This is a genomic window from Phycisphaeraceae bacterium (assembly GCA_015709595.1).
Taxonomy (GTDB): Bacteria; Planctomycetota; Phycisphaerae; order Phycisphaerales; family SM1A02; genus CAADGA01.
In genome coordinates, this window is record CP054178.1 from 1,382,274 (window position 1) to 1,439,944 (window position 57,671).

51 protein-coding genes (1 of these 51 only partly in view) are annotated in these 57,671 nt (G+C 67.8%); 26 read left to right on the forward strand and 25 right to left on the reverse strand.

All coding sequences use genetic code 11. From position 1 onward, the window contains the following. The 3 genes from HRU76_05765 to HRU76_05775 all read right to left on the reverse strand — a co-directional run. Positions 1–923: the beginning of a hypothetical protein gene (locus HRU76_05765; protein ID QOJ17109.1), read on the reverse strand. It extends 1,006 nt beyond the left edge of the window; the window shows 923 of its 1,929 coding nt (coding positions 1–923); its start codon is at positions 921–923; the stop codon falls past the left edge of the window. 5 nt (positions 924–928) lie between these two features. Then, entirely contained in the window at positions 929–1,555 is a 627-nt protein-coding gene (locus tag HRU76_05770; protein QOJ17110.1) for a hypothetical protein, read from the reverse strand. A gap of 79 nt (positions 1,556–1,634) precedes the next feature. Next, positions 1,635–2,129, reverse strand: coding sequence for a prepilin-type N-terminal cleavage/methylation domain-containing protein (locus HRU76_05775; GenBank protein QOJ17111.1), 495 nt, complete (start codon positions 2,127–2,129; stop codon positions 1,635–1,637). Positions 2,130–2,293: 164 nt separating this feature from the next. Between HRU76_05775 and HRU76_05780 the strand changes: the two genes are divergently transcribed. Together HRU76_05780 and HRU76_05785 are read left to right on the forward strand one after the other, a co-directional pair. Continuing rightward, positions 2,294–3,910, forward strand: a complete 1,617-nt coding sequence (locus HRU76_05780; protein ID QOJ17112.1) for an LptF/LptG family permease — start codon at positions 2,294–2,296, stop codon at positions 3,908–3,910. Between the two features lie 67 nt (positions 3,911–3,977). After that, the gene (locus tag HRU76_05785; GenBank protein QOJ17113.1) at positions 3,978–5,102 is read left to right on the forward strand and encodes an LptF/LptG family permease; all 1,125 of its coding nucleotides are present in this window, start codon (positions 3,978–3,980) and stop codon (positions 5,100–5,102) included. A 72-nt stretch (positions 5,103–5,174) separates the two neighbouring features. Here the strand turns inward: HRU76_05785 and HRU76_05790 are convergent, their stop codons facing one another. Continuing rightward, positions 5,175–5,924: a hypothetical protein gene (locus HRU76_05790; protein ID QOJ17114.1), complete on the reverse strand. Its 750-nt coding sequence runs from the start codon at positions 5,922–5,924 to the stop codon at positions 5,175–5,177. A gap of 230 nt (positions 5,925–6,154) precedes the next feature. Here HRU76_05790 and HRU76_05795 point away from each other — a divergent pair, with 230 nt between their 5' ends. The 3 genes from HRU76_05795 (at position 6,155) to HRU76_05805 (ending at position 8,793) form a co-directional block, all read left to right on the forward strand. After that, positions 6,155–7,582 (forward strand): MBL fold metallo-hydrolase, encoded by a 1,428-nt coding sequence (locus tag HRU76_05795; protein ID QOJ17115.1) that lies wholly within the window; start codon positions 6,155–6,157, stop codon positions 7,580–7,582. Positions 7,583–7,663: 81 nt separating this feature from the next. Then, on the forward strand, positions 7,664–8,218 hold the full coding sequence (locus HRU76_05800; protein QOJ19120.1) for a rhodanese-like domain-containing protein: 555 nt from the start codon (positions 7,664–7,666) through the stop codon (positions 8,216–8,218). Between the two features lie 170 nt (positions 8,219–8,388). After that, positions 8,389–8,793: a hypothetical protein gene (locus HRU76_05805; protein ID QOJ17116.1), complete on the forward strand. Its 405-nt coding sequence runs from the start codon at positions 8,389–8,391 to the stop codon at positions 8,791–8,793. 44 nt (positions 8,794–8,837) lie between these two features. Here the strand turns inward: HRU76_05805 and HRU76_05810 are convergent, their stop codons facing one another. The 4 genes from HRU76_05810 to HRU76_05825 all read right to left on the reverse strand — a co-directional run bounded on the left by HRU76_05810 (position 8,838) and on the right by HRU76_05825 (position 12,313). Beyond that, on the reverse strand, positions 8,838–9,569 hold the full coding sequence (locus HRU76_05810) for a prepilin-type N-terminal cleavage/methylation domain-containing protein (protein QOJ17117.1): 732 nt from the start codon (positions 9,567–9,569) through the stop codon (positions 8,838–8,840). Between the two features lie 30 nt (positions 9,570–9,599). Further along, on the reverse strand, positions 9,600–10,622 hold the full coding sequence (locus tag HRU76_05815; protein ID QOJ17118.1) for a hypothetical protein: 1,023 nt from the start codon (positions 10,620–10,622) through the stop codon (positions 9,600–9,602). A gap of 120 nt (positions 10,623–10,742) precedes the next feature. Next, entirely contained in the window at positions 10,743–11,282 is a 540-nt protein-coding gene (locus HRU76_05820) for a hypothetical protein (protein QOJ17119.1), read from the reverse strand. A gap of 47 nt (positions 11,283–11,329) precedes the next feature. Beyond that, the gene (locus tag HRU76_05825; protein QOJ17120.1) at positions 11,330–12,313 is read right to left on the reverse strand and encodes a calcium/sodium antiporter; all 984 of its coding nucleotides are present in this window, start codon (positions 12,311–12,313) and stop codon (positions 11,330–11,332) included. A 228-nt stretch (positions 12,314–12,541) separates the two neighbouring features. Between HRU76_05825 and HRU76_05830 the strand changes: the two genes are divergently transcribed. Continuing rightward, positions 12,542–14,197, forward strand: a complete 1,656-nt coding sequence (locus HRU76_05830; GenBank protein QOJ17121.1) for a hypothetical protein — start codon at positions 12,542–12,544, stop codon at positions 14,195–14,197. Between the two features lie 113 nt (positions 14,198–14,310). Here HRU76_05830 and HRU76_05835 read toward each other — a convergent pair whose 3' ends face one another. The 3 genes from HRU76_05835 to HRU76_05845 form a co-directional block, all read right to left on the reverse strand. Continuing rightward, the gene (locus tag HRU76_05835; GenBank protein QOJ17122.1) at positions 14,311–15,144 is read right to left on the reverse strand and encodes a DUF1080 domain-containing protein; all 834 of its coding nucleotides are present in this window, start codon (positions 15,142–15,144) and stop codon (positions 14,311–14,313) included. 168 nt (positions 15,145–15,312) lie between these two features. Continuing rightward, positions 15,313–16,647 carry a histidine--tRNA ligase gene (locus tag HRU76_05840; GenBank protein ID QOJ17123.1) on the reverse strand — a complete coding sequence of 445 codons (1,335 nt, stop codon included), beginning with the start codon at positions 16,645–16,647 and terminating at the stop codon, positions 15,313–15,315. Between the two features lie 522 nt (positions 16,648–17,169). Beyond that, a complete protein-coding gene (locus HRU76_05845) occupies positions 17,170–18,396 on the reverse strand; it encodes an insulinase family protein (protein ID QOJ17124.1) in 1,227 nt (408 codons plus the stop codon). A 149-nt stretch (positions 18,397–18,545) separates the two neighbouring features. On the opposite strand from HRU76_05845, the gene HRU76_05850 reads away from it, so the two are divergent. Both HRU76_05850 and dnaA read left to right on the forward strand, forming a co-directional pair. Then, positions 18,546–19,502, forward strand: coding sequence for a ribonuclease Z (locus tag HRU76_05850; protein ID QOJ17125.1), 957 nt, complete (start codon positions 18,546–18,548; stop codon positions 19,500–19,502). Positions 19,503–19,669: 167 nt separating this feature from the next. After that, complete coding sequence (dnaA, locus tag HRU76_05855; GenBank protein QOJ17126.1) at positions 19,670–21,091, forward strand: chromosomal replication initiator protein DnaA; 1,422 nt, start codon at positions 19,670–19,672, stop codon at positions 21,089–21,091. 447 nt (positions 21,092–21,538) lie between these two features. On the opposite strand, the gene mutM is transcribed toward dnaA, so the two are convergent. Beyond that, positions 21,539–22,477: a bifunctional DNA-formamidopyrimidine glycosylase/DNA-(apurinic or apyrimidinic site) lyase gene (gene mutM, locus HRU76_05860; protein ID QOJ17127.1), complete on the reverse strand. Its 939-nt coding sequence runs from the start codon at positions 22,475–22,477 to the stop codon at positions 21,539–21,541. Positions 22,478–22,808: 331 nt separating this feature from the next. Between mutM and HRU76_05865 the strand changes: the two genes are divergently transcribed. The 3 genes from HRU76_05865 (at position 22,809) to HRU76_05875 (ending at position 26,569) form a co-directional block, all read left to right on the forward strand. After that, positions 22,809–23,882 carry a MoxR family ATPase gene (locus HRU76_05865; protein QOJ17128.1) on the forward strand — a complete coding sequence of 358 codons (1,074 nt, stop codon included), beginning with the start codon at positions 22,809–22,811 and terminating at the stop codon, positions 23,880–23,882. A 483-nt stretch (positions 23,883–24,365) separates the two neighbouring features. Further along, complete coding sequence (locus HRU76_05870) at positions 24,366–25,952, forward strand: phage portal protein (GenBank protein ID QOJ17129.1); 1,587 nt, start codon at positions 24,366–24,368, stop codon at positions 25,950–25,952. A gap of 179 nt (positions 25,953–26,131) precedes the next feature. Beyond that, complete coding sequence (locus tag HRU76_05875; GenBank protein QOJ17130.1) at positions 26,132–26,569, forward strand: hypothetical protein; 438 nt, start codon at positions 26,132–26,134, stop codon at positions 26,567–26,569. Between the two features lie 338 nt (positions 26,570–26,907). Here the strand turns inward: HRU76_05875 and HRU76_05880 are convergent, their stop codons facing one another. The 7 genes from HRU76_05880 to HRU76_05910 form a co-directional block, all read right to left on the reverse strand. Continuing rightward, the gene (locus tag HRU76_05880) at positions 26,908–28,704 is read right to left on the reverse strand and encodes a recombinase family protein (GenBank protein QOJ17131.1); all 1,797 of its coding nucleotides are present in this window, start codon (positions 28,702–28,704) and stop codon (positions 26,908–26,910) included. Beyond that, entirely contained in the window at positions 28,701–29,054 is a 354-nt protein-coding gene (locus HRU76_05885) for a hypothetical protein (protein ID QOJ17132.1), read from the reverse strand. Before HRU76_05885 ends, HRU76_05880 begins: the two co-directional genes overlap by 4 nt. A gap of 320 nt (positions 29,055–29,374) precedes the next feature. After that, entirely contained in the window at positions 29,375–31,000 is a 1,626-nt protein-coding gene (locus tag HRU76_05890; GenBank protein QOJ17133.1) for an AAA family ATPase, read from the reverse strand. Further along, positions 30,997–31,173, reverse strand: coding sequence for a hypothetical protein (locus HRU76_05895; protein ID QOJ17134.1), 177 nt, complete (start codon positions 31,171–31,173; stop codon positions 30,997–30,999). Before HRU76_05895 ends, HRU76_05890 begins: the two co-directional genes overlap by 4 nt. Before the next feature lie 113 nt (positions 31,174–31,286). Next, complete coding sequence (locus HRU76_05900; protein QOJ17135.1) at positions 31,287–33,185, reverse strand: Mu-like prophage major head subunit gpT family protein; 1,899 nt, start codon at positions 33,183–33,185, stop codon at positions 31,287–31,289. Next, entirely contained in the window at positions 33,160–33,768 is a 609-nt protein-coding gene (locus HRU76_05905) for a sigma-70 family RNA polymerase sigma factor (GenBank protein QOJ17136.1), read from the reverse strand. Before HRU76_05905 ends, HRU76_05900 begins: the two co-directional genes overlap by 26 nt. Next, a complete protein-coding gene (locus HRU76_05910; protein QOJ17137.1) occupies positions 33,769–34,287 on the reverse strand; it encodes a hypothetical protein in 519 nt (172 codons plus the stop codon). Positions 34,288–34,874: 587 nt separating this feature from the next. On the opposite strand from HRU76_05910, the gene HRU76_05915 reads away from it, so the two are divergent. Next, complete coding sequence (locus HRU76_05915; GenBank protein ID QOJ17138.1) at positions 34,875–35,954, forward strand: hypothetical protein; 1,080 nt, start codon at positions 34,875–34,877, stop codon at positions 35,952–35,954. Between the two features lie 4 nt (positions 35,955–35,958). Here the strand turns inward: HRU76_05915 and HRU76_05920 are convergent, their stop codons facing one another. Next, entirely contained in the window at positions 35,959–38,385 is a 2,427-nt protein-coding gene (locus HRU76_05920) for a hypothetical protein (protein QOJ17139.1), read from the reverse strand. A 158-nt stretch (positions 38,386–38,543) separates the two neighbouring features. Here HRU76_05920 and HRU76_05925 point away from each other — a divergent pair, with 158 nt between their 5' ends. The 5 genes from HRU76_05925 to HRU76_05945 all read left to right on the forward strand — a co-directional run bounded on the left by HRU76_05925 (position 38,544) and on the right by HRU76_05945 (position 42,640). Continuing rightward, positions 38,544–39,551: a DUF5309 family protein gene (locus tag HRU76_05925; GenBank protein QOJ17140.1), complete on the forward strand. Its 1,008-nt coding sequence runs from the start codon at positions 38,544–38,546 to the stop codon at positions 39,549–39,551. Positions 39,552–39,891: 340 nt separating this feature from the next. Further along, entirely contained in the window at positions 39,892–40,530 is a 639-nt protein-coding gene (locus HRU76_05930) for a hypothetical protein (protein QOJ17141.1), read from the forward strand. Positions 40,531–40,613: 83 nt separating this feature from the next. Further along, positions 40,614–41,711, forward strand: coding sequence for a hypothetical protein (locus HRU76_05935; GenBank protein ID QOJ17142.1), 1,098 nt, complete (start codon positions 40,614–40,616; stop codon positions 41,709–41,711). Positions 41,712–41,751: 40 nt separating this feature from the next. Beyond that, positions 41,752–42,081, forward strand: coding sequence for a hypothetical protein (locus tag HRU76_05940; GenBank protein ID QOJ17143.1), 330 nt, complete (start codon positions 41,752–41,754; stop codon positions 42,079–42,081). Positions 42,082–42,130: 49 nt separating this feature from the next. Further along, complete coding sequence (locus HRU76_05945; GenBank protein ID QOJ17144.1) at positions 42,131–42,640, forward strand: hypothetical protein; 510 nt, start codon at positions 42,131–42,133, stop codon at positions 42,638–42,640. 146 nt (positions 42,641–42,786) lie between these two features. On the opposite strand, the gene HRU76_05950 is transcribed toward HRU76_05945, so the two are convergent. Beyond that, positions 42,787–43,641 (reverse strand): helix-turn-helix domain-containing protein, encoded by an 855-nt coding sequence (locus HRU76_05950; GenBank protein ID QOJ17145.1) that lies wholly within the window; start codon positions 43,639–43,641, stop codon positions 42,787–42,789. Between the two features lie 208 nt (positions 43,642–43,849). Between HRU76_05950 and HRU76_05955 the strand changes: the two genes are divergently transcribed. The 5 genes from HRU76_05955 to HRU76_05975 all read left to right on the forward strand — a co-directional run bounded on the left by HRU76_05955 (position 43,850) and on the right by HRU76_05975 (position 48,923). Then, the gene (locus HRU76_05955; GenBank protein ID QOJ17146.1) at positions 43,850–44,260 is read left to right on the forward strand and encodes a BlaI/MecI/CopY family transcriptional regulator; all 411 of its coding nucleotides are present in this window, start codon (positions 43,850–43,852) and stop codon (positions 44,258–44,260) included. Further along, positions 44,257–46,551 carry a hypothetical protein gene (locus HRU76_05960; protein QOJ17147.1) on the forward strand — a complete coding sequence of 765 codons (2,295 nt, stop codon included), beginning with the start codon at positions 44,257–44,259 and terminating at the stop codon, positions 46,549–46,551. Before HRU76_05955 ends, HRU76_05960 begins: the two co-directional genes overlap by 4 nt. A 155-nt stretch (positions 46,552–46,706) precedes the next feature. After that, positions 46,707–47,144 carry a RidA family protein gene (locus HRU76_05965; GenBank protein QOJ17148.1) on the forward strand — a complete coding sequence of 146 codons (438 nt, stop codon included), beginning with the start codon at positions 46,707–46,709 and terminating at the stop codon, positions 47,142–47,144. Positions 47,145–47,200: 56 nt separating this feature from the next. Beyond that, positions 47,201–47,677, forward strand: a complete 477-nt coding sequence (locus tag HRU76_05970; protein QOJ17149.1) for an EVE domain-containing protein — start codon at positions 47,201–47,203, stop codon at positions 47,675–47,677. A 16-nt stretch (positions 47,678–47,693) separates the two neighbouring features. Further along, positions 47,694–48,923: an alpha/beta hydrolase fold domain-containing protein gene (locus HRU76_05975; protein ID QOJ17150.1), complete on the forward strand. Its 1,230-nt coding sequence runs from the start codon at positions 47,694–47,696 to the stop codon at positions 48,921–48,923. Positions 48,924–48,969: 46 nt separating this feature from the next. On the opposite strand, the gene HRU76_05980 is transcribed toward HRU76_05975, so the two are convergent. From HRU76_05980 to HRU76_05995, 4 genes are all read right to left on the reverse strand, one after another. After that, positions 48,970–51,897 (reverse strand): hypothetical protein, encoded by a 2,928-nt coding sequence (locus HRU76_05980; protein QOJ17151.1) that lies wholly within the window; start codon positions 51,895–51,897, stop codon positions 48,970–48,972. A 60-nt stretch (positions 51,898–51,957) separates the two neighbouring features. Further along, entirely contained in the window at positions 51,958–52,725 is a 768-nt protein-coding gene (locus HRU76_05985; protein QOJ17152.1) for a sigma-70 family RNA polymerase sigma factor, read from the reverse strand. A gap of 227 nt (positions 52,726–52,952) precedes the next feature. Then, entirely contained in the window at positions 52,953–53,654 is a 702-nt protein-coding gene (locus tag HRU76_05990) for a hypothetical protein (GenBank protein QOJ17153.1), read from the reverse strand. A 55-nt stretch (positions 53,655–53,709) separates the two neighbouring features. Beyond that, the gene (locus tag HRU76_05995) at positions 53,710–54,342 is read right to left on the reverse strand and encodes a hypothetical protein (GenBank protein ID QOJ17154.1); all 633 of its coding nucleotides are present in this window, start codon (positions 54,340–54,342) and stop codon (positions 53,710–53,712) included. 344 nt (positions 54,343–54,686) lie between these two features. Here HRU76_05995 and HRU76_06000 point away from each other — a divergent pair, with 344 nt between their 5' ends. The 4 genes from HRU76_06000 (at position 54,687) to HRU76_06015 (ending at position 57,585) form a co-directional block, all read left to right on the forward strand. Next, complete coding sequence (locus HRU76_06000) at positions 54,687–55,625, forward strand: hypothetical protein (GenBank protein ID QOJ17155.1); 939 nt, start codon at positions 54,687–54,689, stop codon at positions 55,623–55,625. Positions 55,626–55,858: 233 nt separating this feature from the next. Next, positions 55,859–56,503 carry an ATP-dependent Clp protease proteolytic subunit gene (locus tag HRU76_06005; GenBank protein ID QOJ17156.1) on the forward strand — a complete coding sequence of 215 codons (645 nt, stop codon included), beginning with the start codon at positions 55,859–55,861 and terminating at the stop codon, positions 56,501–56,503. A gap of 122 nt (positions 56,504–56,625) precedes the next feature. Continuing rightward, complete coding sequence (locus HRU76_06010; protein QOJ17157.1) at positions 56,626–57,249, forward strand: ATP-dependent Clp protease proteolytic subunit; 624 nt, start codon at positions 56,626–56,628, stop codon at positions 57,247–57,249. A gap of 93 nt (positions 57,250–57,342) precedes the next feature. Next, on the forward strand, positions 57,343–57,585 hold the full coding sequence (locus tag HRU76_06015) for a hypothetical protein (GenBank protein ID QOJ17158.1): 243 nt from the start codon (positions 57,343–57,345) through the stop codon (positions 57,583–57,585). Positions 57,586–57,671: the final 86 nt, after the last annotated feature.

A 57,671-nucleotide genomic window follows, 5' to 3' on the forward strand; every position in this document is an offset into this window, starting at 1 on the left:
ACGATTCGCGCCTGGTCGCCCAGCGTCAGATCCTTCTCCGACACCACCGCGATGTTGCCCTGCAGCACCAGTTCACCGCTGGATTGAACCGTGATGGAGTCGTATCGCTGCGAACTGCTGAGCACGGTCTTTCCGCCAGCGGGGACCGTGAGCGTGGGGTACAGGGGCAGCGTCGGCGCCAGGACGCCCGGCCCCGGCGGCGCGGGGACGACCACGTTGTCAGTCAGGCGCAGATCCTGCACCTTCGACCCGTTGCTGACGCTCAACAGCGACCCGGAGGCGGCGGGACCGGCGAACACCGTGGTGTCGATGGGCGTCGCCTGGCCCGACACGCTGACCGAACCGGCGGACGTCGCCGTGGTGCCGACGGGCACGCGCGGACGCTTGTCCGACAGCAGCGCGGCGCCCCAGCGGGCGACGCTGGCCTGGTCGGCGATCTTCATCTCGCGCGTGACGAACGCGCCGAACTCGCCCAGATCCAGGTCCACCGTGGTTTCCTCGCCCACGGGAACCGTGGCCACCGCGCGCGTCACGCGCGTCACCCCGCTGCTGACCGCGGTCGAGGTGAGCTGCACGTGGCGGGTCGTCTCCGTCGGGGGCAGCCCGGTTTCCAGGTCCAGCAGGTCAAGCGTGACCAGCGCCGCGCCCACGGGGTGATCGGCGAACAGCGTGCCGTTGACATGCCTGGTGCGCCAGTCCTTTTCGGTCTGCAGGATGACCACGGCGTACTCCATGCCGGATTCCGACGCCCAGCGGGCGGCGGACGCCTCGGCGACGTTGGCGCCGATGGCGCCGGAGTTGTCCCGGCTCGCCAGGTACGCGGTGGCCAGCAGCGTGCCGGTGACCAGCGCGATGACGATGAGCAGCATGGCCACCCCGCGCCGGGAAACGACCTGTCGATGTCGTCGGGTGTGCGTCATCATGCACCTCATTTCACGGGCGGTTCGTGCAGCCGGATCGACTCGGAGACGCGCACCTGCTGCGCACCCGACTCGGCGGCGAAGGACAGCAGAAACGACGCCAGCCGCGCCGAAAGCGGATTGGCGTGATCGATGGCGATTTCAACCGATTCCAGTCCGTCCACCAGCCGCGTCATGGCGACGTAGCCCAGGTCGTCATAGAAGTTGAGCACCGCGTTCCAGTCGGCGTTGGCGGCGTACTCCTGGTCCGCCTGATCGCATTGCAGGTCCGTCCACTCGTCGGGGAACCGGACGTAGAGCACGTCATAGCCGCCGCCGGCGGGGTCATAGAGAATCCACCGGACTTCGCTGGCGTGGACCGTGCCGCTCTCACGCGAGTCGCGCAGCCAGAGCACCAGGTCGGTCGCGGAGGCCGAAAGAATGCAACGGCTGCCCGCCACATACGCGCCCAGCCGGCCCGAGGCGGCGGAGGCCCGCACCATCGTGCCGCGCACGTCCTGCCGCGTCTCCACGCCCGCGGCGATGGCGGCCATCATGCTGGCGATGGCGCCCGAGATCATCACCGTGATCGTGAGCGCCAGCATCAGCTCGATCAGCGTCAGGCCGCGACGGGTTGGATGAACGACGTGGAACATGGTGGATCAGTGAAGGACGAAGGACTGTGTGCTGAGTCGTTCCGAGTTCCGAGCGCCTTGATGCCCGGCGCCTGCAGTCCTACGCCTGCGGCTCCGGCACGAAACGCTCCAGGGTCACCAGGGTGTTTCCGACGCCGTCGAACGCGCGGACGCGAATCGTCACGCCCCGGATGTTCACGTCCGGCGGGTTGAAGCTGCGGAAGGTGTTGATGATGGTCGCCTCGCGCCCCACGCCGTCGAACGCGGGTGGCATGGCGTCGCCTCGCTCGTCGATCATGTCGCCGGCCGGCTCGTGGTGACCATTCCACTTGGGCAGATCGGCGTACGGCAGGGCCGCAAGACGAGCCATCAGGGCGTCCGCGGCGAGGGCCGCGGCGATGCGCTGCTGGGCCTCGAAGGCCTGCTGCTGACCGGCCACCACCGCCGCCGTCACCGCGGTGACGATGCCCAGCAGGATCGAGGAGGCGATCAGGGCCTCGATCAGCGTGAACCCGCGAGGGTCGGAAGCGCCGCCTCGCCGCCGGGTGGCGCGGCGCGGCGACTGTCGCCGGGTTGGCGTGACGGGGATCATCATCTCATTCATCGAATCCGCGTGCGGGCGGATCGACCCGCCACGACCAAAGCAGGCCGCGCGGAGCCATCCGACGCCGCCAGAGTCCGCGCAGGTTTTCCAATTGCGCGATGGGGGTCCGAGAACCCCCGCTGGTCAGTGCGCCGGGTCGGGGCGATAATCCCGCCATGCCCTGGCTGCTTTATCGCTACGTGCTCGGCGAGCTGCTGCGGACGATTCTGCTGGCCACCGGCGTGCTGGTGGCGGTGATCGCCTTCGGCGCCACCGTCAAGCCGCTGGCCTCGGGCAAACTCGCCCCCGTGGACGTGGCCAAGTACGTGGCCCTGGCCATCGTGCCCATGCTGCAGTTCGCCCTGCCCTTCGCGGCGGGGTTCGGCTCGACCATCGTGATGCATCGCCTGGTGACTGACAACGAGGTGCTGGCCTGCGCCGCCAGCGGGGTGAGCTACCGACGCTTCCTGCTCCCCGTCCTCGGGCTGGGGCTGGCCATCACGCTGCTCCTGCTGGTGCTGGTGTACTTCGTGGTGCCGCGCTTCTGGGTGCTGATGCAGCGGGCGGTGACCGAGGACATCGCGCGACTGTTCGACCGCGCCGTGGACGAGCGCGGCGCGTTCGTGCTGGGAAACCTGCAGATTTACGCCGAGGGGCTGGACATCATTCCCAATCCGCCCGACACCGGCGCCAGCAAGCGGCTGGTGCTGCGCCGCGTGGCGGCGGCGGAACTGAACGACGCGGGCGAGATCGTCACCGACGTCACCGCCCGCAGCGCGGTCGTGGACATTCACGAGCGACGGGAAGGATCGTTCCTCATGCTGGCGCTCGAGGACGCGGTGGCGTTCAACCGGCAGGATGGCAGTCTGGCCCGGATCGAGGTGATCGCGCCGCAGCGGCCGATCCTGCTTCCCGAGACGCTGGTGGACAAGCCCAAGTTCATGTCGCTGGGGCAGATTCTGCAGGTGCGGCGCGATCGCGACGGCTACCGCGAGGTGAAGCGACGCAAGCAGCAGCTGGCCGACGCCCTGACCCGCCATGCGACGATGGAGATGCTGCGCGAAGGCGTCGCGGCCGGCTCCGTCGAGTTCACGGAGCTTCACGGCGCGGGGCGATACGTGGTCCGAGCCGATCGCATCCAGGGCGGCACGCTCACCCGCGCGGGCGCGGCCCCGGTGGAAGTCGTCGAGTACGAGGGAGAACGCGAGGTGCGCCGACTGGCCTGCGCCGCCGCCAGCGTCACGCTGACTCAGACCGATCCCCTCGGGCTGCGACTGGGCCTGCTGCTCCGTGACTGCCTGGAGACGCGCCCGAATGACGCCGGCATGCCCCCCATCCGACGCGCCGAGGTGGCCATCGTGGACCTTCGGCCTCCCGGCGACGCGGCGTCCGAACTCGAAGCCCTGCCCTCCGCCGAACTGCTCGCCCGCGCCGCGCAACCAGCCCGCACGGACCGCGAGGTGGCGGGCGCGGTGCGACAGGTGGAGTTCGAGCTGGCCGACCTCGGCTACGAAACGGCGGCGCGTCTCCACCAGCGCGCCGCCCTGGCCACGACCGGCCTGCTGCTCGTGATGCTCGGCTCGCTGCTGGCCCTCGTGATGCGGAACACCCTGCCCCTCACCATCTATCTGCTGGCCTTCCTGCCCTCCATCCTCGACATGCTCCTCATCTCGGGAGGTGAACAGACCATCCGCGACAACAACCTCACGGTCGGCGCCGCGGTCATGTGGTCGGGCAACGCGCTGCTGGCGGCGCTGTCGATCCTGGCGTATCTGCGCTTGAGGAGGAACTAGACATCAGGCATCGGGCGTCCAGTCGCTCGGAACACCCCTGCACTCAGTCCCCGGACCGTTCTCCCCCGTGACACTCATCGACCGCCATCTGATCCGACGCTTCCTCGCGAACTTCGCGATCCTGTTCACGCTGGTGTACCTGCTGGCGACGGCGATCGACCTGATCCTGCAGCTCGACGAGTTCATGCAGGCGGTGGAGCGGATGAAGGGAAAGGACCCCGGCGTGGTCACCACCGTCAGCACGCTGGCCGGACTGGTGTGGGAGTTTCACGGCCCGCGCGTCTTTCAGTTGTTCGCCTATCTGCTGGGCGTGCTGTCCGTCGGGGCGGCGTCGTTCACCCTGGCGCAGATGCTGCGTCACCGCGAGACGGTGGCCCTGCTCGCCTCGGGCATGTCGCTCTACCGGCTGGCGTGGCCCCTCGTCATGGCGGCGTTCGGGCTGAACCTGCTGCACGTGGTCAACAGCAACGTCATTCTGCCCTCGATGGCGCCGCTGCTGATCCGCAGCCACGGCGACCTGGGACGCGAGGGCGTCGCCGCGTTTCCCGTGCCCTTCACCGCCGACCGCAACGGTGCGCTGCTCCACGCCCCGGCGTTTCATCGGGATCGCGCCGCCCTGGAGCGACCCACCATCCTGGTGCGCGACGCCCTGGGGCGCACCTCCACCCGCATCACCGCCGACGAGGCGACCTGGGACGCGGCGCAGGGCGCCTGGCGGCTGGCCAACGGACGAACCCAGACCCTGCGGGCCGAGCCGGGCGCTCAGCGCGACATCGTCGAGCACGGGACGGCGGAACTCTTCCCGACCGATCTCACGCCGCAGGTGCTGGTGGTGCGCCGCTACGCCGAGTTCGCGCAGATGCTCAGCCCGTCGCAGATCGGGGAACTGATGCGCGCCTCGGCGTCGGTGGATCAGGCCGCCCTCGCCCGCATCCGCTACGGACGGTACGCGGTGGTCTTCACCAACCTGCTGCTGCTGCTGCTCTGCCTGCCGTTCTTCCTGCTTCGGCTTCCCGGGAACCTGCTGCCCGCCAGCGTGAAATGCGCCGGCACGGCGGTGAGCGTGATGCTGGGTTCATTCATCCTGATGGAAGTACCGCTGGCGGGCATTCCCGCGGCGGCGGGCGTGTTCATGCCGGTGGCGATTCTGATTCCGCTCGCTCTGGCGCATCTGAGCTTCGTGCGGACGTGACGCCTTGCCGGATGTCGGACGAGCCGCGCTGACCGAACAACCCAGGGCCGAACGGCCGCGGCGCGCGGGGGCTCACCCCATCACCTTGCCCTCCGGCGGGCCCTGCTTCAGCACCTCCTGCTTCCAGGCATCGGGGCCCTTGATGACCTCGTTCGCGCCCATCGGCATCGACAGATGCACCGTGGCGGCGAACGCCAGCTCCGTCGCCCCCGAGGCCTCAACCACGCCCGGCGTGAACTCCTGCGCCCAGTCCACCGCGAACATGCCGACCCGGCCGCCTTCGCGGGACCGAAGCCGCTGACCTTGGGCGCGGGGGAAGCGCGCCACCGCGGCCAGCTGCACCGGCACGGTGGTCCCTTGCAGGTGGCGCGGCACGCCGATGGGCTGGTGGATGGCCCCGAACTCGCCGCCGTTCACCTTGAAGATGAACCGCAGGTCGCGCATGCCCTTGCGAACCACGAAACTGTCCCTGGGCGGACGCACATGGATGATGACCTGCGCGTAGTTGGCGAATCGGTTCATGTAGTGGAGCGTGAGTTGCGCCTGTCCCTTCTCCGCCTGACGCACCGACAGATGAAACGCCACGCCGTCCACCTCGTGGTAGTTCGAGCCGACCACCTCGCCCAGGTCGTCGGGCATCCGGTCCTCCACGTAGAGCGCGTACCACACGAAGCCGCCCAGCACCGCGGCGGCGAGAAGCGGCACGTATCGATGCATCCACGCGCCCGACGAGGACTGGTCAAAGACGAACCAGCCGAGAAACGCCCAGATCACCGCCACGATGAGCAGGATGATCAGGATCAGGTTGCGGGTCTCGTGCATGTCGCGCTCCACCATGCGTCGCCGACTCGTTCATCCCACCTCCGGAACCCACCCCCGGAATGCACCCCCCGGAACCCATCCTCGGACTGCGACGCCCGGAACTGAGCCCGTCGCAGCGGGGATTATCGCGGATTTTTCCCTGATCCGCCACCGGGCCTCGTATCATCGAATGATCGGCGACGCCGGACGCCATCGTGAGGCGCTGGCGAGCGGCGCATCAGGAGGCAACCATGATCCTGCAGCGATTCGACGTGCCGGGGCTGGCCCACTATTCCTACGCCGTGGGCTGCGAGAAGACGGGACAGATGGCGATCGTCGATCCCGAGCGGAACATCGAGCGGTATCTCGACTTTGCTCGACGGAACGGCGCCCGCGTCACCCACGTGCTCGAGACGCACATCCACGCCGACTACGCCAGCGGGGCGCGGGAACTCTCGGAGAAGACCGGCGCGCCGGTGTTCGCCTCGACGTACGACGTGGGCGAAACGTTCACCGTCGCATTTCCCCACACCGATGTGCGCGACGGCGACGTGTTCGACCTCGGCTCCGTCCGCCTCAAGGCCCTTCACACGCCCGGACACACGCCGGAGCACCTGGCGTTCCTGGTCTATGACCTGGCCTCGCACCCGGACGTGCCCGCCGTCATGCTGTCGGGCGACTTCCTCTTCGTCGGCTCGCTGGGACGGCCTGACCTGCTGGGCGAGGATCAGAAACTCGCCCTCGCCCGCGGCATGTTCCGCACCGTGCGCGACAAACTGAAGGGGCTGCCCGACTCGCTTGAGATCCTTCCCGCGCACGGCGCGGGGTCGATGTGCGGGTCGGGGATGAGCGGCGAGGCATCCTCCACCCTCGGCGCTGAGCGACTGAGCAACCCGTATCTCGATCCCACGCTGGACGAGGACACGTTCGTCAAGCGGCTGCTCGGCACCGTGCCCGTGTTCCCGCCCTACTACCGGCGGATGAAGCGGTTCAACTCCGAAGGCCACGCCCGGCCCGCCAGCGTGCTCTCGCCGCCCGCGCTGCCCGTGGCGGACTTCGCCAGCCGGCTGGAGGCGGGCGCGGTCGTCATCGACACGCGCGATCAGGTGACGTTCGGTGCGGGTCACGTGCCCGGCGCCATCGGCATCGGCGCGGGCTCCGGACTGGCGGTGTGGGCCTCGTGGCTCGTACCCTACGAGAAGCCCCTGCTGCTCGTGACGCGCGACGCACGCGAGGCGGCGGACGCCGCGGCGGGACTGGCCCGCGTGGGACTCGACGGCGTGATCGGCCACCTGCAGGGCGGCTTCGAAGCGTGGACCAAGTCCGGCAAGCCGGTGGCGATGCTCCCGCAGGTCTCGCCGCGCGATCTGCACCGACGCCTGACCGGGGGCGAACCCATCACCGTGGTGGATGTGCGCGCCCCGGGCGAATGGAACGCCGGCCACGTGGAAGGCGCGGTCCACCTGTTCGGCGGAACGATCACCGACCACCTGGGCGAACTGCCCGACAAGGCCGCGCCGGTCGCGGTGATGTGCGGCGGCGGATACCGCTCCACCGCCGTCGCCAGCGTGCTGGCGCGCCACGGGTTCACCAATCTCCTCAACGTCACGGGCGGCATGGGCGCGTGGATGCAGCAGGGCCTGCCCACCACGGGCGCCGCGCTCGCCTGCGCCGGGTGAAACAACCTGACTGATCCGTCATCCAACATCCAGGGGGCGCGTACGCCCGCCCGAAGGTGAAGGAGAACCGCCATGTCCACCATGACCGCTCCCGACACGACGAAGCCCGCCGCCACGCCGCACAAGACGGAACTCACGCCCGCGGAGGCCAAGGCCATGCTCGACCGGGGCGAAGCGGTGCTGATCGACGTGCGCGAACCGATGGAGCACGCCCGCGAGCGCATCGAAGGCGCGCGTCTGCTTCCCTTGGGGAAACTGTGCGCCGAAGCCGTCGGCGACACGGGCGGCTGCCGCGTCATCCTGCACTGCGCCAGCGGCAACCGTTCGGGCCAGGGTGTGCGGAAACTGCTCGAGGAGCATGGCGTGCAGGTATCGCACGTGACGGGCGGCATCGCCGGATGGAAGCAGGCCGGGCTGCCCACCGTGGTCAACCGCAAGGCGCCGCTGCCCATCATGCGGCAGGTGCAGATGGTCGCGGGCGGCCTAGTCCTCACCGGCGTCGTGCTGGGCGCGCTGATCAACCCGTGGTTCAACGCGCTGGCGGGGTTCGTCGGCGCCGGACTGTTCTTCGCGGGCGCCTCCGGCTGGTGCGGCATGGCCATGCTGCTGGCGAAGATGCCGTGGAACCGGGTATGACGTGATGAAGCGCCGGCTCGCATGAGGTTTATAACGACTCTTTCGCCCTTGTTGTGCGCCACGGCTGTATCAGCCGTGCGAACGGCCCGCGTCGCCCGCACGGTCGATACGTCTGCGGCGCACACTGACACGGTCGTGGCTCGCCGCGTCATCCGCTCATACCATCACGCATGGCCAGCCGCTGGATACCCATGACCTCGTTCGCCTTCACGCTGCCCAACCGCTCGGGTGAGCTGGCGTCGTTCGCCGACCGCCTGCACCGGGCGGGGGTGAACCTGCTGGGGCTGTGGGGCTACGCGCATGGCGAGGAGTTGCCCCACCTTTCGTGTGTGCCGGAGTCGCCCGACGCCTTTCGCAAGTTCGCCCGGAGCGAGGGACTGGAGTGCGAGGAAGGCCGCACGCTCTACCTGATCGCCGACGACCGCCCCGGCGCGCTGCGTCTGATGCTGCAGCGCATCGCCGACTCGGGGGCCAACGTCGAGGCCATCGAGTGCACCTCGGTCGGGGCGCGCTTCGGCTGCTTCGTATGGGCGGATGACGCCCATTTTGACACGCTGGCGCAGGCGCTGGCGTGAGAGGACTTCGCCGGTCATCCAGCCGCGCCCACCAGGCGCTCCAGTCAATAATCCCAGCCCAACACACCGTCTCGCGTGTTGTGGAGGCGCTGGTTGCCACGATCGGACCCACGCAGGTAGGGATTCTCAACCGGTTCGGATGCCTGCGACGGCACATGCGACGCGACATGCCCGTCCACGAAGAGCATCGGCACGGATTCGGCGATGTCCGGACCGCTCCGCTCGATCGGCTGACGCAGGAAGGTTGCTTCGCGATCCCACATGAGCACTTTGCGCGAGGGATGACGGACCTCCGAGGTTCGTGTGGGGCGAAGCAGGGCGCCGAGCGTCGGCGTTGAAACGCTCCAGAGTTCGGGCCGAGCAATGAAGGAGTGGCTGAACTCGTAGGAGGTCGGGTGACCGCAGTTGGGTTGATCGATCGATCTCGCGGCGCCGGGTGAGTGCATGACGCCGAAGTGCTGCTCCCAGGAAATCGTCGCCCCGACGATCATGGGCCAGTTGATCGCAGCACTCCAGTGGCCGAACTGAATCCTCACCCCTCCGCATCCGAGAGGGTATGAACGCGACTCATCCGGGAACGGATAGGCCTGATCGTGGTTCGAGGCGTACTGCTCGATCAGCGCGCTGATGGTGCGAAGATTGGAACTGCTCGCGCTCCTCCCCGCGGCGCGACGAACTCCTGCCAGCGCGGGGAGCAGGATGGCCGCGAGCAGAGCCACCACACCCAGCACAACCACCAGTTCTGTCAGCGTGAATGCTCTGTGCGATCGTTTCATGGCAGCACACTCCACGATGTTGCCGCGGGATCAAAGGGGGGGAAACGCGACCGCCACTTCATTGGGTACGTCATACACGGTCATCTTGTACATGAGCCAGTCTGAGCCGTCAGGCAACCTGACGAACCACAGGCCCCATCGACCGGGGAACACCACCTCGTGTCCGAGACGGTGCCGGCCTCGAATCTCCGCCGGAAGCACGACCTCGAAGATCGTGAATCCACCTTCCTCGGGATTCTCGGGGAGGCCGGCGATCCGGCCCGGCCGATGAGCGGTTGACGATACCGGCTCGTGAACTTCCTGAACCCGACCGTCAAGGAATCGAGGTCGAATGACGAGTGAGCCAAGATCGAGCCGGGCGCCAGCGAACGTCGCGCGCGTCGCGCGCCAGACTTCCTCCAGGCGCCCGGAAGTCGACATCAGGCGATCCGGAAGTGCCGTGATCCGCTCGTGGCGCTCCACGTGACTCATCAGGCGGCTCACGTCGCCGGACCAGTACACCGCCAACTCGTCGAGGAAACTCGAAGACAGCGCGTTCACCTCGTCCCTGGTCAGCGCGGCGTCTCCTTCGATCCTGAGCGATGACCGATCAAACCGGTCTCGAATACGTTGGATGGCGGCATCAATGCTTTCATCCGCCGAGAGGGTCGTGTCGTATGCGACGTCCTCTCCGATCCGTGTCGCATCGCTGCGAGACGGCCACATCGTGCGAACCGCCAGCGCGACGATCACAACGACAACCCCCGTGCCAAGAACCGGCACCATCCAGCGCCTGCCCTCGACGGACGCTCGGGTCATTGCATCGGCCCTTTCATGAAGCGTGCGACTGCGGCTGGGTGACTGCCGAACCTGAGGAGCCGCGACGGGGTTAGAACTGACAGCAGAATGCCTGAATGGCGAGAATGCAATCGTTGTTGCCGCGCTGGACGTTGCAGCAGCAATACGCCGTCGGCGGGCAGCTGATGGAGTGCGAGAGTGCGACGCCCTGACAGGTTTCCGACGCCGATGCCGAGCACGTGCAAGTGCTGCTGCCGGGATCCTGCGCCTGAGCACCAACTGCTGACCAGATTGACAATGCGGTCAGCGCGAACATGGCAAGACCGGCGATCGTCATCCTCAAGGCGTGACGTGTGATTGGAACCTGGTCCATGATGCAAACCTCCCGATGGGTGATCAGTCGGAACTGGAACGAAACACCCGCCTCACGCGAGGCATGGCCATGATGATGAGCAGCATCAGAACCGCATTCCGCACGAGTCCAAACCAGATCGAGGACTCGGGGGCGCCAGGGAATCGCGGCAGTCCGCAGCCGCAACCAGCCGTTGGGTCGACAACTGCCAGGACGAGGAGAACCATGCTTGCCAAGGCGATGAACAAGCCCGTCGCCATCAGCGCCGCCCGCTGCAAACGCTCGACCCAGAACAGCCATGCCACGCTCGCCTCGAAGGCGATGATCGCAAGAACGACCGCCTTCAGCCAAACGTCATGGATTGGAAGCAACGCATCGGTCAGTGATCGCAAGACACCGGCTGTTTCGTGTGGTGAGAGCGCCTTGCCGACGCTCGATACCAGGAGCACGAGCGAGAGAAAGGGCCGAATTGCGTTCCGAAGACGCCGGTCTTCTCGACAAAGATGATAATTGGGTTCTATCGCATCCACACGCACGGCACTCGACACGTCGGGCGTGTCGGGCGTGTCGGGCGTGTCAACCATTGAACAAACCCCCGATTGAGCCAATCTACTCATGCCGCCTGGTACGGTCAAGAGTGGGGTGAAGAAGTTGTGAGCATCAAAGTTGCCAGATACACCCCGTACGTCGCCAGCAGGGCGAGGCCCTCGAGCCGGTTGACGCGCCGCCCCGTCGCCATGATCGGGAAGATCGCCAGCGTCACGCCCAGCATCCACCAGCAGTCCGACTCCAGCAGCGCGGGCTGCACGGTGAGCGGGGAGATCAGTGACACGATGCCCAGGATCATGAGGATGTTGAAGAGGTTGGAGCCGATCAGGTTGCCGATCGCCACGTCGCTGCGCCCGCGGATTGCGGAGACCGCCGAAGCCACCACCTCGGGCAGACTGGTGCCCACGGAGACGATCGTCAACCCGATGATGCGCTCCGACCAGCCCAGCATCCGGGCCAGGTCCACTGCGCCGGACACGGTGAACGCCGCCCCTCGGTCCAGCAGCGCCACGCCCAGCACCACCAGCCCCGCGCAGATCCAGGGTCGCGGCTTTTCCCTGGCGGGCGAGAGTTCGGTGATCTCGGCGCGGAGCTCAAGATCCTCCGCCGCCGTCACCTGCTGCCGCACCAGCATCACCATGTAGACGGTGAACCCCACATACACGGCGAGGCAGAGTGCGGCATCAAGCCGGTTGATCGTGCCGTCCTGCGCGATGACCAGGCAGAGCAGGGTGACGATCGCCAGCACCGGGTACTCCAGCCGGATGGTGTTGCCCGTGATGCCCATGGGGCGGATGAGCGCGGCGAGACCGAGGATGAACGCCAGGTTGAAGATGTTGGAGCCGACCACGTTGGCGACAGCGATGTCCGCGCTGCCGCGCGACGCCGCGATCCCGCTCACCGCCAGCTCGGGCACCGAGGTTCCCGCCGCCACCACCGTCAGCCCGATGACCGCCGGGGTGAGCCGAAGCAGGGCGGCCAGCCCAACCGCGCCGCGCAGCAGGGCCTCGCCTCCGATCACCAGCAGAATCAGTCCCAGCAGCAGCAGTCCGAGCGACGACAGCACCGATCCGCACCTCCTTGCCCGACGCCCTGACCACGACCGGACGGAATCAACGGGGTTCACTGTATTCCCGGACCTCGGCTTCGCCACTCGACGCCCGGGTCCGGTTCGATCCGGGGGTGACTCGCCCCAGAAGTCGCGCGCATGCTTGTCACGCGCGCGATTCGTCGTGTACCATGTGGCGGGGCTTCTTCCCCGGCCCCACGCCTTTGTGATAAATGATCCCACACCATGAACACCACCAATGATCGTCCGTCCCTCGCCTCGGCGATCGAGGCGCTGTTGTCGTCGCTCACTCACGCGGTCCGGCACCAGCCGGAGGTCCGAAGCGCCCTGCACGAACTGGGGCGCTGGCTGGTCGATGCGACGCGATCCGATGGCGCCGGCTCCTCCAACCCGTTCGGCGGCAACGGCGCGTCGTCATCGTCGAGCGCGGCGCCCGCGCCGCCCCGACCCGCGTCAAGTTCGCCCTTCGCGCCGCGCGTGGTGCCGGTGTCCACGGTGGAGCGCGAGGTGCGCGTGGGCGACGCCCGCATCACCACCCGCGTGGCGGAGACTCAGGGCGGGGCGCGAATCGAGGCCTCGGACCTGACGCCCGACATCCGGGGCCCGCGGGTGATCATGGAGACGCCCGCCCACCGGCGCGCCGATCTGCTGACCATCGCCCGACGCGCCCGCCTCAAGGCCGAGGCGGCCCGCTGGGTGGCGCATCGCAACGTGGCTCTGGCCGAGGGCGAGATGACGCCCAACGAAGCGGCGGAGCGCGGCGCGGAGTTCATCCGTCAGGCCCGCACGATGGAAAGCTGCTGGCTGTGGATGCTCGACCCCTCGATGCCTCCCTACCAGGGCGAAGACCTCAACCGCGTCGCCGAGAACTACGAGACGCTGGCTCTCGCCGCCGAGATCGCCCAGCAGGTGCCCCAGGCGTGGCAGGCCGACCCGCCGGATGATGTGCTGTGCCACCTGATCGCCGAGGCCCAGTCGGCGGTGCGCGCCTCGCTGCTCGACATCGACCTGCGCAACGACACCGACCAGCTCGACCTGTACTGGTGGCTGCGCGATCAGACCGCGCCGGATCGGCTCTTCATCCGTCGTTTCATGAAGACCGACGACCCCGCCGATCCGGACAACTGGGCCGACCTGCGCAACCGCCTGGAGGCCTGGCTGGGCGACCACAAGCGCGAGACGGAGAACGACCGCGACCGTCGCAACCTGGTGGGCAAGGTGCGCTACCACGTGAATCGCGCCGTCGCCGCCACCGACGAATCGGAGATCATGGAGGAGTGGACGCAGGCGGGCAAGGCGATGGCGGAGTGGGTCGGCAGGGGCTACCCCCCCTCGGACCGCTCCATCTGCGATCTGCTCGTGCCCTACCTCGATCGCATTCCGGAGGAGCTCGAACTTCCGGACGAGGCGGAGCGCGTCATCGACGCCGCCGAAACCCTCGCCGATTCGCGCGAGCGCGTAGCGACCATCTCCATCGAGGGTCCGGCGGCGAAGCGATCAGCCGAGGTGGAGGAAGCCGCCCGGCTCCTCAAGGGCAAGGTGGTCGTGCTCATCGGCGGGTCGGAGCGCCCTCTCTCCAAGCGCATGCTGGAGCGCGACCTGGGGCTCAAGGAAATCCGCTGGCTCGCCAGCCGCCCGCATGAATCGATCGACTCGTTCATCCCCGAAATCACCCGCCCGGACGTGGACCTGGTGCTGCTGATGATCCGCTTCTCCAGCCACTCCTACGGCGACTTGGCGGAAATCTGCGCCAAGTACAACAAGCCCTTCGTCCGTCTCCCCAGCGGCTACGGCAGCAGCCAGGTGGCCCACCAGATTCTGCAGCAGGTGAGCGAGCGGCTTCGAGCGGAGATGAAGCCGGAAGTCGAGGTGGAGACGTGAGGAGCGACTCGCCGCGCAACCCACACCGGTCGCTGCCAAGTTTGCTAAATTGCTTTTCGCATCAATGGCGTGAATGTTGTTGAACTGATCGCCGCACACCCCGCACATCCCGCTCACTCCGCCAGCGGCGCCACCCAGATGTTGCGGAAGCGCACCGGGTCGCCGTGATCCTGCAGGGAGATCGGTCCCTTCGTTCCGTGCCGGCTGTAACTGGCCTTGCGGCGGTGGCTGGTGGCGCCGATCAACTCGACGTTGTCGTGAACTTTCACGCCGTTCCAGATCACCGTCACGCGGGCGGGCTTCGTCACGGCGCCGTCGTCGTCGAACACCGGGGCGTGAAACTCGATGTCGTACGAGTTCCACTCGCCCGGCTCGACCGCGGCGTTGAAGTCCGGCGGGCGCTGGCCGTACAGCGATGCGGCCATGCCGTCCGCGTAGGTGGCGTTCTTCCACGAGTCGAGCACCTGGATCTCGTATCGCCCGAAGAAGAACACCCCGCTGTTGCCCCGGCCCTGTCCCTCGCCGCGCACCTCCTTCGGGCTGGCCCACTCAATGTGCAGCCGGCACGAGCTGAAGTGTTCGATCGTCTCGATGCCGCCCCGGCGGACTTCCATGAATCCGTCGCCGATCGCCCAGGCGCCGCCCTTCCACGCTTCAAGATCGCTGCCGTCAAAGAGCACGATCGCCCCCTCGGGCGGCTGGGCATGAAGGTTCGGCCTGATCTTCTCGGCCTCGGCGCGCGGTGGCTGGGGTCGCTCGGGGTCATGCACGAACCACTTCTCGTCCAGTTTTTCGTCGTCGTAGCCGTGGACGGTGACTTCCTCGCCCCACGCGTCCCTGACCACCACCTTCTTGTCGCCCGCTGGCGCCGACGCGAAGGCCAGCAGCGAAGCGGCGGCCAGCGCAAAAGACAACGCGGAACCGATGGTGATGACGGATGCGGACATGGCGCGACCTCCTGCAATGCTCAATTGTAAGCCGGTGAAGCGGCTCCACGAATGCACGCCCGACGTTGCTGCGGCGCAGGGAGCAGGGCCGCCGCGCACTGGCCCGGGTTTCATGCGCCAGCCGCACGCCGACACCTGAGAATCGAAGCCCGAAAACCCGCAACGCCCTCACCCCCGCAGGGCGGCAAGGAGCGAGTCCAGCGCGATCGTCCGCTGGTCGTTGGTGTCGAGGTTCTTCACCACCACGTTGCCGTCCGCCAGTTCGGCGCCGAGGATGACGGCGTGCCGCGCCCGGCATCTGGCGGCGTCGCCCAGCAGTTTGCCCACGTTTCGCGTCTGCCTGGCGGTGGTGCGCACGTGCAGCCCCTCGCGGCGCAGGCGGGCCAGCAGCGGGGTCAACTCGTGCTCGGCCTGTTCATCGCCGGTGGAGATGATGAACGCATCAGGCCGCGGCAGGTAATGCTCGGCGGGCTGAAGCAGGCCCTTGTCCTCCAGCACCAGCCGAATGACCACATCCCCCATGGCGAAGCCCACGGCGGGCGTAGGCGGGCCGCCATAGAGGGCTACCAGCCCGTCGTAGCGCCCGCCGCCGGCGATGGCGCGTTCCTTGCCGGTGGCCTCGTGAATCTCGAAGACCGTGCCGGTGTAGTAGGCCAGCCCGCGGACGATGGAGAAATCGAACTCGCACCACCTGAGCACGGTGCGGTCATGCAGGCGCCTCGCCAGCTCGATCAGCCCGGCCACAGCGGGCTCGGCGGCGGCATCGACTGTCGCCGGTTCGTTCCCCTTCTCCAGCGCGGCGATGGCGCTGTTGATGACCTCCTGCCGCCGTGACAGGTTGGCTTGCAGCCGCGCCGCGTCCAGCCCGAGCGCGGCGGCCTCGCGGGCGAAGGCGTCGGCTTCCATCTTCTCCCTGCGGTCGAGCAGCACCATGGCGGGCTCGACACGATCGGCGGCCACGCCCGACGCCGTCAGGGCCTCCGCCAGCAGCCCGCGATGGCTGATACGGATGGTGATGTCCTTCGAGGGCAGCCCCATCACCTCCAGCGCGTTGACCGCTACCGCGATGACCTCGGCATCCGCGCGGGGCGAGGGGTCGCCGATGATGTCGGCGTTCCACTGCCAGAACTCGCGCAGCCGCCCGCGCTGGGGCCGTTCGGCGCGGAAGAAGTTGGGGATGCAGAACCAGCGCGTGGGGCTGGGCAGCGAACCGGCGCGGGCCGCATACATGCGCGCCAGGGTGGGCGTGAACTCGGGCCGCAGGGCGTACTCGGTGTCGCCGCCTTCGCGCTGGAAGCGGAAGAGCTGCGAGACAATTTCGTCGCCGCTCTTGACGGTGTAGAGGTCCAGATGCTCGAAGGTGGGACCGTCAATCTCCTCGAAGCCGTGGTTGATCGACACCGTGCGCCAGATGGATTCGAGGTGGCGGCGCACCGCCATATCGGGCGGGTAGAAGTCGCGCGTGCCTTTGGGCGGCTGGTACGTGTGCGATCGGGCGGCCATGGGGCGGAAGTGTAGGGGATGTGGTGATGTGGTGGTTTGGCGATGTGGCCATCTGGTGATTCGAGTGAGCAGTGTGCATGGGTGGCGCGACGCTCCGCGTCGCGCGTGTTCGTGTGCCACGGCCGTGTCGGCCATGCCGATGCGCGAGATTCGCACGGCGAGGGGTTCCTGCGATTGAACATCGCGGGCCGCTCGCACGGCTCACAGAGCCGTGGCACCGTCTCATACGAGCCGTGGTCTACGCGTCGCGTGCCTTCATGTGCCACGGCCGTGTCGGCCGTGCGGGAGACGTGCATCGTCAGGAGACGATCGAGTCGCGGGTGAACCGCACAGCGTGGGGACCGTGCCCGATCGGACGTCGTGGAACGCTCGCACGGCTCGCAGAGCCGTGGCACACGCGCGACGCGGAACGTCTCGCCACCCGCTACACCCGCAGAGCCGTCGGCCCCACCGACACCACCGTAAAGGGGCACGGCTCGCAGAGCCGTGGCACACGCGCGACGCGGAACGTCGCGCCACCCGCTATACCCGCAGAGCCGTCGGCCCCACCGACACCACCGTGAAGGGGCCGAAGTTCCGCCTCGCCAGGTAGGCGTTCAGTCCATCCAGCGTCAGTTCATCCACGGCCCGGGCAATTTCATCCAGCGTGCGGGCGCGTCCCAGCCGGTGAAAGTCACGCGCGATGGCGCCGGCCCGCGCGCTGGTCGATTCACCCTGCATCACCAGGCGGCTTTTGAGCCCGACGACGGCGCGGCGGAACTCCTCGATCGTCACGCCCTGCTCCAGCCGCTTCATCTCCGCCAGGCACACATCGAGCGTCTCCTGGGCCCGCTCGGGAGTGGTGCCGGAGTAGATGGTCAGCACGCCGCGCTCGCGCTCCGCCCCGTAACTGGCCCCGACTGAGTAGCACAGCGAGCGCTTCTCGCGCACCTCGGTGAAGAGCCGTCCGGACATGCCGCCGCTGAGCACGGCGACGGCGAGCCGCTCGAGCATGGCGCCTTCATCCGCCTCGCGCGGCGCGTCGCAGGCGATGCCGATGTGAACCTGCGCACTGGGCTGCTCGACGTGATGGATGCCGCCCTGGGCCGGAGCGGTCTCCACCGGCTCTCCGCACGCGCCTCTCCAGCCGGTCAGCGACGCGTCGAGAATTGCCGCCGCCTGATCCACGTCCACCGCGCCGGCCAGCGCCACGATCGTGCCCCGCGGCACGCAGCGGGTCTTCCACGCGCGGCGGACATCGTCGATGGTCATGGCGTTGATGGCGTCGATCTCGCCGTACCCGTGCCGGTTGAAGGGCGCTGGCACGTGCCGCTCGCGGAGCCGGATCATGGCCTCGTGCTGCGGGTCGTCCTTGATGCCCTCGATCGCCTGCACGCACAGCGACTGGACGGGTTCGAGCGCCTCCGCCGGCAGCAGAGGGTCGCGGGCGACGGCGGCGAACAGGGGCAGGGCGGCGGGCACGTTCGATCCCAGCATGGTCGCCGAGATTGTCAGGTGATGCACGCCCACGCTGCTGGAGCGCTCCACGCCCACGCGGTCGAGGGCATCGCTGTGCTCGCGGCTGGTTAGGCCGCCCGCGCCGCGCGCGGTGAACTCGTTGAGGACCGCCGACTCGCCCTGACGGGACTCCGGATCACCCGCGGCCCCGGCGGGAAACTTCCATGTCAACGCGGCGGAGGCCGCCCCAGGCATGGGCTCCACGAGCAGGTCAAGGCCGCAGGCGAGCGTGCGATGAACGATCTGAGGCATGGTGGATCCCGGCGGCTCGGAAAATCGGGCGATGAGGCGTGGACTATAGAAGCTCTTCCGAAGGAAGAGGGAGGCGAACCACCCGGCTACGATTGCCCGTCATGCGAACCCCGGCCGCGCGAAAGCGCTGCCCGCGGAGGATTCCCTTCATGCTCCCCAGGCGTCCCCCCCGACCGGGCCAGGTCGGCTACCTCTTCATTCCGCCGTACCGCGTGCAGGGCCTGAGCGTGGCGGGCGAGGAGACGTGCGTCCAGATTCCCGAGCTGGATGTCGCCTTCGACATCGGCATGTGCCCGCGCATCGCGCTGTCGTCGCCCACGATCGCGCTGAGCCACGCGCATATGGATCACATCGGCGGTCTGCCGTACTACTTCAGCCAGCGGCACTTCCACAAGATGGGCATGGGTCGGTGCGTCTGCCCGGAGCCGATCGCCGGCCCGCTGCGCGGCATGATGCAGGCGTGGGTGCCTCTGGAGGCCCAGCGCACCCCGCATGAGATCGTCGGTCTGGCGCCCGGGCAGCAGATCCAGGTGAAGAACAACGTCTTCCTGCGCGGCGTGGCCACCAGCCACACGGTGCCGTCGCTGGGCTACGTGCTCATCGAACGTCGGACGAAGCTCAAGGAGGAGTTCCTCGATCTGCCGCAGACGCGCCTGCGCGAGTTGAAGCAGGAGGGTGTGGAGATCACCCGCACCATCGAGATACCGCTGGTGGCGTACACCGGCGACACGGAAATCTGCCCCGGACTGTTCACGCCCGAGTTCGCCAAGGCGAAGATCGTGATCACCGAATGCACCTTCTTCGAGCGCGGACACCGCGACCGGTCCAAGATCGGCAAGCACCTGCACGCCGACGACCTGAGCGCGCTGATGGATGCGTGGGAGGCGGAGCACGTGGTGGTAGTGCATGTGTCGCGGCGCACCAACCTGGCGCAGGCCCGCGCCGCGGTGCGCCACCCGACCGCGGGCGAGCGGCTGCACTTCCTGATGGACCACCGCGCCAACCAGGCGCGCTACGAGCGCCAGGTCGAGGCGATGGGTCCGCCGGTCGATGAGCCGGAGGAATCCGAGACGGATTCCGACGCGGAAAACTCCGGGGATTCGTGACATGTCCCGAGTTTGCGTGCGGCAACAGTTGACGGGGGCGCGGGCGCGTCGTACATTCCACAACAACCCGACCGCACGTCGTGGAGGATCGAAGGTCGGTGGGACCTGAGACGACGTGCGGCCGAGCACCTGCTTCGCATTACCGCTTTCGCTCCGACGTGGCGACCATGGCTGACTCCGCGCTTGAGGTCAGAAATGCTGTCATTGCGCATCTCCGGCGACATCACCCGGACATGTGCCGCCACTGGTTTGATGACATCAAGCCAGTGGATCTGGACGGCGGCACCCTGCGCCTGCTCGTCAACGAGCCGGTGCAGAAGAAGTACCTCGAACGCTCCTGCATCAACCAGTTCAACGAGGCGGCCCAGGCGGTGACGGACCGCCTGCTGGCGGTGCGCTTCGTGGACGAGGAGGAGGCCCAGTCCGCCATCGTGCGCAGCGCCAGGCGACGGGGCGGCGGCGCTCAGACGGATGGCGCGTCGGCCGCGGCGCCTCGCTCACGCGCCGTCGCCGGGCTGAATGGCCACGGCATCCCCGGCTACGACGAGATGATCCTCAGCCCGGATTACACCTTCGACCAGTTCGTGGTCGGACCGGGCAATCGACTGGCCCACGCCGCCGCCCAGGCCGTGGCCCAGAAACCCGGTGAGTCGTACAACCCCTACTTCATCCACGGCGGTCCGGGGCTGGGCAAGACGCACCTGCTGCAGGCCATGTGCCAGACGATCATGCGCGAGTTCCCCGACAAGCGCATCTACTACGTCTCCTGCGAGAGCTTCATCAACCAGTTCATGGAGTCGGTGGCCGAAGGCGAGATGCTGCAGTTCCGCACCCGCTTCCGCAACGTGGACGTGCTGATCATCGACGACATCCACTGCCTGTCGCAGCGCGACCGCACGCAGGAGGAGTTCTTCCACACCTTCAACACGCTCTACCAGGCGGGCCGGCAGATCGTGCTCTCCTCCGACGCCGCCCCGGCGGAGATCCCGCACCTGGAGGAGCGGCTGGTGAGCCGCTTCTCCTCCGGCCTGGTCGTCCACGTGGACAAGCCCTGCTACGAGACGCGCGTGGCCATCCTCAAGAAGAAAGCCGCCCTGCGCGAACTCCCTCTGCCTGATGACGTGGCCGCCTATGTGGCCTCGGCCATCGACACCAACATCCGTGAGCTGGAAGGCGCCATCAAGACGCTGGGCATGATCGCCACCGTGGCGGGTCGGCCCATCGACCTGGACATGGCCCGCGAGGCCCTGGGCGCCGCGCGGGGCGGGTCGGAGGCCGCTCAGCAGCCCACGGTGCAGGAGATCATCGAGCAGGTGTGCGAGTACTACGACGTGAAACTCGCCGACCTGCTCTCCAAGCGCAAGTACAAGTCCATCGCCGAGCCGAGGCAGATCTGCATGTGGCTGGCCCGCACCCTGACGCGATACTCCCTCGAGGAGATCGGCGGGTACTTCGGCGGGCGTGATCACACCACCGTCCTGCATGCCATCAAGGCCATCGAGCGCAAGCGCGAAATGGACGACCGCATCACGCGCGACCTGGCCCATCTCACCAGCGCGCTGAGCAGGCAGGATCTTGCGGCGGCGTAGTCCGGAACCCGATGCACCCACCAGATCAGGGGTCGGAAAAGCCAAGGTCCGAATTTCATTCGGATGTTGATAACCTGTCGTGTGACCGACGATTGAGGTGTGGTGACAGGTCAACCAGAACCGCCGGACCCTATCATCGAAGGACCGGGGTTTCGACTCACGCGACAACGCGACCAAACCAACCCCGACTGTCGAACCAGATGACAGGTTTTATGGCGGCTTGTCGCCAGTAAGTCGTGATTTTGCGGTGGTTTATGTGTGGTCTCCCGGGTTTTCCACAAACTGTCGACGCTTCTCTCGAAGAGGGTGAGGAGAATTCCATTCCATCCTCTCCAGAGAGATCATCATCCCGTACCGACAACCTTGCGACGGGACCCAAAGTCAACCCCAGGCCACGCGGAATCCGTTGTGGATGACCTGTGGAAATGTGGATGACCCGACCACGGATCATCGTTTCCGGTTCCGCGCCATCGGCTGACAGGTCGGGCAGTAGACGGTGGTTCGCTGCGCTACGGTGATCGATCGCAGTCGACTGTCGCACCCGAGACATGGTTCTCCGCCCCGACCGTAGACGCGATGCCGCCAGGCGAACTCGCCTGGCCGACCCTCAGCATCGACGTAGTCGCGCAAGGTCGACCCGCCTGATCGAAGGGCCTCCCCCATCACCGTCCGGATGGCGTCGGCCAGTCGCTCCCAGTCTGACATCTGGAGCAACGCCGCCCGCCGCATCGGATGAATGCCCGCCCGGTGCAAGGCCTCGTCCGCGTAGATGTTGCCCACCCCGGCGACGGCGTGCTGATCGAGCAGGGCGGCCTTGACGGCGCGGCGGGAGGCGCCGAGCCGCGTCATCAGGTCGGCGGGCGTGACCGCGAGAGCGTCCGGCCCCAGTTCGGTCCAGCGACTGGCGAGCAGTTCTTCGCGCGAATCGATGCACCACAATCCCCCGAAACGCCTCGGGTCGCGGAAGATCATGGCGCTGGTTCGTCCGCCCGGCCTGTGCAGGCGCCAGATGCAATGGACGTGGTCGAGCGAGTCCGGCTCCTCCAGCGCGGCGTACGGCGCTGCGTCGGGAGTGGTGCGTGGAGCGACGCTGGGGGTGGCGCGACGCGGAGCGTCGCGCGGGTCCGGCCTCACAAACAAGCGTCCCGTCATGCCCAGGTGAATGACCAGCACGCCGCCGGAGTCGGCGAGTATCGCCAGCTGCTTGCCGCGGCGATCAAGTCCGATGATGCGCCGTCCCGCGAGCAGTCGGACCGGGTCGACCCGCCCCCGCTTGGGGGCGCGCACGATGCTTCTCCGGCGCAGATTGACGGTCCCAACCACTGCGCCCACCACGAGCGGTTCGAGGGTGCGGCGCAGATGTTCGACTTCGGGCAGTTCAGGCACGGCGGTGCATCCGGCAGCGAGCGAAGAGGTACCCCTCTCGCCGGGAGGGTCGTCAAACAGTACCACTGATGCGCCGGGAGACGTGTGCCACGGCCGTGTCGGCCGTGCGATCGACCCGGAGCGTTTGATCGCGATTGAACCCCAGGCCGTGCGGTTTCCTTCCGACTCAATCGCTTCATTCGCCGCACGTCCACCGTGGGCCTGCACGGCCGAGACGGCCGTGGCGCACGCACGACTCGGTGCGTCGCGCCGCCGGACCATCGCGCGACCCGAGTATACTGCTCCGACTACGCCACGCCGGATGCCTGTTCGGCCCCACCCGGAGGACCGCATGACCGACCCACTCGCCGCCAAGTCCGCCGTCCGCTCGACCGACGCCCACGCCGCCGCGGGCGAGGTGAAGGATGCCTACGCGCGGCTCCGGGACGAGGTTCACAAGGTGATCGTGGGGCAGGACGACGTGCTCGATCAGCTGCTGGTGGCGCTGTTCTGCGGCGGTCATGCGATCGTCGTCGGCGTACCGGGTCTGGCCAAGACGCTGCTCATCTCCACGGTGGCGCGCACGCTGTCGCTGGGCTTCTCGCGGGTGCAGTTCACGCCTGACCTGATGCCCTCGGACATGACGGGCACGGAGATCATCGAGGAGGACAAGACCACCGGCGCCCGCGAGCTGCGCTTCGTGAAGGGTCCGATCTTCTCGAACGTCATCCTCGCCGACGAGATCAACCGCACGCCGCCCAAGACGCAGGCCGCCCTGCTCGAGGCCATGCAGGAGAAGCAGGTCACGGTGGCGGGCGTGCAGCACAAGCTTCCCCGGCCGTTCTTCGTGCTGGCGACGCAGAACCCCATTGAGCAGGAAGGCACCTACCCGCTGCCCGAGGCCCAGCTCGACCGCTTCATGTTCAACGTGCTCATCGGATACCCGACGGAAGAGCAGGAACTGCAGATCGTGCAGCGCACCACCGCGGCGGAGGAGCAGAACGTCCAGCCCGTGCTCACGGGCGATGATGTGGAGCGCATCCAGCACCTGGTGCGACAGGTGCCCGTGGCCGACCACGTGGTGCGATACGCGCTGCGACTGGTGCGGGCCACGCGGGTGCGCGACAACCCCGACCCGCTGCCCATCGTGCGCAACTACCTGGGCTGGGGCGCGGGTCCGCGGGCCAGCCAGTACCTGGTGCTGGCGGCGAAGGCGCGGGCGATCCTCTCCGGCGCCTCGCACGTGATGCCCGAGCACATCCGATCCGTCGCCCTGCCCGTGCTGCGACACCGCATCATCACCAACTTCAACGCCGAGGCGGACGGCGTGACCACCGACGACGTGGTGAAGACGCTGCTCAAGGAAATCCCCGTGGAGGGGACGGACGCGAAGACGGCGAAGCAGATGGATGCGGTGATGCGGTAGGGGGCGGGGTTCGCGCATCTCAAAGAACCGTCGCGCCGTGGATGCTGGTGTGCCACGGCCGTCTCGGCCGTGTGTTCGCGCGGGAGGCGTGCGGCGGCGGAATCGATCCAGTCGTACAGGAATCGCACGGTGTGGGGTCTCCGCGTTTTCGATCATCGGGGGCCGCTCACACGGCCGACACGGCCGTGGCACACATCATCGAGGGCCGCTCGCACGGCCGACACGGCCGTGGCACACATCATCGTGGGCCGCGCGCACGGTCGACACGGCCGTGGCACACGGCAGTTCATCCGCGACCACATCGGCTTGCCGCACCCGCGCAATCCCGCGGCGCGTGAACCTCGCGCCTGAAGCCGGATCGTCGGTGATTCCAGAAAAAAACTTCGCTCGACGCTCGTCGAGGAATCGCGCGATTCCTCGTCTCTTGGCCGCTCCCGGATGCTGCGCTTCACCCCTGGGGTGTCGCCGCATTCGGAGCACGTCATGTCCACCCTCGCCCCCTTCGCCGGCATTCCGCTCAATGAAGCGCTGCTTCGCCACCTGATCGACCACCACGAGCGCGTCCGCCTGCCGCGCTTCGAGCGGCTCTGGCGCTACTTCCGCAACGAACTCGCGCCGCCCGCGACGGACGGGCAGGACCGCACCCCGCCCGCGCAGCGCGTGGGGCTCCCCAGGCGACTGCAGTCAACGCGTCGCCCGGGCGCGGATGATCGCACGCAGCGCGAGGTGGTCATCGAGAACGACATTGGCTGGCGCATTCATGCGCTCGTGGACTTCATGTTCCCCGCCGCCCCACGGCTCGTGAGCACCGCGCCCGACCCGGCCCGCCGGCGCGAGATCGAAGCGATGCTCGAGCGCCTCATCGACGCCAACGGCGGGGTGATGCTCTGGCAGGACGCCGCCCTGCTCGGCAGCGTGTACGGACACGTCGATCTGCTCATCGATGCCGACGCACTCTTCGCCATCCGTCCCGAGCGTGCGGGCGAGGCGCGTTCATCACGCGGCGTTGACACGAACCCAAGCACGCGCCCCACCGCCAGCCCCACCACAAGTCCCCCACGGGATCGACCGGGAGACGCCGCGCCAGGGCTTTCCGCCCGCAGCCGGGCGCTGTCGCCCGAGACCCTGCTCCACATCGAGGCGGTCGAGGCGCCCCGGTCGATCCCGCTTCTTTCGCCCCACGACTACCGGGCGCTCGACGCCTTCATCATCCACTTCGAACAACCGAAGCACGCGGTGACGCAGGGCTCGTTCCTCGCGCGGCTGCTGGCCAGCCGATTCGTCTCGCGCGATGTGCTTCGTTCGCAGCGCGCCACCACCACCGTCACCGAGATCCGATCATCCACGCACCGTCAGCGCTACGAGGACGGCCGCCTCGTCGAGGAAACCCGCAATCCGCTGGGCCGCCTGCCCGTCGTGCACATTCAGAATCTCAGCCAGCCGTTGGCGTGGGAAGGGCTGTCGGACGTGGAGCCGCTCATCCCACTGCAGGACGAACTCAACACCCGTCTCTCCGACCGGGCCAACCGCGTCACCATGCAGTCCTTCCGCATGTGGCTGGGCAAGGGCATCGAGGGCTTCATCGACCGGCCCGTCGGCCCCGGGCAGATGTGGATGACCGACAACGAGAACGCCTCGATCGAGTCCTTCGGCGGCGACGCCGACAGCCCCAGCGAACGCCAGCACATCGAGGATCTGCGCGAGGCGCTCGACAAGGCCTCGGGCGTCACGCCCGCGGCGGCGGGGCACATCAAGGCCAAGGTCGGCAACCTCACCTCGGAAAACGCCCTGCGCATCTCGCTCATGGGCACCATCGCCAAGGTGAAGCGCAAGCGCATCACCTACGGACGCGGCATCGCCCAGACCTGCGAACTGGCGCTCGAGGCGCTCCATCGCTCCGGGCACTTCCGCACCGAAGCCAACGAGCGCGGCGTCGAGATCGCCTGGCCGGACCCCCTGCCCGCGGATGAGACGCGGCGATTGCAGGATGCGCTCCTCAAGGCCCAGCTCGGCGTGCCGCACGAGACGCTCCGCGCGGAACTTGGGTACGGAGAAAGGGGTGAGGCGTGAGCCATCGGCCACCAGGGGGAGGACAGGAGAACAGGGCAGGTCAGGTTGTCGAGGCCCGCCGCGACGAATCCCGACCAGGCGACCCGACGGTGAGATTGTCAACGCGTCACCCCACCCTGCTTCTGAATCCGGAACTCACTCACCCCTCATCCCTCAGTCCTCTCCATCCCGGAGCCGCCATGTCCACCGAACCGATCAGCACCAACCCCGACCCTGCCGCCCGCATCGCCGAACTGGAGCGTCAGCTCACCGAGGCGAATGAACGAGCCGCATCCATCGAGCGGACCCACCGCATCAACGACCTGCTGCGCGAGGCGCGGGCCATCGACCTCGACACCGCGCGTCTGCTGGTGGAGCGCGCCATGACCAGCGATGCGACGCGCGACGCCAAGGCGATCGTCGCCGACCTGATGGCGGGCAAGCCGTTCCTCTTCGCGCCCGACGGGCCGACGGACGGCGCGTCATCGACGCGATCCGTGAAGCATCGCACGGGCGTGATGGCGCCGCGATCGACTGACCATCTGACCTCGCCGCTCGTCGAGGCGGCGGACGAAGCACGCATCACAGGCAAGCGCGGCGACGTGCTCCGCTACCTGCGCCTGCGCCGCGCCCGGTAGCCCCGGGCTCGGAGGTCGAGCCGTCAGCCGTCATCCGTCTGGTAGGACGGGTTGAGGGCTCGAAACCCGCCGCGGCGAATCCCGACCAGGCGACCCGATGGTGGGCCTCGCGGACTCGACCCACCCTGCTCGGAGCCCCACCCCCGGAACTCGGAACTCACTCAGCACGCAGCACCCAGCACTCAGCACTCCCCTCCCCCACCCCCCACACAAGGAACCCACACCATGTCCTTCACCGGAAAGGCCACCTACTCCGCCGGCGCCGCGCTTCCTGAAATCGCGGAAGACGTGAGCGACCTGATCGGCATCGTCAGCCCGCACGAGACGCCGCTGCTCGATCACCTGGGCGACCCGCAGCGCAGCGCCACCAGCACCGTGCACGAGTGGCTCGAGGACGCGCTCGTTTCCCGTCTGACAAACGCTGCTTGCAGGGCGCTGCACGCGTCGCGCGGCAGGTAGAGCGTACCCACCTTCCGGTCCGGGTCGATCTCGATCTTCGGCACGAACGCGTGAACGGCCGCCCTCGCCTCGATCATGGGCGTGCCGGGCTTGAGCGCCTGGCCAAGGTCGGCGATCCGCTCGCGGGCCCAGGCGCGGAGGCGATCCGGGTCGATCGATTTTGGGGCATCGGGCTTGGCGGCCACGTCCGCCTCAAGCGCCTCGCGTCGCCGCTTCAGATCAACGAGTGCCGCTCGGAGCTCGCCGACATCGGCAAGGTCGCTGTCCGAGAGCAGGGCGACCGTCGTCTTGATCCGCTTGTTCAGGTCGGCCAGTTCCCGGCTGCGATCCGGTTGGGCCTTGGCCGCGGCAGCGCGGCCGCAAACGGCCTTCACGAACTGCTCGATGGCCTGGCCGACTCCGGCCTTGTCGGCCAGCACGGCCGCGCGCAGTTGAGCCAGCACCCATTGGTCGAGCGCGGCCGCCTGGATGTGCGTCGCCTTGCAGACGCCGATTCCCTGGGCCCGGTACCCGCCGTCGGCGTAGTACCGGATCTCGCCCGCGCTGTTCTTCAGCACGCAGCCCCAGAAGTTGTGGCCGCAGTGCTCGCAGCGGAGGAGACCGGACAGCAGGTACCGCTGCGTCGGGCGGGCCAGGCCGCCGGCGTTGCGTCGCTTAGCCATCTGCTCGTGCGCCTTCCAGAACAGGTCCGGCGGCACGATGGCCTCATGGACGTTCTCGACGACGATCCAGCGATCCTTCGGGTTGCGCGTCGTCTTGGCGACCTTCTTCGGGATGGCCGAGCCGTCGGACGCCACCTCGTGGATCTTGCCGAACGTGCGCCTGTTCCAGGCCAGCGCGCCGCGGTAGCAAGGGTTCTGCAGGATCGACTTCACCGCCATCTGGTTCCATCGGGCATGCATCGGCCCCTGGATGCCCTTGGCGTTGAGGGCGATGAGGATCGAGCGGAAGCCCAGCCCCTTGACGCACATCTCGAAGATGTCGCGCACGACCGCGATGTGCTTCGGGTCGCCGGGGACCAGCCGCACGATGTCAGACTTCATCTTCTTCGGGAGTTTCTCCTTCGGGTCAATGAAGCGCAGGTGCCGACCGTCGGGCCCGAACTCCTGGCGTCGGCCGTCGGGGAGCGTCCGAACGGTCTTGAGCACCTGCCCGTTGGCCGACACGTACTGGCGGTCGTAGCCGTAGGGGGACCGCCCGCCCATGGCGCTGTTCCGCACCGTCACCGTCGAGTGCTGGCCACGGATACTGTCGCGCGATAGTTTCACCGAGTACTGCCGGGCCTGCCACGACTTCACGCCTTGCAGCAGTTCGCCCTCATCGCCGTCCGGGATTCCCTCGGCGATGAAGTGCGTCTCGACGCCCGCGAGGCGAAGCCGGTGCAGGTAGTAGCCCGTCTCGTTCGTGCCGCCGCGCGAGAACCGGGACATGTCGTAGCACAGCACCGCGTCGAAGTCGCGCCCGTTCTCCGCCTCATGGATGAGGCGGGTGAACTGGTCGCGACCCCGAGCGCTGGTGCCGCTGATCGCATCGTCCACGAACCACCGCAGGATGCGGTACCCGTGATCCCGCGCCCAGCGCTCGACCGCCGCCTTCTGGTCGGGAATCGACCGCTCCTGCAGGTCGGTCGAGCGCCGGGCATAGCCCACCGCGAAACGGATGTCGCTGGCGATCATGCCGCCTCCGTGGTCTCGAACAGGCCGCGCTCAACCTTGCGGAACCGGGCCGCCTTCCCCTTGGCGGCGATCTCGCGGATGATCGCGGCGTAGAGCGTGGCCTCGGGCGTCTTGCCGTTCGGGCTGGACCACAGGCCCTTGGCGCTCGCCGCCTCGATCATCTCCTTGGCCCGCATCGGCTTGCCAGCGTCTGCCAGCACCTTCGCGGCGGCGCTGAGGGCGCTGAGGCGCTTCGCCGGCGCGGGCACCTTCGTCGCCTTGGCCTCCGCCAAGGCGCGCTTGGTGCGGGCTGCGCCCTCGGCGCGGGCCGCGCTCTTCGACATCTTCCGGCTGGGGTTATTCTTGGCCATGTTCGGGTCTCCATCGCGGGGCGGCGGAATTGCCGACCGGCGCGGACACAGGAGGGCGTCATGGGTGCCGGAGTTCAAGTCGAATCCGGGACATTCCGCCAAAGGGGCGATGTGGGAGCATCCGCGCCCGGACAGGCGAAACAAAGTCTGTCTATTCCCGCGGCTGTTCCCGCGGGCGTTGGGTGGCGATGCGGGCCAGGGAGGACCCGCCCGGGGGGGAGGGGGGTCGCGCGTCCCCCCCAGACCCCCCGGGGCGCGTACGCCCCCCGGGGGGGGGGCATACGCGCGCACACGTTTGCGCGCAACCCCCCCTCCCCCCTTCACTGGCCACTCTCCGGTTGACGCGCCACGACGAAACGGACGCGGTCTGACGGGCCGGCTTGGGAGCGGCGCACGAGGCCGCGGGCCTCGGCGAGTTTGAGGAGACGGGTCGCCTGGGCATGGGAGAGGTCCTTCGTGGCGGCGTGCAGGATCTCGTCGCGGAGCGCCGGCGCGCCGGTGACGAACGCGCCGACGAATCGCTCGGGTGTCCAGTCGTCGGGTGCGGGAGGCGGGTTGCTTCGCTGCCGCCGTCGCGGCGACTCGATCTTGAGGCGCCTGGGGTCGAGGTCTTCGGCCACGTCCCACACGGGGAACGCCCAGCGCAGGCATGTGCCATCGAGCGGCGGCCACGACCGCACCGCGGCTTCGAGCACTACCACATCGTTTTCTTCGTGCGGACGCAGGACCAGGTGCGCGTCCGTCGCCCGGCTCTGGCTGCCGGCGCCGGCCCCGACATCGGTGACCGCCTTGCCCGATTGGTTCCCCTTCGTGGCGTGGTGGATGAGCACGAACGAGCAGCGCAGGTCCGCGGCGTATCGGTCGATGTGGTTGTAGAGCATCGCCATGTCCGCGTTGGCGTTCTCGTCCATCCCCGATGGCAGGAAGCGGTAGAACGCGTCGAGCACGATCAGGCGGAAGCGCCCGGGCTCGATATCGCGGAAGAACGCGCCGAGGGTGACGATGTCCTGCAGGCCGCCGCGCAGGTTGCGAACGAACAAGCGGTCGGCGAAATCGTCGATGGCCACGCCGCGCGCCTTGGCGACCTTCGGGATGCGGTTGGCCGAGGTCTCGCCGTGCAACTCGTTGTCGATGATCAGCACGTCGCCGGCGGTCGTGGCGAAGCGGCCGAGCCAGGGCCGGCCGGTGGCGACCGCGATGGCTAGGTCGAGCACGAGCCACGACTTGCCCGTCTTCGGCGAGGCGATCACGTTCATGGTCTCGCCCTCGCGGAGCAGGCGTTCGATCACCGCCGGGCGCAGCGACGGGCAGGCCGCGAGCAGGTCCCGCGCGCTGATGAACGGTGGAGGTGCAGGCGTGGTTTCGGGCATGGGCGGGGCAGCCTCCTTCGCTGCGGCCTCGCGCGCCGCTTCGGTCTGATCCAGCAGGGGCGGCGCGATGTTGGACGGGTCACCCGTCGTCGCCCAGGCCTCCACCTCCGCCAACCAGGCTGGGATCAGCACTTCGACGATTTGCTCGTCGGCCAGGCCTCGACCAGACAAGCGCAGCCACGCATCGAACGTCATGGCAACGGCTTGGTGGCGACCGCGGGCCCGTGCGGCGACGACGGCGTGCCCGAGCCTATAGACAACCTGCTCGCCGATGTATCGTGCACGCTGCCCCTTGTCGGTGATGCCGAAGTAGTCAGCCGACGGAACGAGAACACGGGCACCCTCGTAGGCCTCGCGCCTGACCGCCCATGCCGCTTCCACGACATCGCAGGCGGGCTCGCCCCATGCAGCCACCTCGCGGGCAGCATCGATGAACGCGGCGCGGAACGCCCGCTCGACCTCGATTGGATCGCTGCCGTCGTATCGCTTCGAGCTGGGGCCATCGTCATACCAGCGGGCGTACCGCTGGCCCGCAGCGACGACGATGCCGAACTCTGTGCCGTGCTGCGCTGTCACTCCGGCTCGCTTTCCTGTTGCTCGCGCTCCCACTCGGCCAGCAACCACGCACCGATGTGGTCGATCACCTCGTTCCAACGCGCGGCGGCATCGGGAACCTTGATGAACTCAATCCCGAATGCGATGTCCCCGATCTGGATCTGGGACGGCGGGATGTCCCGCTGCTCGACCATGAGCGCACCCATCGCGCCGCCGCGATCGGCGCGGCGTGCGTCATTCGTGATCCGTGTGAGAGAAAGGCCGGGGGCAGCCCGCAACCGCCCCCGGCCGCACCAGCGCCGACCGTTTACGCCTCGCCCTTGCTCCGCACCGCCGCCCGCGGGTCGCACAGGGCCGCGCCGAAGTCGAAGTAGACGCGCCACGACACCGCCAACTTGTTCACCGTCTGGTCGAGCCCGAAGAACTCGACGGTCGGCGTCTGCTGGCCGTTGAGGAACCCGACGATGATCGGGCTCGCCGCCGGGGCCGCGAACAGGTACCAGTGCTTCGTCGAGGCCTTGGCGCCGTACTTCTTCGTGTTGCTCAGGCGCGGCTCGACCTCGAGGCCGACGGCGTTCTTGAGGCTGTTGCCGGTGGGCAGATTCGTCTGGGCGGCGATGAACTCGCTCTCCAGAACCGCCCGCGCGGTCGTCTGCAACTCCGGCGGCACCACCAGCACGACGGGCCGGAGGTCCAGGTCGTTGCCCTCCGCGTCGCGCTGGGTGATCATCGCGGCGATGGCCCGCCCCAGCGAGTCGGGGCTGAGAATCGTGTCCGCCCCGGTGATGTAGTTGCCGTTGCCCGCGGCGAAGAAAGCACCCGCGTTGGACAGCAGCGTGTCGTAGGTGAGGTCGGACAACTTCCGCATCGCGGCCTGGCCCATCACCCGCGCGACCGAGTCGAACAGGCTCAGGTCATCGTTGATGAGGTCGCGCCGGTCGATCGAGAAGATCTTGCCGTAGGTGTCCACCTTGTACTGCGTCGTCGCTTCCTCGGCCCCGCCGTGCTTGAACTCGCCGCCGGGCGGCAGTTGCTGGAGCGAGCCCGTGAACGACGGACGGATCGCGGTTGCCGTCTTGAAGTCCGGCACGCTCCGCACGCCCGCGAAGGATCGCCAGGTCGCGGGGCTATCGCGGTAGCCGTCGAGCAGGACCTTGTTCACCGCGCTGCCGAGGGCCTCGGTAAGCGTGTGCGTCGTCAGCGACGCGCGCACCATGCCCTCGCGGTCGGCGGGAGCGTCGATTCCCTCGTGTTGCAAGGCCGCGCGGCAGAGGTCCAGCGTGTGAGCGACTCGCAAATCGTCGGCCGCCTCCATGCACGCCGGGCCAAGGGCCTTCTCGGCGAGCCCGGCGAAGCCCGCACGCTTGAGGATCGCCGCCTCAATCACTCGGGCACGCGGGATGTGGCCCGAGCCGCCCCCGGTGATGAAGCCAGAGATCACGGGGCGCGAGGCCCGCAGCACCTCGAGCACGCCTGCGCGCAGTTCGCTGACGGTCATGTCGCCCGCGACGGCCTTCGCCTTCATGTCATCCACCCGCTTCTGGTGCACGCCCCAGTCCCGCTCGCCCCCACCTGCGAAGATGGGGCGGCAGGTCAGTTCGATCTCCTTGAGCCGGTCGCGCTCATCGGCGCGGATCTGGTCCTCGTGTGCGATGTCTGCCATGTTCGTCCGTCCTTGACGCGAAGCCGCGATGGCCACCGACGTTTCTGCGTCGGCCCCCAGCGGCGTGATGCTGACTTCCCGCAGCCGCCCCTTGCGCACAAGCGTGAACCCGCCCGGCGACGACAGCGACCGCTCGTTGACCTCGACCGACTGATTGGGCTTCACCCGCTCGTGCTCGGTGGGCGCGACGCCGACCGATGCCTGGAACTGGAATCCGCCCCGGGCCATCTCGACGACGTGCCGCGCCGATTCGCCAGCGCCGCTGACGACACCCGCGACCATCAGCCGCCCGTTGGCGACGGCGGGTTCGCCGTGGCCGACGACGCTGCCGACCGTGGCGTCGTGGTCGGCCAGCAGCGGCACCTGGCCGCCCGCTTCAAGGCCCGCCAGGTCGATCGCGATGTCGCCCCAGCCCGGCACACGCATGATGCGGCCGGTGTACGCGACGACGCTGATCTTGGGGCGGGCATCCTTGCCCGCGGCCTCGATCTCGACCCCGGCGGCCGTGAGCAGCAGGTCATCCTTGACCGTGTTTGCGTTCATGAAACTCTCCTTCTGAGACCACCTTGAAGCCCTTCGCCAGCAACTTCGGGATCAGCAACTTCAACCGGTACCGGATCGTGCTCTCTTTCATCTTGAGCCGCCTCGCGGCCTCGCTCACGTTCCCCTCGCACTCCATGATCGTGCGGCACAGCGTTCGACTGTTCTCGTCGTCGATGTACTCGAGCACGTCGTCCGTTGCCCAGGACGACTGGGACAAGCCGACCGTGCGGTTGCTGGCGATCTCGCGTCCTACCGGGTCGTCGTATACCCCGTCGCTCGCGTTGTGCCCTGTATCTGCGGCAACGCGCAGCGTCTTGAACTTCCTGAGGGCACGCTCCTCGCGCTCCGCATGCTTCAGCACCGCCGTCTGTACGACGAGGTAGATCAACGTCTTGGGGCTCGCGCCACGGGCGGGGTCCCATACGGGCGGCTTGGCGATCAGGTGCAGCAGGGCTTCCTGGACGACATCGTCGTGACAGACGCCCGGCTTGCAGTGGTCCTTGGCCGCCTCGAATCCAACTCGCCGCGCGTAGTCGAGCAGGTCGGGCGTGAGTTCGAGTTCGGTGGGTGAGGGGTCCGGCATTCAGACCTCCTCGCCACGCTCGAGCCTCTCACGGATGTCGTCGCACAGCGTGAAGGAGATCACCGCCGGGGTGCTCTCGCGGGGCGGCACGCGGTGCATGACGAAGAGCTGGTCGTCGGGTCGCACGGGCCGCCCGTACTTGGCCGACTCACGCTCGGCGGCCTCGCGGAGGGATCGCAGGAAGTCGGCGTACCGGCACCCGAGGGCCAAGCACATCGCCGCGTAGGGCGTGAGAATGCCCGCCTCTTCAAGGTGATCGGCCGCGGCGTCCACGTCGGCCTGCATCCATGCTTCGGGCTGCGACGGCGTGACCACCCCCTGCCGGACGAGCGCTTCGAGGATCGCGGGGCGGCAGTCGTAGCCCCGGGACCGCAGGTGGTGCGATGCCGTGGCCGTCGCCATCGGGAACATCCGGTCCCGCTCCTGCTCGGCCGCCTCACAGAACGCGGGATCCGCGCCCGCAAGGGGCTTCATGCGGAGGTCGAAATGCTCGTCGAAGGTCAGTCCGATTCGGGTCACGGTGGTCTCCTTGCCGGGGGGCGTCGGGCGACATGCCCACCCCCCAAACCCTTATTTCCGGCGCGGGGGTCGATTCGTAGGGCCCACTGGAGCATTTTCCTCGGCAAGCGGGCTTCGGCACGCTCGCGGCCCGCCAACCTCGGGACCCGGGGGCACGTCTGGACCGTATCGAGCACCCCGCTCATCGTTCGAGATGAACCCGAAGTATGATCCTCATCGAACGTGCGGTCGCTCCGTGCGCCCGTGCACTGGAGATGGCCATGCCGAGACAGCAAGGCGGGGGCAAGCTCCCCGGGAAGACGGAGTGGTCCGGCCGACGCAGGCCAACGACCCGTCGTTCAGGGTTCAAGGCTCACGAAGACGCTACAGGCGGTGAGTTCAGGAAGCTGGCCATCCCCACCGTGGCGATCGATGCAGGGACGCCCCTGGTGGTCTCATTCGCTCTGCCCCGGTACTCGGAGGATTCTCTGCTGGCTTTTGGAGGCTGGTTTGCGTGCGACGTACCTGTAGATGTGACCATTGAGGGTGGTCCCACCGCTCGGACCCTGACGACGTACCCGCCGCCGAGTTGGAACAAAGTAGGTAGCATGTGGAACGCCGGCGACGAATCTCACGATGAGGTCCGCGTGGTCTTCACCGCGAAGCGATCGGGTCGACTGGCAGTACACGGTCTCGCGTGTGGCATCGTCAACCACCTGCACCTCGATGACGCCCGTCCGGTTCTACTCCGGAACATGTACCAATTCTCCCCGGAGGCGCACTTCATCACGACGGCGGGGAAGGTCATACTCAAGGCGGGAGGTGCCGCACCCATTGCCGACGACAAGCGCTGCGCGGAACTATTCGTCAAGTCCTGCAACAGATGTGCTCGGTTCCTGCCGGTGAACATCCCCCACGAGCGCAACCACCTGAGTTTCAGCAACCACTGTGTGGCAGACCATCGGCGCCCATGCAAGCACAATGGCTTCGGGCGACTTCGCAACCCGGACACCGATGAATCCTTGAGCCTGGACTACGGCTTTCAGCTGGAGTGCCGGTTCTGCAAGAAGTTCGAGGTGAACGCCGCCCACAACCCGAAGCGTACGGCAGCCCAGATGAAGGAAGACGCGGCGCGGCGCCGAGGGTTCGAGCTTTTGATTGAGGCTCTGAGCGGAGGCACGCCCCAGCTGCAATACCGGCATGAAACCGGGCGCGAGCTGGCCGACGACGTGCTGGCCCGATCGAACGGATGCTGCTTCAACTGCGGAAAGCCATTTCCCAAGGGCCGCGGCTGGCATCTGGATCACACTCGACCGCTTGCGCTGCTCTGGCCATTGGATGGGACGGCCACCGCCTTGTGCGGAGGCTGCAACTCAGAGAAACGTGATCGGGCCCCTGTCGAGTTCTATGCGCCCGAGAAGCTCCAGGAGTTGGCAGAGTTGACGGGCATTTCGATGGATGAGCTGCGTGATCCGAAGCCGAACATGGCGGTAGTCGGTGTACTGTTGAAGCGGCTCGATTGGTTCTTCGATGAGTTCCTCGCGACCCCCGATATGACACGCGAGCACGATGGGAAGATCGCCGGCGAGTTGGTAGTGAAGGCGCTCCAGAAGGTGCTCGAGCGCTGCCCCGGGGGCGCGCCGATCGACCTCGTCGCGGAGTTCAACAGCAGACGGAGCGCTGGTTGAACGGCTACCGCTTTGTCAGAACGAGATACTGGTGCGCCGTCACTGTGCCCTTGTCGCTTAGCCCGTGCTTCTCGCAGTGCGTCACGTCCTCCGTGAATATCTCGTCCACGGCCAGGTATTCTGACGCCAGCGATGAGAGCTTCTTCGCCATGTCGCATTTTCTGCTTTGACCAAGGTGAAGCACTGCGACGCCATCTGGGGCGAGATGCTCTCGGAAGCGCTCAAACACGACGCGGTAAATGCCGAGCGATTGCCGCTGCAGCGACTCGATGAACTGTGCCGGCTGGGTGTCAAAATCGCCGCGGTCCCATCCGCAGAACCAGTATCGCATCCAATTGGTCATGTAGAAGCGGGTCGAATCAAAGAACGGCGGCGAAGTGATGATCGCGTCAACGCGCTCGCATTCCCGTGGCCACGGACCGCAGATGTCCGCGACGAAGCAGCGGCCCGGAACGAACTCGGGTGACAAGGGTGTTTCAAGGCCGCGAACGATCTTATCGCGCAGCTTGTCCATGACGCGGCGGTACTCCGTAGGCCCGGTTGGGGCGAACGGAGTTACGGGATGACTGCGCCTGCTCAGCGCGTAGGGACGGTTGCCGTGCAGCACGTGGAGCATGCAGGCAAGTGCGAAGGACCACTCTGGGGAATCGTCACGACGCTGCTTGAAGAACCTGCGGGCCAAGAGGATTTCATTGAGCGTCCGCTCGTGAAAATACTCGGGGATGGAGCGATTAAACCGGATGGCCGCGGCGCCAGCATGGTCTTCCGTGGTCGGCTTGTCGCGCGCGATGGATGTTTCCAGGTCTCTCAACAACGATTCCAGGCGATCTCTGTTGGGCGGACAGATCTTCGCATTCGTGACTGCAGCCGCCATGATGCTGATGTCGAACCCCGCCGGTTTCCGGCCCTGTAGCGCCGCTTCGAAAGGAATGGTGCCCGCCCCTGAGAACGGATCGAGGACGAGGTCACCGGGTTCGCTGAAGCAGTGAACAAGAAAGTGCGCCAGCGACGGCTTCATCTTGCCGTTGTAGGAGCAGACCGAATGCAGGGGGTGGCCCCAGTTCCGCTTCGTATACGGTGGCTGCTGATGCGGAACGGTGTCGCGGAACCAGTGCCATCGCTGGCGGCGGTCTCCGCGCTGAACCGTTGTGCCCACGGTGCGGTCGCGTCCGCGCCGAAGCACGAGCACATCCTGCGACAACCGGCTGCGATCCTTCGAAACGCGCGCGCGAAGTGGTACACGCTCAATGCACTCAAATCCAACGTCCGCAGCGACATCCACCAGAAGGTCCTGCGTGGGTACATTGATGCCGGCGTAACGGCTGTCCCCGATGTCGACGCACAAGACGGCACCTGGGATCGTCTGGGCCCACAGCCCGCGGAACACTCGATGCATGTCATGGAAGTAGCCCGAGACCATGCGGTGAATGCGCTGGTCATAGGCAGCCCGCTCGATCTTCCTGACGATGGCCTCGACTGAAGGAGTAACACCGCAGCCAGGCGTCGCCGTTGTCACGTCGTTGATGCCAGAGGTCACGACGTCATCACGGAGTGTGCGCAGGTCGGCACCCCGCGTGATTGCCCGCAGGAACCACAGCTCAAGCTTCGTGTTTCGGATGTAATTCGTCCCATTGAGGTACGGGGGGCTGGTAATCACTCCCTCCGCGCCGAACGGCGGAGCCCCTTCTAGGTTCTTGGCATCAGCGGCCAGCAGCGCCGCGGGCGCCCTGCCGGGCGGTGCGGACGGGAGATGGCGGGCCATCCGGAGCAACTGCGCAGCGACGGTCTCAATGAGCGGAGGAACACCCTTTGCGAGCTCAGACTCGGTCTTGTACCGCACGTCACCAGCACGCTTCAGCCTGGAGCAAGCCACGATATTCGCAATGGTTGCCAGGGAAAGGAGATCGCCGACCATCGAGTCATCGGCGCCGACCGCGTCGCACAACGTCCGCAGGCGAAGAAGGTCGTCGAGCACATGTGGCTCGAAGAACTCGCTTTTCCCGAAGCAGGCGACGTAGTCGTCACGCAGCAGTTGGTCACACGATTGTCGTCCGACTAGCCGATCGAGTTCGGAGGCGAGTTCATTCAGCCGCCTTGAGACCTTTGCTCTGGCGGATGCTGCTAGCCCAACAGCGTCGATCTTTGTCCGAATCACGAACCGCATCGCCGGGTTCACTTCGCAGTAGCCGCAGGTGACGCCGAGCTCAGCGAGGGCCAGCGGGGTCGTGCCTGTGCCGGCGAAGGGGTCGATGATCCTTGATGCTCTCGGCATGAACCGCCGGCGGAGCGTTTCGACAAAGGCGGGCGCGTACCCCTCCAAGTAGGCGTACCACGAATAGACCGGCTCGTTCTTGGCCGGGACGAACGTGCCGTCAGAACCGTTGATTGGTTGGGCTTCGAACAGCGTCGATTCAGCGAGGACGGGCGGCATGCGGCACGGGTCTCCGGTTCGAGGACGCCCGGACTATACCCGAACAGGGCGGGATGCGCGGCTATTTGACGGGCGGCGGTTGGGTGCGGGCGGTCTAGGCGGACTGTACGCCGTCGCTTCCCCATGTGAACGCGTGGGGCTTCAGACGGGTAAGCAGTGTGGATTCGCTGCTGCCCAACGCCGACGCCGTCGATGACCAGACCATCGCCAACCCCGCCACGGAGACCACCTTCACCGTCGAGAACGGCTCGCGCTTCCGCGTCGGCGACCAGATCATGCTCACCGGCAAGCCGGAGGTGATGCTGGTCACCAGCGTCAGCGGCAACAACCTCACGGTGACGCGTCAGTACGGCGGCACGCCCTCGTCATCGCTGGTGGACAACGACCCCATCACCATCATCGCCAATGCCGCGCTCGAGGGCGCCCAGGCCGGTGCGGCCCGCTTCACCAACCGCTCTCGGCGTCAGAACTACACGCAGATCTTCGCCGCCACGGTGGAGGTGTCGGGCAGCCAGCTCGCCGCCCGCGCGCTGTCGATCGACGACGAGATGGACTTCCAGAAGCAGGAGCGTCTGCGCGAACTGCTGCGCGACCTGGAGAACGCGGTGATCAACGGCGTGGCGCCGACCTCAACCCCCGAGGGCAGCACCACCGTCCGTCGCACCATGCGAGGCATCCGGCGGGCCATCACCACCAATGTCTTCCAGCCGGGCGTGGGCGGCATGCCCGCCGGCGGGGGGCCGGGCAGCAATGTGCTCAACGAGGCCCTGCTCAACGCCGCCCTTCGCGCCGTGTGGCAGCAGAGCTCGGGCAGCGTGGACACCATCGTGTGCGGCGGGGTGCAGAAGCGCCGCCTCAACGAGTTCGTCGCCGCCAACCAGCGGTTCGTCGATCACAACGATCGCTTCCGATCGCTGGTGGACGTGTACGAAAGCGACTACGGCGTGTGCCGGGTCATCCTCAGCCGCTGGGTGCCCGCGGACACGATCCTGCTGCTCGACTCGTCGCGTGTCGACGTGCTGCCGCTCGCCGGTCGGTCGTTCCACTTCAAGCCGCTGGCTCGCGTGGGCGACAGCGAGTCGGGCCAGTTGATCGGCGAGTACACGCTGGAGTTCCGCAACGAGAACGCCCACGCCGCCCTCACCGGGCTGAGCCCGACGATCTGACCCGACCACCTGAACGCCTTCGGACCTCTCCTCCCTCGCGCCGGTCGGACCCGGACACGGGTCCGGCCGGTTTGTGGAATCCCGTGTGCCACGGCTCTGCGAGCCGTGCAAACGTCAGCCGATGGACGCTGGTCCGACGGCCTCACGACGGCCTCGAAGTCCGTACTCGGCTCATTGTCGTTCTTCGAGCGTCCAGGGCGCGCCCGCACGGCCGACACGGCCGTGGCACACCATCGTCCACGACACGGACGTGGCGCACCGTCGTCCGCGACACGGCCGTGGCGCACCGTCGTCCGCGATGCGAAGCATCGCGCCACCCTTGTCGAACAAGGAGCCGATCATGCTCACCCCCACCGACGTTGATCTCCTCCGTCTCGAACCGCGGCTCTTTCTCGACGCGGCCTCGGTCGCCACCGTGCTGCGCTCGGGCGTGGACGGCGTGACGAGCGGCGCATCCTTCTCCAGCGCGGGGTCCGACTTCGCCGCCGCGGGTGTGGATGCGGGCCACGTGCTGGTGGTCGGCGCCGAGGCCGTCGAGATCGACGCGCGCCCGAGCGCCACCACGCTCAACGTCTCGCGCCCCCGCGCCGATGACGCACAGGGCGCCATCGATCCCGCGCCGGGCACGGGGCAGACCTTCAGCGTCCACACGTTCGAGCGACTCGCCTCGCGGGAAGCGGCGTGGACGCTGAGCGCGATGGGGATTGACGCCAGCCACCCCGAGCGACCGCTGGATGAATCCGCCATCACCAACGCCGCGGACGTGCGGCGGTATGTCGCGCTGCGGACCATCGCACGGGCCCTGGAGCGCGCCGCGTCGGGCGATCCCGGCAACCTGGCACTGGCGGCCCGCGCGAGTCACTGGCGGGCAATCGAGCGAAACGCACGTCACCTGACGGCCGTGTTTCTCGACCTTGATGGCGATGGTGCGCCCGACGCGACGAGGCGGATCGACGCGGTGGTCTTCGCGCGGGGATAATCAGGAGTCCGGAGTGCGTTCGGGCTTCCGAATCCACGAGGCCCATTCGCGGGACATGCGGGCGGTCATGTCACGGGTGAACCATGCAGATGCCTTCCAACAAGCCGACCCGAACACTTCTCCTTGTGCTGGCGCTGTTGATGAGCGCCTGCGCCTCCAGCCGCCCCGTCCAGGTGAAGTCGCCACCGCAAGGGTCGCCGCCGACGGCGCCCGGCGATGGAGCGAGCACGACGCCGTCCACATCGTCGGCTCCGCCCGCGGGCGCCTCCAGCGGTCCGACTCCCGCGCCCTCCACCGGCGGACCCGGCGCCGCGCCGGTCACTCCCGCGCCGTTGCCCGGCTTCGCCTACGTGCGCGATGCCCGCCCGGGGTTGATGATCCCCTGCGCCGGCGCGCCGCGCACCATCGACAACCCGCGCGGTCTGCGCGAGAACCATCACCGCAGCGAGGCGGCGGCGAGGGCGTTCTACCGACGCCACTATCAGCGGGCGGAGCGGCATGGCGTCGCCCGCGTGGTGTGGCACATGCCCGCGGGCTGGGTGGAGCAGGACGGGATGCGCGGGTCCATCGCCGTGCTCGACGCCATGGGCGAACGAGCCAGGCCGTTCCTCGAGGAGGCCCGAGCGTTCAAGGCGCGCAACCCGGGCGCGACGGTCGGCGTGTATCTCTCCGGGCAGATGCCGGTGCATTACCTGGCGTCGGATGAGGCCCTTGCCGCCCAGTGGGAGCCCTATGTCCACGACCGCGCGGATCACCGATCGCTGCTGATCGACCGCGTAATCGCGCCGCTCGTCGAGGCGGGCTTCACCGAGTTCTGGTTCGACCACACCTCGAACCCCGAGTACCGGGCCGACGTGCTCAAGCTGTTCCAGTCGCTGCGTGAGCGGTTCGGCGTCCACTGCGTCATGGAGGCCCTGCCGCGCCGGACCGACGGGTCGCTGGATGCCGAGGTGATGCGTCAGACCGCCAGCGGCGCGCTGCACCGGTTCATGACCTCCCTCTGGAAGGGCGACCCGTGGCCCGAGGGCGCCGAGGTGAACGTGATTCTCTCCACGCACGGCGGGGTCGAGCCCGCGGGGGCGGCGGAGATCGAGCGCTACCGCGCCGCCGGAGCCGTCCTCTGGAGCATGAACGAGCGGTACGACGAACTCATCGGTGCGCTGTCGCGGCAGGCGCGGTAGCCCGAACTCGGACCCCGGACTCCGAACCCCGGACTCACGCATGGACCCGCAGGCCATTCTCCAGCTCGGGCAGCTTGGCGCCGCCGGCCTGATCGGCGTGCTGTGGGTGATGGAGCGCCGTCACGCCGCCCTGCGCGACCGTCAGCTGGACGAGGCGCATCGGCGCCTGCTGGAGCGCGAGCGCGACGTCACCCTGCTGCTGGAGGTGATTCGTGACAACACCCGCGCCATCGCCGCGCTGGAAGGCGGGCAGCGACACCTCATCGACCTGCTGCGCGCGGTTTCGCGGGAGAGCCAGGAGTCCCGAACGGGCGGACGATTCGCCTATGCTCACCCGCATGAGGAACCCGGGTCTCGAACCTCGGCGTGATCGGTGTCGGCGCGGGCGCGTCGTTCGTGGTTCGTTGACGGCGCTGACGATGCTGGGCGCCGTGCTCCTCGGGCCGATCGGGTGCGGGCAGCGCGCCCCCCGCTCGCCCGACGCGGGCCGCCCCGCGCCGCTGCCGCCCGACACCGCCGCCCCGTTCACCGAGCAGGACATCGACACCCGCTGGCCTTACTGGCCCGCCGCGATGCGCATCCATCCGCTCACCATGCTCACGCATGATCGAAAGTCGAACGAGCCGGTGATCGAGGCGCGGCTGGAGTTCTTCGACAGCCAGGGACACACCACCAAGTGCGCCGCCCGCGTGCGGTGGGAGCTGCACCGGGGCGATCCGGGCGACGGCGCGGGCGAACCGCAGAAAGTCTGGCCCATGATCAACCTGCGCAACGTCGAACTGAACACCCGCCACTACGATCCGGTGACGCGCACCTATCTCTTTCGACTCGTGCTCGACGCGGAGCTGACCGATGCCGACTGGCGATTGCGCGCCCTGGTCGTCAGCGCGGACGGGCGCCAGTTCATGGCGACCACGCGCGTGCGCTGAGGCGTGACGAAACCGCGTCGGCCGTGCGCCGGATGGAGCGATCACGTCGTGATGAAGCCGCCCCGCAGGGGTTGTCGCGAGATCGGTCAGCACAGGCCGCTCGCACGGCAGAAACAGCCGTGGCACGCGAGTCCGGCTGCGCAAACTCATCGCGCCGGTCGAACGCGCCGCATCACGTAGGCGGCGGCGTAGAGACCCCCCACCGCCTCGCGTGCGACGCGCCGGGGGCGGTAGCGCGGGTTGATCGGCTGCAGGCGGATCACCTCGCCGTCCTGCTCGAAGAACACCCGCTTGAAGGTCGTCTCGTTGTCGCGGTCCAGACGCACGAAGCAGTCGCTGCCGTCGGGCGTGGGCATGGCGGGGGAGAAGACGACGATCTCCCCTTCGAGGTAGTCCGGAGCCATCGAGTCGCCCACCACACGGGCGGCGAAGGCGCCGGGGTCGGCCACGTCCGGACAGGCGATGTACTCGTCGGCCACCGAGGCGGGGTAATCCAGGTCGGTGAACTCGCGCGGGTAGCCCGCCGCCACCCGGTTGATGACGGGGATGCGCCCGACCAGCGGCGTGGGGGGCTCCACGTTGGCGGTGTGCTCCTCGATCCACCGGCGCAGCTCGCCGGTGCGCAGCAGTTCGTCGAGCGCCGCTTTGCCGGACTCGGCGGCGCGGCCTCGCCGCGCCAGATCGCGCAGACGCTCGGCCAGCACGCGCGAGCTTCGCTCACGCTGGGCCAGCGTCTCCATCTCACGCCGCACGTCGGGGGGCGTGTGCTCCCAGCGCCACCGCGCCAGGAGACGCCCGTCCTCGACGCCCAGCGCCGACTCGATGCGGCGCAGATGCGTTTCAGAGATCGATCGCTTGCCCGACTCGAGCAGCGACAGGTGCGACTTGCTGACGCCGATGGCGTCCGCCACCTGCTGCAGGGTCAGCCCGGCGCGCTCCCGTTCGGCCCGGATTCGCCGACCCAGATCGCTCATGCGGCAGTGTAGGACGTGGTGCGGCACGTCCGCGCCTCCATCTCGGTCCCGATTGTCACACCGGCGCAACACATGCGAGATTCCTTTGAATCGCCTCTTGCGTCACTACAGTTGTAGTGGTACAGTGACCGATGTCGAGCGATCAGTCGGCAGCCAACCCCCGGAATCCGGATATTCGGAACGGTGACGAGGATCAAAAGCGAGAACCGAGAACTCCCCAGAACTTGACGCCGCCATGCCCGACCACCCCGCCATCAACGACACCGAGTGGGACATCCTCTCGGAACTCTGGACCGTCGAGCGCGCCACCGCTCGCGAGCTGGCCGACCGGCTGAGGGCGTCGCGCGGCTGGGCCTATTCCACCGTCAAGACCATGCTGGACCGCATGGTGAAGAAAGGGCTGGTCCACGCCCGGCAGGTGGGCAACGTGTGGGAGTACACCCCCGCCGTGCAGCCCGACACCGCCCGCCGCGGCGCGTGGAGGCGCTTTGTGGATGCGGCGTTCGGCGGCGCAATGGCCCCGGCGCTGGAGTTCATCGCCACCGATGCGCGGCTGACCAGGTCGCAACGCGAGAAGCTTCGCCGCCTGCTGGATGAGGGCGCGTCCACGTCCGCCCGCGACCGATTGGGAGATCAGCAGCCATGAACACGATCATCACCCGGCTCAACGACTCGGGCGATTCCATGCTCGGATGGATCCTGTGGATGAACCTGTGGACGCTGGCGATCCTGCTCGTCGTCATCCTGCTGGACCACGCGCTGGCCCGCCGCGTCGAGGCGCGATGGCGCGTGCTGCTGTACGCCGCCATCGTGCTGCGGCTCGCCCTGCCCGCCATGCTTGAAACGCCGGTGGGCGTGTGGAGCGCGGCTCCGCCTCCTCCGATCGCCGCGGGTGCGGTGCTCGGCGCACCGGTCCTTGTGCATGAATCGGGCTTCGACTTCGATGGCGATGCCGTCAAGTTTGGCGCTCCATCCAACGGCGCGGCTGATCGTCCGACCGTTCGCATCGTCGCCATCGCGCCAGTCGTCTGGGTGAGCGCATCGTTGCTGCTGCTGGGGCTGTGGGTCGCCTCGCGGCGTCGTCTGGCGACACGGCTCGCGGGCGCGCTCCCGGCGCGACAGTCGATCGCTCGGCTCGCACCGGGCGACCGCATCGTGGAACACCCGCACCTCGGTCCGGCGGTGGCAGGCGTGCTGCGCCCCGTGATCGTACTGCCACGCGACCTGGCCGAAGAAAGCGAGCAGGACATGAACGCACTGAGAACCCTGCACTGGATCATTCGTCACGAATCCGCCCACGTGTCGCGACGCGATCAGATGGTGGCGGCGGGGATGCAGATGCTCACCATCCTCTGCTGGCCGATCATCGCCCTGTGGGTCGCCGCTCACCGCGTGCGCCGGCTGATGGAGCAGGCGTGCGATGACCGCGCGCTTGCCGGCGCGAGTGTTGCCGAGCGCCGCGCCTACGGCGAGACGCTGCTCACCATGGCCTCTCGCGCGCCGCGAGCGGGGCGGGGCGGGGCGGCCGTGCTGGCGAACATCGGCCTGCTCGGTCACGCCCACGCCGGGCTGCGCGGCCGCCTGCGGGCGCTGACGAACCCGGTGGGGCGTCGCTGGCCCGCGTGGGTGCAGATCGCCGGTCTGGTCGCCGCGCTGCCGGTGCTGGTAGCGGGGGCCTCGGTGCAGGCCGCGCCGCCGCGGAAGGCGCCGGCTCAGATCACGCCCGCGAACGCACCCGCGGAACTCGACATCACCATTCGCGTCTTCAAGTCATGGCCGAAACATCCCAAGACGACATTCGACATCGCGCAGCGCGCAGGCGAGACCCCGCCGACGTCTGAGAAGCCCGACCCCAAGGCGCACGTCATGTCCGCCGAGGAGTACGCGGCCTACCTGACGCTCATTCAGGAGAACCCGGGCGCGTTCCTCATCACCTCGCCGCGCGTGCGCACGTCTTCCGGCCAGTCGGCCAGCATTCGGGTGGGGCAGGATGATGACCAGGGCGCGGCGAAGGACGGCCTGGTGCTGGAAGTGACGCCCGTGCTGCGTTCCGACGGCGCGCTGTCGCTGGACGCCGCGTACCGCGCCTTCGGGCTGCCCACGCAGCCGCCCGCCTCGAACTTCGGCGACGGCGATGAAATTCACGCGCGCCTGAAGGGGGTCGAACTTGAGAATGGCGAGACCATCTTCGCGCTTGCGACCGGCTACATTGGCGCGCCCATGCATCTGGTGGCGATCACGGTGAACGTGGTTTCTCGGGGCGCCGGTCACGCGGTCCAGCCGCCCGCCCCCGCCGCACCAGACCAGCCCGAGGGTGAGCGTTTCGACCCAGGGGACGGCGTGTATCCGCAGATTCAGTTCCTTGCCTTCGCGCGCGACCTGAGCGTACCGCCCCGGCTCGATCAGGTGGTGCCCGACGCCGCGCGGCTGGACGTGAAACTCACTGATGCCGAGGCGGGCTTCTCCACCGTCACGCAGGTGTTCATGCTCTCGAAGGAACAGGAGAGGACGCTCCTTGACTGGCTGAGCCGCAACAGCCGCGAAACGCGGATGGGCAACAAGAACGGCGTGGCCATCACCCCGCCCGGCCAGTGGTCGGGTCTGCACGTGCGCCCCCGGCGCGTGGATGGGCGCGACCAGCCCGGCTTCAGCGTGCGCGTGCTGGGGCGCATCGAGGGCGAGCAGGTCGTGCTGGCGGCGGTGTACGAGGAGGAGATCCGCGAAGCGGGCGTGGCGGACCCGGAGAAAGCCCTCGCCCTGCCCACGGGCGCTCGCCTGGTCGGTCGCCTGACGCTGTCTGAAGGGCAGGCCTGCGCCATCGCGATCCCCGCGACCAGCCGCTCCCCGGCGCGGGTGCTGGTGATCCGTGCCGAGATTCTGCGCAGCGTGAACGACTGGCCCTTCCAGCGCGCCACCGGCCTGGGCGTGCCTCAGTGACCATCTGGTCCACATGGACACGCAGGACGATGGCGCGTGACGGTGACACCGCCCGGGCCGCTTCCTCACGGTCGCGGCTCTCTCGAAAGCACCCGCCCCCTTCTTTGCCGGATCGTTGATCGTCTCACCGCGTCGATCCCGTATCATGCGCACGCATGACCGACGCCAGCATCCATTCCGCCCGTGCGCCCGAGCCGGTGGGCGCCTACCCGCACGCCCGGCGGGTCGGCGATCTGCTGTTCCTCTCCGGCGTCGGACCGCGCCGGCGCGGGTCGAAGGACATCCCCGGCGTGCGGCTCGATGCAAGCGGCCGGATGATCGACTACGACGTCGAGCAGCAATGCCGCGCCTGCTTCGACAACGTCCGGTTCATCCTGGAGGAGGCGGGATCGAAGTGGGAGAACATCGTCGATGTGCTGGCGTTTCTGACCGACATGAAGCGCGACTTCGCGGTCTACAACCGCGTCTACGCCGAGTACTTCGCCGGTCCGGGCAAGCCCAACCCCACGCGCACCACGATCGAGGTGGGCGCCCTGCCGCAGGGCGGCAACGCGCCGATCGCGGTGGAGGTGAAGGTGGTGGCGACGGTGTAATGCCGCGGAACGGGCGACGCCTCGATCCCTCGCTCCCTTCCCGACTACACTCGATCATGCCCAGACAGTACTGGCTGATGAAATCCGAGCCGGCCTCGTACTCGATCGACGACCTTCAGCGGGACGGCGTCTCCTGCTGGGACGGCGTGCGCAACTACCAGGCGCGCAACTTCATGCGCGATGAGATGAAGGTGGGGGACGAGGCGCTGTTCTATCACTCCGGCTCCGACGGGCCGGAAGGCGAGCCGGGCGTGGCGGGCGTGATGCGCATCGCGGCGCCGGCGTATCCCGACCACCACGCGCTCGATCCCGACACCTGCGACCACGACCCCAAGGCCACGAAGGACAACAACCCGTGGCTGATGGTGGATGTCGAGTTCGTGGAGAAGTTCCCGAACTACGTGCCGCTGCGGCGGCTTCGCGCCGAACCGCGGCTTCAGGGGCTGGCTCTGCTGCAGCGGGGGCAGCGACTGTCGATCCTGCCGGTGAGCAGGCAGCACTTCGATCTGATTCGGAAGATGGGGAAGGGGTGATTCGGGAGTTCCGCGCATGCGGGCGCGCCTCGTCGCCATCATCACGCCGCTGCTGACCGCGCTGTCGGTCGTCGCCGGGTGTGGTCGCGGCTGGTCGGGTGAGATCATCCGGTTCACGGGCGAGCCCTCGTTCCCTTCCGCCGAGGCGTGGCCCGCCCGCATCGACCCGAGCAACCCGCCGAACGGGGCGGCGGGACTGGCGATGACGCCCGCCCGCCCGTTCCGCGGACCGACCGATCTGGAAGTAACGTACCTGGGCGCGTCCGGCGTCGGGCAGCTCTTCGAGTACCGCCACGACTCGCTGGGCGAGGGGCGCTGGTTCGTCTTCCGCTCGATCCGTGATTCCGGCGCGATGGTGTACACGCTCGAACCATCCGACTCCGATCCGGCGAAGACCGCGTTCGTGCGGGTGGTGGACGCGAGGCCCGAGTACGTCGAGTCCGTCACGCCGCTGCGTCTGCTTGAGCCCACGCGGGCGGGTGAGCCGCGCGGGCTGATCGTGTACCACGCCAGTCTGGGGGGCGCGACCGAGTATGAATGGCGATTCCTCAGCGGGTTGCGCAAGCGCGGATGGCGCATCCTGGCGGTGGCGCCCGAGAACGACCTGATGCGCGTCTTCGCGCGGTTCACCGCGACGCTGGACGGGGAGGCCGGGTTTCGCGCCTTCGCGGCGGAAATGGCGCGACGGGCCGACCTGGCCCTGGCCGAGCGGGCCTACGCCACCGAGGCCGCCCTTGGCTGGCTGAGCGAGCGCCACCCGGAGATAACCGCCGGTCCGGTCGTGCTCGTGGGCGTCAGCGCCGGGGCCATCGCGCTGCCCGCGACGGCGGCGCGTCTGGGGGGCAGGGGAGACCGCGTGGACGCGGCGGTGCTCATCATCGGCGGCGCCAACCTCATGGTCATGTTCGATCGATCGTCCATGATCAACTTCCGACGCCAGATCGAGCGCAAGGCCACCCGCGACCTCATGGACCTGTACGAGCGCACCCCGGCGTGGTACCTGGAGCACTCGACGCTCGACCCCTGGCACACCGCCGCGGCGCTGCGCGGCACGCCCACGCTGGTCATCCACGCGACGTTCGACGCCATCGTGCCGGCCCGCACCGGCGACGAACTGTGGCGACGGCTCGGTCGGCCCCAGCGCTGGTCGCTGCCCTTCGGACACTACGGCGCCATCTGGTGGCTTCCCAACCTGTCGGGCGACGTGTCGCGATGGCTGGAGCGCGTGGTCGGCGCATCACAATGAGCGTGGAGCGGTGCCGGGTGGGCGCGGCGCTCCGCGTCACGCCTCGTCACGGCGACTCGCCGATCGTCTCGCCCACCTCATCCGCCTCGAACACCACCGCGGCGAGGCGTTCGTGCGCCGGCTGCTCGCCCGGTCCGGCGGTCAGGTACACCACCGCGATCAGGTTGAACTCGTCCAGCACGGGGGCCAGCCGCGTCTTGAGCGCGTCAGCGGCCCACCACGGGGTCAGCCCGATGGCGGCGCGGGCGCGGGCGTCGGCCTCGGGGTCGTCGACGATCTCAAAGCCGCGTTCCGCGTAGAAGGCGTGGAGCTTCGCCACCTGGGCGATCACGTCGGCGTGGGCGATCGTGGGGTGATTGTTGACGATGAGCATGCGCCCCCCGGCGGCCCTGGGAAGCGGCGGGCTGGCGGCGCGGACATCCGCGATGGCGCCTCCGCCGCGCACGTGGACGTGAACCTTGACGAACGAGGAATCGAGAGGATCGGGGTTGGAGCGTTCGATCCACACCGCCGCCCGCGCCTGCTGGGCCGCCAGAATCTGATCGAGCTGCGCGCCGGCCTGCGTGTTGCCCGACATCGCCTTGTTGCGGAAGAGGTTGCGGATCAGGTTCGAGGTGGAGGTATTCTGCACGATGGAGTTCGGCTCGCCCACGACCTCGCGGATGCGCCGGTACGTGTCGTCGGAGAGCTTGGTGGTGTCGGGCCGGGGGTCGTCGTTCACCAGCAGCACGCGCAGCCAGGCGGCGTCGCCGGTGTCGCGTCGGCGCTCGCGGGCGCCGTCGGTGGTGGAGCGCACCAGGGTGATCTCGGTGTTCCGCGCGCCCTTGCCTCGCACGTGAAGCAGCCCGAACACGTTGTGGCGGGCCATGAGGGTCTCGAGCGCCTGGTCGGTTTCGCCGCGCTGACGGTTCCGCCACCAGTCATCAAGCGCTACGGCGAAGAGGGCGTTGGTCTGGGCGTCCGCCTCGTACACGTCGTAGCCCATGCGGCGGTGTTCTTCCTTCGCCTGGTCGATGCGGCGGCGCACGGCGGGGTCGTCGGGTGAGGCGTGCCCGTTGACCACGAGCACGGGCGGACCGGCGTCCACCCCGCCCACCTGCACCAGCCCGCGATCGGATCGGCCGACCACGTTGAACGCGACGATCGCCACCACGGCCAGCATGCCCATGCCGAAGAGCATCATCATCGGGCCCGGCTGCTTCTCGCCCACGGCGCGCAGCGTGCCGAAGGCCGCCTTGGAGTGCTGCGCGGCGTGTCGGCGCTTCGCCACGCGATCACGGGCGGACCTGAGCTGCTCCTGGGCCGGACGATTGGGTCTGTACGCCCCCGCCTGCGGCGTGAACGCCGCCACGCGGACCGCATCAGGCGCCGCGCCGGCGGGTCGATGACCGGAGGCGTCGCCCGCGTCTTCCACTTCGTACGCGCCCGTCCACCAGTTGGTCACGCGCAAGCGCGGTCGGCGCGTGCGGTTCTTGGCGCCGGGAATCGGGTTTCCATCGGCGTCGAGATGAAGGCGACCGACCTGGGCGAAGCCGCCGTCCGGTCCGACGCCCGCGGCGACGCCGAAGCCGGCCACCGATGCCGCCGCGCCGCCTGCCGCCCCCGGCGAACCCGCGGCGTACACCGGCTCGGGCATCGACACGGGCGTGGCGGGAATCTCCGCGCCCTTCATCGACGGCAGATCGACCGGCTTGATCTTCCACGGGTCGCTCGACTCGCGCACGAACTGCAGGTCGGCGAGCATGGCGTTGGCCGAGGCGTAGCGCTGGTGATACTCGGCCATGGCGCGCCGGATGATCCAGCGCAGGGCCTCCGGGCTCTTCTTGTGGAACGCGCTGAGCGCCCCGTGCGCCGGGAAGGTGTTCTCGAGCATGAAGTACAGCACCGCGCCGGCGGCGTAGATGTCGAAGCGCGCCCCATCCACCTGGTGCACCTTCACGCCGCGCAGCGCCTGGCGGACCATCTCCGGATCGCGGAAGTACTCGGTGCCGTGCGTGGTCAGCGTCATGGCGCTGTGCAGGGCGGTGACCAGCCCCAGGTCCACCACGTGGGCCCGCCCGTTGTGAACGATGATGTTCTCGGGCTTCACGTCCTTGTGCCAGAAGCCGCCCTGGTGGTACGCCGCCAGCGTGGCCAGCAGGTCGCTGAGGTAGCCCATCGTCTCATCGAGTTGCCGTCCGGACAGCCCGGAGCCGTCGCCGCGGGCGTGCAGCTCGCGGGCCACCACGCTCAGGTGATCGCCGGGGATGTAGGGCATCACGTAGTGGAAGCGGCTCTCGGTCATCGCGTGCTCGATGACGTGGCCCAGTTTCTTGGCGCACTCGAGCGCGCGGCTCTCGCGAACGATCTGCGGCAGCGAAGAGCCGTCCGACAGCGCGAACGACTTGATGACCACGCGGTCGGGGATGTTCGGAATGGCCGCCCGCTTCTCGGGGCTTGGCTCGGCGACGTACAGCTTGCCGCCCGACCCGCCGCCGGCGAGCGAGCCGACGATGGTGTAGCCGTCGAACTGGCCTGTCCGTCGCGTGGGCCTGTCGCGTCCCGGGGCGGCTTCCATGGCCTCGGGGATCCGCTGCTCGAAGCCCTCGAGCAGGCCGTCGAGGAAGAACAGACGCAGGGGACGGCGCACGACGATGCGGTAGAGGCAGCCGCCGCCGATCTTGCACTCGCGCGTGGCGGACGAGGCGAAGTGGCCCGCCGCGGACCACCGGCCGATCACCACGTTCAGGATCGAGAGCACCCCGAAGACCAGGAACACCGGGATGCCGCCCACGAAGCGGATGGCGTCGCCGATGACGCCGAAGATGAACTCGAAGATGTGGCGGATCAGGTAGCCGATGCCCTGAAACACCCCGCCGATGGCCCAGCCAAGCCCGCGGAAGACCGGCACCAGCACGAAGATGATGACCAGCACGCCCACCACGACCCCGAGCAGGGTGGCCAGAAGGGCGAACAGCGGGGTTTCGAAGAACATGGCTCAGTCCTCCCAGCGGGCGGCCGCCGCCTGCCGGGTCAGCCGGCGCGGCCGCGTGTGTCAGAAGGATTGGGAAGCGGACTGCCGATCTTCCACCACGAGCCGGGATTGCTGGTGATAAATGTCCGAAATCGCCTCGTCGAACAGGGCGTCGTCGCTTCCCAGCCCCGCGCGCTCGGGCTCCGAGGCCTCATCCGCGGTGAAGGAATAGGTGGAAATGGTCTCGGCCAGGCGGCGCCGCATCATGTCCCGCACCTTCTGCAGATACCGGCTCACGGTCGGCTCGCTGACGCCCAGTTGCTCGGCGACCTCCTTGCCCGGCTTGCCGTCGAACACCCGCATCCGGTACACCTGAAAGGTCACGAACTCGGCCTCGCTCTCGACCTTGCGGATCGAGGCGTAGACCTTGGCCCGGAAGACGTTGGCCTCGTAGGCGGCATCGGCCTCCACGGTCGCCGCCTGGGTCATGAAGCGTTCGTCCAGTTCCGCCGGGCGCTTGCCGCCCCCCCGCTTCTGGGCCATGCGGCGGTCGATTTCATCGCCCAGGGCGTGCTTGGCGATGGAGAGCAGCCAGGTGGAGAATCGAGCCCCGCGCGTGGGGTCGTAGCGGTCGATCGAGTCGGAGAGCGCCGCGAGGGTCTCCTGCGTCAGATCGCGGACGGTTTCGACGCCGATGCGCCCCTTGCCCCAGCGTGTCAACTGGGCGCGCAGGACCGGGCCGAAGACCTCCCACAACTCGAACCACGCCGCCTCATCGCGGGCACGGAGCCGCTTGACGAAGTTCGTGGTCAGCGTGTTGAGAGCCGTTCTGGGCTGTTCACTGGCCATTCCGGTCCCTCTGGTGGATTGGGCGCCGAGGACAAACCTCGCCATTCGCCATTCATGGTACGGCGTCCAAACCCGTTCTGATGTCGAATCCCCCTGATTCCGGGTCATGCCAGCAGGGAAACCGGCGGAAAATGCCCGGCCGGGCTGAAAAAAGCCGCCGCCCCTGTACAGGGTGCCGAGTGGACCAAACCGTCCTCAGGCCGCCGAATTGCGAGGAGATCGTGAAACTACGCGGTACTGGGAATCGGCGCATCCATCAGCCAGCCCTGATAGGCGGGCACCACGCGCACACGGAGTTCCGTAGTGTCGCCCGCGTCTTCCATCTTCACTCGAAGGAGACACGGCCCGAGTTGGAACCCCCCGGCGTCGTTCTGATTGAACGACAACTCCATGCCCGGAACGTCCGCCCAATCACTTGCCTCGGTGCCACCGGTCAAGCTGAACTGGAGTCTCACTGTCGCTCCGTCCCAGGCCTGCTCATGATCGGCGAAGGCGGAGAACGTTCCCGGCCCGCCTCGCCACTTCACCACGGTGCTCGCGCCGTTCGAGTCCATGATTTCATTGATGAAGTGATTGGCCGTCATGGTGTGCGGTGGCGAGGTTCCGGTGTCGGGCAGGTCATCCTGCGGCAGCCAGCCCTGGTGCGATGGAGCCAGGCGCACGCGGATCGACGTGCTTCCATCCGAGCCGGTCAGAATGACCTTCAACTCGCACGGGCAGAGTTGGAAGCCCGCGACTTTGCCCGTCGTGAAGGTCAAGTCGTTGGACACATCGATGAACCCGGAGCCCTGAATTCGCATCTGAACCTTGACGTTCGTCGCGCCGCCCCACGTGCCGATGGCGACAAACGTGCCCGGCCCTCCAGCCCACTCGATCACGTCCGAACTGGTATTGCCCTCATTGAGAACTTCGTTGATGAAACGAGGCATGTCCACCCCCAAGTTGAGGAAGAAGTGAAGCGCGCCGAAGGACTGGCAACGGTGATCAGTCCGATCGCCGCCTTGAACGAAAGAAGATCGGAAGAAGTGCGAACGCTGCGAGGGCTCCCGGCGCGGGAACCTCGCCCGCGTTGATGCCCTTGCCGGGGACTGTTTCGTAGGCCCACTCCAGTACCTCGAACGAGAACCACTCGATTCGAGTGGTGCCGCGCCGAACCGCGATCCAGCCGAAGTTGCCCGACTCGGTTCGGACGCCCATGTACTGCACGACACCCATGTCAAACGTGGTGATGAAGGGGCCTACCTCAAATTCGCTGAAAATGTGTGTCGCTCGCTGCACGAAAGACTCTTCGGCAACAGGCGCACCACCTGCCAGTGAACTGGTGAGCGGCTCACCTTCATAGAGGACGATGGCGACGGACGCACCGCCGTTTGTCTCGTTCCAGAAGTCTGATGTCGAACGGTTCACCTGCCCCACGGCATTGCCGCTCCGAACGTTCGGCTGATCATTCGACGCTCGCGTGATGTCGAGCCAACTCTCCCAGTTGATCGCAAATCTCCAGTGCCAGTTGTAGTGACCTTCCTCGCCAGGGTCGGGGTTCACGAAGTGAACGATGTCCGCACGCGCCTCGGTAGCGACGGTGAAGACTGCGATCAGGATGACTTTGCGAATGGACATGCTCATTCCCTCCGCTTACCCCTTGATTCCAGTGACATCGAACGCGACCGGATGAGTCGCCGGGGTTGCCGCACGGAAACGCAGGGTGCAAGGCACAAAGACTCCCTCGCCCTGCCCACCGGACAAATCCATGTTCAATGGTACGGCGTCCAAGCCGGTTCTGATGTCGAATCCGCCGGTTTCCGGGTCATGCCAGCAGTTCAAGACGGCTGGAATTCCTCCGACTTGGCTGAAAAAAGCCGCCGCCCCCTCCCAACAAGTGTGCTGGACACGAAAGCCCCCGCCACCGGATGTCCGAGTCGGGGACCTGAAACCCACGCACACAGACGCCCGGGAGGACCGGGATGGAACGAAAGGACAGAACCATGTGCATCGGCAAGACCCTTTTCCGCACCGCGTTGATCGGCGGGCTCGCCGTGGGTGGCCTGGTGATCCTGGCCCCGGACCACATGAAGGCGGGCTTCCATCAGGTCAAGACCAAGGTCCAGGCGACCATGGACACCATGATCGATGATCCGGTGGCCATCCGTCGCCAGCTCCAGTCGCTGGCCGAGTCGCTGCCGAAGAAGATCGGCGAACTGCAGGCCGAGATCGCCGAGGTGGACGCTCAGATCGCCCAGATGTCCCGCGATACCGACGTGGCCCGTCGCGTGGTGGCCAACACCGCCGGCGACCTGAACAACCTCACGCAGTTGATCGCCCGGGCGACCGACGCCCAGCGCGACGGCGGCGGGATCGTGCAGGTCCGCTACGAGGGCCAGCGGCTGGACCTCAACCAGGCCAAGGCCGAGTTCGTGCGCATCAGCAAGCTGCGCGAGCAGTACGCCGACCGCATCGCGCTGAACGAGCGCGACATGGGCTACCTGACGCAGCAGCGCGACCGGCTGGCGGCGCTGCTGGAGAACCTGCAGGGCGAGTACGCCGCCATCGAGGCCCAGATGTGGGCGATCGACCGCAAGATCGACGCCATCGCCCGCAGCGAGCGGCTGGCCGACACCCTCGAGGAGCGACACAACGCCATCGCGCGGTTCGGCAAGTTCGACTCCAAGTCGCTGGAGGAGATCCAGGGCAAGATCCGCAAGTGGGAGATCGAGACGACCGCCCGGCTGCAGGCCCTGGAGCAGCGCTTCGCCGGCAAGGACTACGAGCGCGAGGCGCAGCGACAGCTGGACTTCGAGAAGTCGCAGGGCGCGACCATCGAACTGCCCGAGGGCGGCGAGGAGAAGCCCGCCGTGGAGCGCACCGGCAACTCCTTCGCCTTCCTGCCCCGCGTGATCGAGTAACGGCGACCTGACCGGCTCGACCTCAAGCCGACGTCCCTGACCCGCCGCCGGAGCATGTGCTCCGGCGGCGGTCTCTTGGGGCGCGACGTGGCCGAGGCGCGGTTTCTGCGCGTACCGCCCGGCTCGGTTGCGGCATCAAGGCACTGACGATGGTCCGTTTCTTTGCCGATGGTTTCCTCGCGTCCCTATGATGGCCGCGACCCGCCCCGAGGCGGACTGGAGCTGCTGACCCGATGCGACTCTTCTCACCAGACGACTCGATCCGCCCGTACGACCGCGTTCCGCAGGAGGTGCTCAGCGCGGTGCAGTACCAGCGCACCCGCGAGATGACCCTCGAGGAACTGCTGCTGGAGAACCGCGTGGTGTTCCTCGTGGGCGAGATTCACCCCGGCTCCGCCGCCCGCGTCATCATGCAGATGCTCTACCTCGAGAACCACAAGAAGGGGCAGGACATCAACTTCTACATCAACTCCCCTGGCGGCGCGGTGGATGACACGCTGGCCATCTACGACACCATGCAGTTCATCTCGTCGGACGTGTCCACCGTCTGCATCGGGCGGGCGTACTCGGGCGGGGCGGTGCTGCTCTGCGCCGGAGCCAAGGGCAAGCGCTCCATCCTGCCCCACGCCAAGGTGATGATCCACCAGCCCTACGGCGGCGTCACCGGCCAGGCGGCGGACATCCAGATCCAGGCCGACCAGATCCTCAAGGACAAGCGCACCCTCACCGAGATCATCGCCCGGCACACCGGCCAGCCGGTGGAGCGCGTGGCCGCCGACAAGGAGCGCGACAAGTACTTCACCGCCCAGGAGGCCAGGGACTACGGGCTGGTGGATGAGGTCTTCGTCGGCCCGCCGAAAGGTGACAAGAAGGAGTAGGGAAGGCATCAGGCATCAGGCGCTGGGCTGCAGGAAGTACGAAAAGCCCGATGCTCGAACCTGGGCCTCCACTCCACGCGGCACTCAACTTCCAGCACTTCGCATCCGCTCCCGGACCCCCCATGACACTCATCCCGATCGTCATCGAAAAGACCGGCCGCACCGAGCGCGCGTACGACATCTATTCGCGGCTGCTGACCGACCGCATCGTGTTCGTGGGCGGGCCGATCATGGACGAACTGGCCAACGTGGTCATCGCCCAACTGCTGTTCCTGGCGAATGAAGACCCCAAGGCCGACATTCACCTGTACGTCAACTCGCCGGGCGGGTCGATCACCGCCGGACTGGGCATCATCGACACGATGCGCTACATCCCCTGCGACGTGTCCACCTACGTGCTGGGCCAGGCGGCGTCGATGGGTTCGATCATCGCCACCTGCGGCGCCAAGGGAAAGCGTTTCACCCTGCCCCACGCCCGCAACCTGATGCACCAGCCGCTCCTCTCAGGCGTCATGGAGGGCCAGGCCACGGACATCGAGATCGAGGCCCGCGAGATGCTCCGCATGCGCGACCTCATCTACGACCTCTACGCCGACGCCACCGGCAAGCCCGCCAGCCAGATCGTCAAGGACTGCGACCGGAACAAGTGGCTCAGCGCCCAGGAGATGGTCGAGTACGGGCTGGTCGATTCCATCCTCGAGCGGCTGCCCGAACTGGCCCGCCCGCGGCGCAGCGACATCGACTGATCCGGATGACGAGCGCTTCCGATCCGTGCGCCGCCGTCTTCAACCGATCGACTCGACGACTCCCATCCCCCTGGGTGGCGATATACTCCCGACATGTCTGCCTCCGCCACCCGCCGGAAGGATCGCTTCGCCTGGATGACCGCGCCGACGATGCTCGCCGCGACGGTGCTGGTTGCGGCGTCGGGGTGCCAGAAGTCCCCGTTCGTCTCGGACGCGCCGCGCACCCCCTTCGAACTGCATGACCGGCTGAACAACCGCTACGTGCCGCTCGAGGAGCCGGATGAGTTCGGCACCCCGCAGCCGGCGCTGCGAGCGCGTCTCGGGCGGCCCTACTGAGTGCGCACCCGACGCGGAGCGTCGCGCCACGCTCTGATCCCGACGCCTTGTGCCAGATGTCCGGCGCCTGAATAGCCCCTCCGCCG

Bases quoted from the DNA above. Each gene is read 5' to 3' on its own strand.
- HRU76_05770 (QOJ17110.1), bottom strand. From the start codon at position 1,555: ATGTTCCACGTCGTTCATCCAACCCGTCGCGGCCTGACGCTGATCGAG.
- HRU76_05775 (QOJ17111.1), bottom strand. From the start codon at position 2,129: ATGATGATCCCCGTCACGCCAACCCGGCGACAGTCGCCGCGCCGCGCC.
- HRU76_05780 (QOJ17112.1), top strand. From the start codon at position 2,294: ATGCCCTGGCTGCTTTATCGCTACGTGCTCGGCGAGCTGCTGCGGACG.
- HRU76_05790 (QOJ17114.1), bottom strand. From the start codon at position 5,924: ATGCACGAGACCCGCAACCTGATCCTGATCATCCTGCTCATCGTGGCG.
- HRU76_05795 (QOJ17115.1), top strand. From the start codon at position 6,155: ATGATCCTGCAGCGATTCGACGTGCCGGGGCTGGCCCACTATTCCTAC.
- HRU76_05800 (QOJ19120.1), top strand. From the start codon at position 7,664: ATGACCGCTCCCGACACGACGAAGCCCGCCGCCACGCCGCACAAGACG.
- HRU76_05805 (QOJ17116.1), top strand. From the start codon at position 8,389: ATGGCCAGCCGCTGGATACCCATGACCTCGTTCGCCTTCACGCTGCCC.
- HRU76_05810 (QOJ17117.1), bottom strand. From the start codon at position 9,569: ATGAAACGATCGCACAGAGCATTCACGCTGACAGAACTGGTGGTTGTG.
- HRU76_05820 (QOJ17119.1), bottom strand. From the start codon at position 11,282: ATGGTTGACACGCCCGACACGCCCGACACGCCCGACGTGTCGAGTGCC.
- HRU76_05830 (QOJ17121.1), top strand. From the start codon at position 12,542: ATGAACACCACCAATGATCGTCCGTCCCTCGCCTCGGCGATCGAGGCG.
- HRU76_05835 (QOJ17122.1), bottom strand. From the start codon at position 15,144: ATGTCCGCATCCGTCATCACCATCGGTTCCGCGTTGTCTTTTGCGCTG.
- HRU76_05840 (QOJ17123.1), bottom strand. From the start codon at position 16,647: ATGGCCGCCCGATCGCACACGTACCAGCCGCCCAAAGGCACGCGCGAC.
- HRU76_05845 (QOJ17124.1), bottom strand. From the start codon at position 18,396: ATGCCTCAGATCGTTCATCGCACGCTCGCCTGCGGCCTTGACCTGCTC.
- HRU76_05850 (QOJ17125.1), top strand. From the start codon at position 18,546: ATGCTCCCCAGGCGTCCCCCCCGACCGGGCCAGGTCGGCTACCTCTTC.
- dnaA (QOJ17126.1), top strand. From the start codon at position 19,670: ATGGCTGACTCCGCGCTTGAGGTCAGAAATGCTGTCATTGCGCATCTC.
- HRU76_05865 (QOJ17128.1), top strand. From the start codon at position 22,809: ATGACCGACCCACTCGCCGCCAAGTCCGCCGTCCGCTCGACCGACGCC.
- HRU76_05870 (QOJ17129.1), top strand. From the start codon at position 24,366: ATGTCCACCCTCGCCCCCTTCGCCGGCATTCCGCTCAATGAAGCGCTG.
- HRU76_05875 (QOJ17130.1), top strand. From the start codon at position 26,132: ATGTCCACCGAACCGATCAGCACCAACCCCGACCCTGCCGCCCGCATC.
- HRU76_05880 (QOJ17131.1), bottom strand. From the start codon at position 28,704: ATGATCGCCAGCGACATCCGTTTCGCGGTGGGCTATGCCCGGCGCTCG.
- HRU76_05885 (QOJ17132.1), bottom strand. From the start codon at position 29,054: ATGGCCAAGAATAACCCCAGCCGGAAGATGTCGAAGAGCGCGGCCCGC.
- HRU76_05895 (QOJ17134.1), bottom strand. From the start codon at position 31,173: ATGGTCGAGCAGCGGGACATCCCGCCGTCCCAGATCCAGATCGGGGAC.
- HRU76_05900 (QOJ17135.1), bottom strand. From the start codon at position 33,185: ATGAACGCAAACACGGTCAAGGATGACCTGCTGCTCACGGCCGCCGGG.
- HRU76_05905 (QOJ17136.1), bottom strand. From the start codon at position 33,768: ATGCCGGACCCCTCACCCACCGAACTCGAACTCACGCCCGACCTGCTC.
- HRU76_05915 (QOJ17138.1), top strand. From the start codon at position 34,875: ATGTGGAACGCCGGCGACGAATCTCACGATGAGGTCCGCGTGGTCTTC.
- HRU76_05920 (QOJ17139.1), bottom strand. From the start codon at position 38,385: ATGCCGCCCGTCCTCGCTGAATCGACGCTGTTCGAAGCCCAACCAATC.
- HRU76_05930 (QOJ17141.1), top strand. From the start codon at position 39,892: ATGCTCACCCCCACCGACGTTGATCTCCTCCGTCTCGAACCGCGGCTC.
- HRU76_05935 (QOJ17142.1), top strand. From the start codon at position 40,614: ATGCAGATGCCTTCCAACAAGCCGACCCGAACACTTCTCCTTGTGCTG.
- HRU76_05940 (QOJ17143.1), top strand. From the start codon at position 41,752: ATGGACCCGCAGGCCATTCTCCAGCTCGGGCAGCTTGGCGCCGCCGGC.
- HRU76_05945 (QOJ17144.1), top strand. From the start codon at position 42,131: ATGCTGGGCGCCGTGCTCCTCGGGCCGATCGGGTGCGGGCAGCGCGCC.
- HRU76_05955 (QOJ17146.1), top strand. From the start codon at position 43,850: ATGCCCGACCACCCCGCCATCAACGACACCGAGTGGGACATCCTCTCG.
- HRU76_05960 (QOJ17147.1), top strand. From the start codon at position 44,257: ATGAACACGATCATCACCCGGCTCAACGACTCGGGCGATTCCATGCTC.
- HRU76_05965 (QOJ17148.1), top strand. From the start codon at position 46,707: ATGACCGACGCCAGCATCCATTCCGCCCGTGCGCCCGAGCCGGTGGGC.
- HRU76_05970 (QOJ17149.1), top strand. From the start codon at position 47,201: ATGCCCAGACAGTACTGGCTGATGAAATCCGAGCCGGCCTCGTACTCG.
- HRU76_05975 (QOJ17150.1), top strand. From the start codon at position 47,694: ATGCGGGCGCGCCTCGTCGCCATCATCACGCCGCTGCTGACCGCGCTG.
- HRU76_05980 (QOJ17151.1), bottom strand. From the start codon at position 51,897: ATGTTCTTCGAAACCCCGCTGTTCGCCCTTCTGGCCACCCTGCTCGGG.
- HRU76_05985 (QOJ17152.1), bottom strand. From the start codon at position 52,725: ATGGCCAGTGAACAGCCCAGAACGGCTCTCAACACGCTGACCACGAAC.
- HRU76_05990 (QOJ17153.1), bottom strand. From the start codon at position 53,654: ATGCCTCGTTTCATCAACGAAGTTCTCAATGAGGGCAATACCAGTTCG.
- HRU76_05995 (QOJ17154.1), bottom strand. From the start codon at position 54,342: ATGTCCATTCGCAAAGTCATCCTGATCGCAGTCTTCACCGTCGCTACC.
- HRU76_06000 (QOJ17155.1), top strand. From the start codon at position 54,687: ATGGAACGAAAGGACAGAACCATGTGCATCGGCAAGACCCTTTTCCGC.
- HRU76_06005 (QOJ17156.1), top strand. From the start codon at position 55,859: ATGCGACTCTTCTCACCAGACGACTCGATCCGCCCGTACGACCGCGTT.
- HRU76_06010 (QOJ17157.1), top strand. From the start codon at position 56,626: ATGACACTCATCCCGATCGTCATCGAAAAGACCGGCCGCACCGAGCGC.
- HRU76_06015 (QOJ17158.1), top strand. From the start codon at position 57,343: ATGTCTGCCTCCGCCACCCGCCGGAAGGATCGCTTCGCCTGGATGACC.